Source organism: Shewanella nanhaiensis (assembly GCF_019457885.1).
Lineage (GTDB): Bacteria > Pseudomonadota > Gammaproteobacteria > Enterobacterales > Shewanellaceae > Shewanella > Shewanella nanhaiensis.
On sequence record NZ_JAHZST010000014.1, the window covers coordinates 60,815 to 118,485 of the forward strand.

Consider the following 57,671-nt stretch of genomic DNA (forward strand, 5'->3'; position numbering starts at 1 on the left):
GGGCTCATAACCCGAAGGTCGTTGGTTCAAATCCGGCTCCCGCAACCAATTCTTTTATAGCAGAATCAAAACAGTTATTAGCAATAAAACAGTCGCGGGATGGAGCAGTTTGGTAGCTCGTCGGGCTCAACTCAAATAGAAAACATGGCGAAGGTCGTTGCCAAGATTTTGTAAAGAGTAATCCGGCTCTCACAACCAATACAACCGTAGCTCAGTTGGTTAGAGCACTACCTTGACATGGTAGGGGTCGGTGGTTCGAATCCACTCGGTTGTACCAATTCTTTGTAAGTAGAATAAAAATAACTTATAGCGTTTATCAGACGCGGGATGGAGCAGTTTGGTAGCTACTCAGGCTCAACTCTTATATAAAACATGGCGAAGGTCGTTGCCAAGATTTTGTAAAGAGTAATCCGGCTCCCACAACCAATACAACCGTAGCTCAGTTGGTTAGAGCACTACCTTGACATGGTAGGGGTCGGTGGTTCGAATCCACTCGGTTGTACCAACTATCTTCTGAAGAGTTGTCAGTTAGAATAAACTTTATCATTAAAGTTCTGTAGGCCAGCGAAAGCTGGTTTTTTTGTGCCTGTTATATTCCAACACCTAGTAGATCTGTTCATCACCTGCGTCCACATACAACTCTAGGGTGTGTCGCGCTTCATCCAAGTGAATTCTAAGGTGGATTGGATTACAACAGATCCTGCAGTCATCATAGTAATCTTGATCTCCAGAAGTCCCATCAACATCAATGTGTTGATGGTGGCCACAATGGGGACAACTGATTGTTTGAGTGGCAAACTTCATCGCTATTACCTCACTTCCTACAAACAAGATTTCTACTATGCGCCTATAGCGCAAGTATTACCAGTAGAGCGGTATTACCTCTATTATCAGTATAGGTGACAGGAAGAGCTTCACTTACTTCATAAAGCGGACTAGAAGCGTCTATTTAGCATTTTGTTGGGTGATTTTTGCAGTATCATTGTTAACGATTGCATCACTTGGAAGCTGAAGTAGAGCGCTTGTAAACAGTACTCAATTGATCATTTTTGCCTCCTTAGATATCTTATGGATAGAGTAGAGACCTGATATTAAAGGAACATGACAATAAAATTTTAAAATCATGGTATTAGCAAATGCAGATTGAGGTAGTTTTCTACACCATAAATCTTGGTAACCTCTTGCGTAGGACTGCCGTGATCTCGTAGAATTACGCTCTTGTGCTTAAGGTGTATAAGACTCTTGTAATGGCTTATCCCATAAGTGCTTTTCATTTTATTATTTAATTAGCAAGTGGCCCTACGTAGGGGTCACCACTGGATAAGGAATTTTCATGCCTGTTATTACACTTCCTGATGGAAGCAAACGTGAGTTTGCTAACCCTGTTTCTACTTTAGATGTTGCTGCCGATATCGGACCCGGTCTCGCGAAAGCGTGTATTGCTGGTCGAGTGAATGGTGAGTTGAAAGATGCTTGCGATATCATAGACACAGATTCAGAGTTATCTATCATCACAGCAAAAGATGAAGAGGGCGTTGAGATCCTTCGTCACTCATGTGCTCATCTGTTAGGCCATGCATTCAAGCAGTTATGGCCGGAAGCGAAAATGGCAATTGGTCCTGTTATCGATAATGGATTCTATTACGATATCGATCTTGACCACAAGCTGACCCAGGAAGATATCGATGTGCTGGAGAAGCGCATGGTACAACTTGCTAAGACTAACTATATAGTTGAAAAGCAAGTCGGTAGCTGGCAAGTCGCCCGTGATACGTTTGAAGCACGTGGTGAAACATACAAGATGGAAATCTTGGATGAAAATATCAGTAAAGACGATCAACCAGCGCTATATCACCATGAAGAGTATGTTGATATGTGTCGTGGTCCTCATGTTCCAAACATGAAATTTTGCCAGCACTTTAAGTTAATGAGTGTTGCTGGTGCCTATTGGCGTGGTAATTCTGACAACAAGATGCTACAACGTGTTTATGGTACTGCTTGGGCAGATAAGAAAGCACTTAAAGTACATCTAAATCGTTTAGAAGAAGCGGCAAAACGCGATCACCGTAAGATTGGTAAGCAGCTTGACCTTTATCATATGCAAGAGGAAGCACCTGGTATGGTGTTCTGGCATAATGATGGTTGGAGTCTGTTCCTTGAACTTGAGAAGTTTATTCGTCAGAAACTAGGTCAATACACCTATCAAGAAGTAAAAGGTCCATTAATGATGGATCGTGTACTTTGGGAACGTTCTGGACACTGGGATAAATACTCAGAGGCGATGTTCACAACTAACTCTGAAAATCGCGAATATGCAATTAAGCCGATGAACTGCCCAGGTCACGTGCAGATCTTCAATCAAGGTTTAAAGTCTTATCGCGATCTGCCACTTCGTATGGCTGAGTTTGGTTGTTGTCACCGTAATGAGCCATCGGGTTCACTACACGGCCTAATGCGTGTTCGCGGCTTTACTCAAGATGATGCTCATGTTTTCTGTACTGAAGATCAAGTTCAGCAAGAGGTGAGTGCTTGTATTAAGATGGTTTACGATACTTATGAGACCTTTGGCTTCAAAGATATCGTGGTTAAGCTCTCTACACGCCCAGAAAAACGCATCGGCGACGATGATATGTGGGATCGCGCGGAAGAAGCACTTAAACAAGCGCTTAAAGCGAATGATATCGCCTATGAAATCTTACCTGGTGAAGGTGCTTTCTATGGTCCTAAAATTGAATTCACACTCCATGACTGTCTAGATCGTGCATGGCAGTGTGGTACGGTTCAGCTCGATTACGCACTACCAGGACGTCTTGGTGCAACTTATGTTGCAGAAGACAATAGTCGTCAAACTCCAGTGATGATCCACCGTGCAATATTAGGCTCATTAGAGCGTTTCTTAGGTATTCTAATCGAAGAGTATGCGGGTAAATTCCCTACTTGGTTAGCGCCTATGCAAGCCGTTGTGATGAATATTACCGACAAACAGTCTGATTATGTCGACGAAGTCGTAAATATTTTAAAAGAAAACGGTATTCGTGCCTCTAAAGACTTGAGGAATGAGAAGATAGGCTTTAAGATACGCGAACACACACTAAGGCGTGTACCTTATTTATTGGTCGTAGGTGATCAAGAGATGGAAAATAAGGAAGTTGCGGTGCGAACCAGAGATGGTGTTGACTTAGGTAAGATTCAAATTTCTGAATTTGCATCTAAGATAAAAGAACAAATTTCGCTCCGTAGTCTCAATTTGTTGGAGGAATAGGTCATAAAGATCAAAAAAACAGCAGGGCGCCAGGCGGCCCCGAACAGAATTAACGAACTCATCACCGGAATTTCAGAAGTACGTCTAAATGGTTTAGATGGTGAGCCTCTAGGGTTAATGACAATCAGAGAAGCACAAGAACTAGCTGATGAAGCCGGTGTGGATCTTGTTGAAATTAGTCCTAACGCTGAGCCGCCGGTTTGCCGTATAATGGACTACGGAAAGTTTCTTTTTGATAAAGCAAAGTCTCAAAAAGAACAAAAGAAGAAGCAGAAAATTGTACAGGTGAAGGAAATTAAATTCCGTCCCGGTACAGATGAAAACGATTATCAGGTAAAACTACGCAACCTGAATCGTTTTCTAGATGACGGCGACAAAGCGAAAGTTACGCTGCGTTTCCGTGGTCGTGAGATGGCTCACCAAAGTCTTGGTATGAATCTTTTGAATCGTATTAAAGATGATTTGGCTGAGATAGCAGTAGTTGAGTCCTTCCCGAAAATGGAAGGTCGCCAAGCTGTGATGGTACTCGCGCCGAAAAAGAAATAGTAAGGCCAACCAAAAAGTAGCAGGGGTCTGTTAAGGTCTCTGCTCGCCTTGCGTTTTATTAATGTCCCAATGCGGAGTTTTAGCAATGCCTAAAATGAAAACAGACAAGGGTGTAGCGAAGCGTTTTAAGAAAACCGCCAATGGTTTCAAGCGTAAGCAAGCCCATTTACGTCACATTTTGACCAAGAAGAGCACTAAGCGTAAACGTCACTTACGTGCAAAATGTTTAGTAGCCAAGTCTGATGTGCCAGCAATTGCACGTCAACTACCATACGCTTAATTAAAGGAGCAATGAACAATGCCTAGAGTTAAGCGTGGTGTAACCGCTCGTGCTCGTCACAAGAAAGTACTTAAATTAGCCAAAGGTTATTACGGAGCTCGCTCACGTACTTACCGCGTTGCAGTTCAGGCTGTAACTAAAGCTGGTCAATATGCTTACCGTGACCGTCGTCAGAAGAAACGTCAATTCCGTCAACTTTGGATTGCACGTATCAATGCGGCTTCTCGTCAAAATGGTCTGTCTTACAGCCGTTTCATTAATGGTTTGAAAAAAGCCTCTATTGAAATCGATCGTAAGATCCTGGCTGACATCGCTGTTTTTGATAAAGTTGTATTTACAACTTTAGTTGAGAAAGCAAAAGAAGCTTTAGCTAAGTAATTAGTTGAATCTGCTTTAGAAAGGGACCTTCGGGTCCCTTTTTTAGTTTCTACTTTCCGCATTTTTATCCATAGATATTGATTGTCCACACCACTTTGCGTTGACATTAAACTGATTTAGCCTGCATGTTATCACCATAATATTTTACCTGGAGCGGCTATGTGGATGTTACTGTGGTCACTTGTGCACTTTATTCCCTCTGCCACACCATCTTTAAAGCAGAGTTGGATAGCTAAAACTAGCGATAAAGGTTACATGCTCTCTTAATCATCTCATCACTTTGTTTGATTGTTTTTGGTTGGAGAGCGGCGCCGATTGACTTTGTATACACACTCCCTCAAAGCATAAAGCCAATTGCTATGATTTTGATGTTGATCGCATCATTATTATTTGCTGCTGCAAAACAGAGAGCGAATATCAAAAGAGTTATTAGGCATCCACAACTGACCAGTGTATTAGTTTGGTCAATCGCCCATTTGATATTAAATGGTGATAGTCGCTCACTCATCTTGTTTGGTGGTATGTGTCTATGATCACTCTGGCAGATCTATTTTATCAATAAAAGAGAGGGAGCTTGGTCTAAGCCTGAGTTTGTTCCATGGCGCAGTGAGATAAAAGTGCTATTGGTTGGTGGAGTGATATTTGTGGTTTTAGCTCTAATTCATCCTTATCTTTCTGGTGTGGCTATAGTTTAACTTCCTGTAAATAGAGATAAAAAAGCAGGCCTAAAAGCCTGCTAGTTAGATTTATTAGCCTACGACTTAGCTGTTCTTAGCATCTAAGTAACGCTCAGCGTCTAATGCTGCCATACAACCAGTACCGGCAGAGGTAATGGCTTGACGGTAGTGTTGATCCATCACATCACCAGCGGCAAAAACACCTTCAATGCTTGCTTGGGTTGCGTTGCCATCAAGGCCACTTTGAACCTTGATATAGCCATTGTTCATCTCGAGCTGGCCTTCAAACATCTGAGTGTTTGGTTTATGACCGATAGCGACAAATACGCCCATGACCTCAAGATCTTTAATCACACCATCTTTAGTGCTCTTCATCTTAAGCCCAGTGACACCCATCTGATCACCAACAACTTCATCTAAGGTGTTGTCTAAGTGAAGAGTGATGTTGCCATTGGCAACCTTGTCCATAAGACGCTTAGTTAAGATTTTTTCGCTACGGAAAGAATCACGACGATGTATCAAATGAACTTCAGAAGCGATGTTACTTAAGTAAAGCGCTTCTTCAACAGCTGTGTTACCACCGCCAATGACGGCTACTTTTTGATTGCGGTAGAAGAAACCATCACAAGTTGCACAAGCTGAAACCCCTTTACCCTTAAACTCCTCTTCAGAGTCAAGACCAAGGTACATGGCTGAAGCGCCTGTTGAGATGATTAAAGCGTCACAGGTGAACTCACCGTTATCACCCTTAAGTTTAAAAGGGCGAACCTGAAGATCGACTTCATTGATGTGATCGAAAATAATTTCAGTTTCAAACTTCTCTGCGTGCTTCTGCATACGCTCCATTAATGCTGGACCGGTTAGGTCTTCAGCATCACCTGGCCAGTTCTCTACTTCAGTTGTTGTGGTTAATTGGCCACCTTGCTGAATGCCTGTGATCAAAACAGGTTTTAGATTAGCACGAGCTGCGTATACCGCTGCCGTATAGCCTGCAGGGCCTGAGCCCAATATTAGTAGTTCACAGTGTCTAGCTTGACTCATTATTATCTCCGTACCTTATAGCGAGTTGCAGGGATTGTAGGGAATTTACGCCAGCGGGTAAAGGCCTCTCTACTTATTCTTTTAGATTGTTCTAATCGAAAAAAGGGAGCCGATGGCTCCCTTAATTTTTACTTAGCTAAAATAGTTTAGCTAAGTAAAATTTTTGGGTCTACAAACTCAAAGTTAAGCGCTTCAGCAACTTCAAGACATGTGATCTTACCATGCATAACATTAAGACCGTTTAATAGGTGTTTATCATTCAAAAGAGCATCTCTGTAACCAAGATCTGCAAGCTTGATGATATAAGGAAGTGTTGCATTGTTCAGTGCAAATGTAGATGTGCGTGCAACAGCGCCAGGCATGTTAGCAACACAGTAGTGGACTACATCATCAACAATATAGGTTGGATCTTGGTGTGTGGTTGCATGAGAAGTCTCGATACAGCCACCTTGGTCAATAGCAACGTCGACAATTGCTGAGCCAGGCTTCATGCGCTTAATGTGTTCTTTTGTTACTAGTTTCGGCGCTGCAGCACCTGGTACTAGGACGCCACCAATTACAAGATCAGCTTCTAACACATGCTTCTCAATAGCATCAGCAGTAGAGTAGATAGCCTTAACCTTATTGTCGAACTGAGCATTCAAACGGCGCAGTGCGTCGATGCTACGATCTAAAATGACAACGTCAGCACCTAGACCAACAGCCATCTGCGCCGCATTGGTTCCCACCATACCACCGCCGATGATGACGACTTTAGCTGGTTCAACCCCTGGAACACCACCAAGTAGCATACCGCGACCGCCCATAGACTTTTCAAGCGCCATGGCGCCAGCTTGAATAGACATACGACCAGCCACTTCTGACATAGGAGCAAGAAGTGGCAATGTACCGCGGTCATCGGTGACGGTTTCATAAGCGATACAAACTGATCCACTTTTGACTAAGTCTTCAGTTTGAGGGAGGTCTGGAGCAAGGTGAAGGTAGGTAAATAGCAGCTGATCTTCACGTAACATTGCACGTTCAACAGCTTGTGGCTCTTTAACTTTAACTATCATATCTGCTGTTGCAAAGACCTCAGCAGCAGTAGCTAAAATAGATGCGCCAACGTCGATATAATCTTGATCTGTAAAACCAATTCCAGAACCAGCATTAGTTTCAATAAAGACCTTATGACCTTTAATGGTTAATTCACGTACGCTTGATGGGACCATTCCAACGCGATACTCGTGGTTTTTGATTTCTTTAGGTACACCAATTATCATCTTCGAGCCTCAAATTGCATAAAAACCCATTATATATGGGAATAATTGTGATTTTGTCGTGACCTGAACGTGATTAGTTCAGGGAAATCTAGTATAGTATCAGTTCGGCAGTTTATGCTGCTGAACTTTCGACATACGTAGTGATAAATGTTGTTTTAGTGATAAAGCAAGGTTAATAATATGGTTAATAATAAAAAGAGTCCAATAAAAGACTTAGATCGCATAGATCGAAACATACTTAATGAACTGCAGATGGATGGTCGCATTTCCAATGTGGAACTATCGAAACGTGTAGGGCTTAGTCCCACTCCTTGCTTAGAGAGAGTTAAAAGACTCGAAAAGCAGGGGTATATCAACGGATATACGGCATTAGTAAACCCCCATTTTTTGGGTGCTTCTTTACTCGTATTCGTTGAAATTACGCTCAATCGTGATAGTTCGGAAGTGTTTGATAAGTTCAATCGTGCCGTACAGTTACTTGACGACATTCAAGAGTGTCATCTAGTTTCTGGCGATTTTGACTATCTGTTGAAGACGCGTGTATCAGACATGTCTGCATACCGACGTTTATTAGGTGAAACTTTACTTAAGTTGCCATCTGTTTCTGACACACGTACCTACGTGGTGATGGAAGAGGTTAAGCAAACTAATAAAGTTGCAATAAATATTACCGCTGAATCTTAGGATTTAAAGGTAGTAATGACAAAGGAGCCAACTATGGCTCCTTTTCTTATTCCGCTATATGATCTTTCGAATGGCGATAAAATCATCGTTTACATTAATTTAGATTCATCTTATTGCCTTTAGATAGGTTTAACCGCTGCAAATTCACCATAATTTTGATATCTTACCTTTACCTGTCTTTATCTTTTTTATGGGTTTTCATTTGTCTAAGGGAAATAGTGTCAAAACGCTCACTGGCGTGCAGCGCCTTCTGGAAGGAGGCCTCATTATATGTTGCATGTTAGCAACTTACGTACTCCTAGCCCTAAGTAGCTTTCATTCTTCAGACCCAGGTTGGAGTCAGTCAAATTTCGAAGGTGAGATCTTAAACCTCACCGGAGCCGTCGGCGCTTGGTGTGCGGATGTGTTGTTTTATTTTTTTGGTTATACCGCTTATCTCATCCCTATCATTATGGCGTTAACTGGATGGTTGCTGTTTAAACGCACTCATAAGTTACTGGAAATTGATTACTTTTCAGTTGGATTACGTCTGATAGGCTTCCTACTTATGGTATTTAGCTTAGCGGCACTGGCCAGTATGAATGCCAATGATATCTATGAGTTCTCGGCCGGTGGTGTCTCTGGTGATGTGATCAGAGATGCAATGTTGCCTTATTTCAACAAGTTAGGTACTACTTTACTGCTGCTTTGTTTCGTGGGAGCAGGCTTTACGCTGTTAACGGGCATTAGTTGGCTCACAATAGTGGATTTAACTGGTTATTACACTATTTACCTCTTTAATCTTCTGCGAGGCCTGCCGGCTCGTTTTGATAGTCGAGCTGAAGAGACAGAAGATACTCGCGGCTTTATGTCTGTGTTTGATAAATTTAAAGAAAAGCGTAATCAGCATCGAGAGGATGATGTCGAGAATGAAGAGGAGTTTGAGGAACCTGAAAAGCCGAGCTCCAGATTTAGCTTGCTTGATGCTATGCGTAAAGAGCCTAAAGACGAGGTGCGTACAGAGCCAAGAACGGAACCAAAATTTGATCACCAAGAGAGTGAAAATAGTTCTGAGCCCGCTGATAGATCAGATCCTGAACCATCATTGTCAATTGATCATACTGAGCATGAAGAGATTGATTTCGATACCAGAACATCGACAGGTGCTGTTACTGCTGCTCAGCGTCAGAAAGTCGAAGAGGCAAAGATTGTTGATGGGATTGTAATACTGCCTGGACAAGAGGAAGAGGAGGCTAAGCAGCCCATAACTCCTCTGCCTTGTATCTCGTTACTTGATGTCCCCAACAGACAAGATAACCCAATCAGTCGTGAAGAGTTAGATCAGGTCGCGGCGCTTGTTGAAGTTAAGCTGGCTGATTTTAATATCGTTGCTAAAGTGATGGGCGTCTTCCCCGGTCCCGTAGTAACACGCTTTGAGCTTGAACTTGCGCCTGGGGTGAAAGCATCAAAAATCACTAACCTATCAAAAGATTTAGCCCGCTCTTTACTCGCTGAAAGTGTGCGAGTGGTTGAGGTGATCCCTGGTAAGGCTTATGTGGGTCTTGAGCTGCCAAACAAATTCCGTGAAACGGTATTTATGAGAGATGTGTTAGACAGTGAAGCCTTCTCTGAGAGTAAATCTCATTTAAGCATGGTATTGGGCCAAGATATTGCAGGCCAGCCTGTTGTGGTCGATCTTGGTAAGATGCCGCACCTTCTGGTTGCGGGTACAACAGGCTCGGGTAAGTCTGTTGGGGTCAATGTGATGATCACCAGTCTGCTCTATAAATCAGGCCCCGATGATGTGCGCTTTATTATGATAGATCCAAAGATGCTCGAGCTTTCAGTTTATGAAGGGATCCCGCATCTTCTGTGTGAAGTTGTTACCGACATGAAAGAGGCGGCTAATTCACTGCGCTGGTGTGTTGGTGAGATGGAGCGTCGATATAAGCTGATGTCAGCACTGGGTGTGAGAAACCTTAAAGGCTACAACGCCAAGATAAAAGAGGCGAAGGAGTCTGGGCAGCCTATTTTTGATCCGCTTTGGAAATCATCTGATAGCATGGAGCCAGAAGCGCCTGAGTTAGATAAGTTGCCTTCGATTGTGGTTATCGTCGATGAGTTTGCCGATATGATGATGATTGTAGGCAAGAAGGTTGAAGAGCTCATCGCACGTATCGCACAAAAGGCTCGAGCTGCAGGTATCCATCTTATTCTCGCAACTCAGCGGCCCTCTGTTGATGTGATCACAGGTCTAATTAAAGCCAACATCCCAACGCGAATGGCGTTTCAGGTATCGAGTCGCATCGATTCCCGTACCATTTTAGATCAGCAAGGTGCAGAAACCTTATTGGGCATGGGCGATATGCTCTATCTGCCACCTGGAACATCAGTTCCAAATCGTGTTCACGGCGCCTTTATTGACGATCATGAAGTGCATGCGGTTGTTGCTGATTGGCATCGCCGTGGCAAACCTCAATATATTGATGAAATTTTACAAGGCTCGACCGAAGGAGAGCAGGTACTGTTACCGGGAGAGGCCAGTGAGTCTGAGGATGATACCGATGCGCTTTATGATGAAGCGGTTGCCTTTGTCACTGAGACTCGCCGCGGTTCAATCTCCAGCGTACAGCGTAAATTCAAGATAGGTTATAACCGCGCTGCGCGAATTATTGAGCAGATGGAATCACAAGGTGTAGTGAGTTCACAAGGACATAACGGTAACCGTGAGGTGCTCGCGCCACCGCCACCTAAAATTTACTAATGATAGCCTCAAGATAAAAGCCGCTGGCTTTTGATATTTGTGGGACTAGACAGTGGGGGGGATTATCCCCCTTTGAAAAGAATTCTATGAAGGAATTAAGATGAGAAAAACCTTAACCGCGTTGATGCTAAGCTTGCCGCTATTGACTCCTCATATGGCTTTTGCTGATGAGTCATCAGTGTTAAAAGCAAAATTGACCGAAATAGCCACTCTTAAAGCTAAATTTGAGCAAACGGTTACTGACATCAATAACAAACAGATCCAGAAAGGAAGCGGTATCTTTGCATTGGCTTATCCTAACCAATTTTACTGGCATCTCACTGAGCCTGATGAATCTTTGATTGTTGCAGATGGCACAGATGTCTGGATCTACAATCCCTTCGCGGAGGAGGTCTCTGTAATGGATCTCAATCAAGCTATCAATGCTTCTCCAATTGCACTTTTAGTCCACAGAGATGAGGAGACCTGGTCTCAATACTCGGTAACCAGTGATAAGGGCTGTTTTAATATTAAGCCTAAAAGTATCGATGCAGGGGTTGAGTCAGTTAAGGTCTGTTTTGATGACAAGACGTTAACCGAGATGGTATTACAAGATCAGCAGGGCAATGTCAGCCAGTTTACACTCTCTGAGCAAACAGCCATTGATGATGCTGAACGTGCTATGTTCAAATTTACCGTTCCAGATGATGTTGATATCGATGATCAACGTCTCAATGCGATCAATTAAGAGGCCTTAGTGTCCAGTTTTAGTTTCGATTTTGCCCCCGACTTTAGACCACTCGCTGCGCGTATGCGGCCCGAGGAGCTGTCTCAATATATCGGTCAGTCTCACCTGTTAGGTGAAGGAAAGCCACTTCGTAAAGCACTTGAGGCTGGACGTGCCCATTCAATGATGTTTTGGGGACCACCAGGAACAGGTAAAACAACCTTAGCTGAATTAGTCGCGAATTATGCCAATGCACATGTTGAGCGTATCTCAGCAGTCACATCTGGCGTGAAAGAGATCCGTACCGCCATTGAGCATGCAAAGAATGTGGCTGAATCTCGAGGGCAGCGCACCTTACTGTTTGTGGATGAAGTGCACAGGTTCAATAAAAGCCAGCAGGATGCGTTTCTGCCTTTTATCGAAGACGGCACCGTCATCTTTATCGGCGCGACCACAGAGAACCCCTCATTTGAGATCAATAATGCACTGCTTTCACGGGCTCGCGTTTACCTGATCAAGAAATTAACCAACGATGAGATTGTGCTGATAGTTAATCAAGCACTGTTGGATGTTGAACGAGGTTTGGGTAAAAGAAAGCTGACCATTCCCGATGCTGTTGCGAATAAACTGGCCAATGTGTGTGATGGAGACGCCCGTAAAGCACTTAATTTAATTGAATTAATGAGCGATATGGTGGCCGATGGCGAAAGTTTTACTGAGGAGATGATTGTCGAAGTCGCTGGTCAGCAGTTAGCTGGTTTTGATAAAAATGGCGACCAATATTATGATCTGATCTCTGCCGTACACAAGTCCATTAGAGGCTCTGCACCAGATGCGGCGCTCTATTGGTTTTGTCGTATGTTAGAGGGGGGCTGCGATCCTCTCTATATTGCGCGTCGTTTATTGGCTATTGCTTCAGAGGATATTGGTAATGCCGATCCTGTGGCCATGACTGTTGCTATCAATGCTTGGGAGTGTTTTCACCGTGTAGGGCCTTCTGAAGGAGAGCGCGCAATAGCACAGGCCATTATCTACCTTGCCAGTGCGCCTAAAAGTAATGCCGTGTATACCGCTTTTAAAGCTGCTCGTCAGCTAGCCCGAGAAACTGGCCAAGATGCGGTGCCCGAACATTTGAGAAATGCTCCGACTCAATTGATGAAGGATATCGGCTTTGGTGAAGGGTATCGATATGCTCACGATGAACCAAACTCCTATGCCAGTGGAGAGTGCTACTTTCCTGAAAGACTCGCTGGAAGCCGTTTTTATTATCCGACGGAACATGGTTTTGAGAAACGAATTAAATCTAAATTAGAGCAATTGTCCCAGCTTGATAATGATAGTGAGATAAAACGGTATGAATAATATTCTATTTGTTGCACTCGGGGGATCTATTGGGGCTGTTTTTCGTTATCTGATCTCAATTTTCATGGTACAGCTATTTGGCTCAGCATTTCCTTTTGGTACACTATTAGTCAATATCATAGGCTCGTTTTTGATGGGTGTGATTTACGCTTTAGGTCAGGTGAGTGAAGTTAGTCCTGAAATAAAAGCTTTAGTGGGTGTCGGTCTATTAGGTGCACTTACAACGTTTTCAACTTTTTCCAATGAAACCTTGTTGTTGATACAAGGTGGAGCTTGGTTAAAGGCATTTTTAAATATCGCTCTGAACCTATGTCTGTGTATATTCATGGTCTACTTGGGACAGCAGTTGGTTTTTTCTCGCATTTAACTATTAAGAATATAAAACATGTTAGATCCAAAATTTTTGCGTAATGAATTAGAGGCAACGGCGGAAAGCTTAGCCACCCGTGGTTTTATTCTGGATGTAGAGCGTCTGAGTAAGTTAGAGGAAAAGCGTAAGTCACTTCAGGTGGCTACCGAAGAGCTACAGGCTTCCCGTAATGCCATCTCTAAATCTATTGGACAAGCAAAAGCCAAAGGTGAGGATGTTGCGCCTATTATGGCTCAAGTTGGTGATCTTGGCTCGCAACTTGATTCTAAGAAAGCAGAGCTTGCTGAGCTTCTAGAAGAGTTAAACGCAATTGCACTGAGCGTACCTAATCTACCTGACGCATCTGCACCAATCGGTAAAGATGAGAGCGAGAATGTAGAAGTTCGCCGCTGGGGCACAATTAAAGAGTACAGCTTTGAGGTTAAAGACCATGTAGAACTTGGTGAAACCTTAGGTGGGTTAGACTTTAAGTCAGCAGTTAAGATCACGGGCTCTCGTTTCATTATCATGAAAGGCCAAATTGCACGCATGCACAGAGCATTAGCTCAATTTATGCTAGATCTGCACACGACAGAGCATGGTTATACTGAAACTTATGTGCCTTTATTGGTCAACGAAGATAGCTTAATGGGAACAGGCCAACTACCAAAATTTGGTGAAGATCTTTTCCACACTAAACCTGCAACTGAAGAGGGGCAGGGACTGAGCCTTATTCCGACCGCTGAGGTTCCACTGACCAATATTGCTCGTGATACCATCATAGATGAAGCTGAACTGCCTGTTAAGCTCACCGCTCATACGCCTTGTTTCAGAAGTGAAGCGGGATCCTATGGTCGTGACACTCGCGGTCTTATTCGTCAACATCAATTTGATAAGGTTGAGCTTGTTCAACTAGTTAAACCTGAAGATTCAATGGCGGCGTTAGATACGTTGACTGGCCACGCCGAAAAGGTACTAGAGAAGCTAGGCCTTCCATACAGAACTGTTATTTTATGTACCGGTGATATGGGCTTTGGTTCAAGCAAAACTTTTGACATTGAAGTGTGGTTACCAGCGCAAAATACATACAGAGAGATCTCCTCTTGCAGTAACATGCAGGACTTCCAGGCTCGCCGTATGCAAGCGCGTTATAAAGCCGCTGATGCGAAGAAACCTGCTTTACTGCATACCTTGAATGGCTCAGGTTTAGCAGTAGGACGTACTTTAGTTGCTGTGCTTGAAAACTATCAAAATGAAGATGGATCAATTACAGTGCCAGAGGCACTTCGCCCGTACATGGGTGGATTAGAGAAGATTGGTTAAACCAATCCACAAGTAGTTAGTAGATCGGCGCTTAACAGACAAAACGATTAAATAAGTTAATGTCGTCGATCTATGTGAGTATTATTTTAGGGATACGTATTATGGATGCTGGAAGGCGCTACTTTCAGTGGCTTACCTATGTAGCTGTGATCTGTTTATTTGGCGCGATTATGTTCGCAACATTTGGCGAGGCTGCAATACTAGTTTTTCAAAATATCATGAGATAGCAACTGCTTTGAAGTGCTTTGGCGCTCATTATATCTGCTGGAGCTGATACTTATCAGTTTTAAAGCCTTATGCAGGTTCGCTTGTCTGAACAGCTTTAAAAGCCTCAACCAAACTAATGGTTGAGGCTTTTTTTATATACACTTAGCAGGTTTAGGAAGCCCTGCGATTTTTGTCGCTTGCTTGGCAGGTCCTACAGGGAAGAGGGTGTAGAGATACTTTGAATTCCCTTTGTCTGCGCCAAGCTTTAAACCTATCGCCTTCACGAGTACTCTAATGGCTGGACTGGTCTTAAATTCAAGGTAAAAGTCACGCACAAAATGGATAACTTCCCAATGTGCCTCTGTTAATTGGATCTCCTCTTTTGCAGCAATTATCTCTGCAATATCCTCATTCCAATCATTTACATTTTTCAGGTAACCTTGATGATCTGTCTCTATCTGAGTCTGATTGTATTTGATGCTATTTATTGTATCTGTCACCAGCTGATCACCTTTTCATGACGTAATGTTTCTTGAACAAATTGCTCGTAGCTAATTGAGGCGTATTGGTTAAGTCGTTCATCCAAACCTCTCGCTATTATATCTTCCTCTAACACTAACACGGTTATGTGGGAGAGTTTCTCTTGCCAACACGTCAGTAAAAGCGCATTAACGGCATTGCCAGACAACAAGAGAGTGTCTTGTTTATCTATATAGCGTAGGCAAGTCGATAATGCATTATCTTGAGCCGGCGATGTCTGTATCTTGTGTAAAATCATTAGAATACTAAAACCTCATCCGCACTGGCTAGTTGCTCACGAATAGTTGATGGGGTCACTATGCTAGGTGCTATGGTTAGCTCTGCGTTAGCTAAGCCGTATTCCTGTAATGAGGCTTCGCATGCCAGTATGGTGTCGATATCATAAAGGGGAAGGGCACCAAAGGTTGCAATAAAATCTTTTGCACCGATAAGCTCAGGTTGCTGCGCTTTAACTAGATTCAAGACCCCTTCATCGACAAAGATCAGCGACACCTCTTGCTCAAAGCTTGCACTTAATAGTGCGAGATCTAATGCCTCCCTGCCATGGGGGCTGCCGTGTGGTGCACGGCGAAATATGATAGTTAACTTTTTCATATCCAGTTTCTTAATTCAATTTTTACTCATACTGCACTTAAGCAGCGATCACTTTTTAGACGAGCTATTTAGAAGCTTACCAGTCTGTCTGTTTTCTCAATCCCGACCACTAGCTCACCAAGGCCACCCATCTCAAAGGGGCTCTGCATATTCCAGTGGGGGAGCTTAGACTCATCGGCTTCTGTTTTCGATATCACACCACGCCTTAGAGCGGCCGATACACAGTTGACTAATCTGACACTGTATTTTTGATTAAGTGAAACCCAGGCTTTAGTCAGATCAAACTCATCGGATGCAGGACTGTTTAATGAGCTGGTATTGAGCACGCCATCTTGATAGAAAAACACACAGTTAATCTCATGACCAGCAGCTAATGCTGCTTGGGTAAATTGGTAGGCGCTGTAACTGGCAGAACTGCCATAGACCGAGCCGTTAACTTGAATGATGAATTTGCTCATGTATAAACACTGCTGTTAAAAATGAAAAATGGGACAAAAAAATAGCCCCTTTAAGGAGCTATTCTAACGTAAAATACAGACTGAGAAATGTTTATTTACCCTTAGGTTAATGAAGTTCAATAATCCATATTTAACAGTCTGTGATTAATCATCACCGCCGCCGATACCCATTAGGTGCAGTAGTGCGATGAATAGGTTTAGGAAGTCTAGGTACAAGGAGATAGTCGCACGTATATAGTTGGTCTCACCACCATTCACAATACGGCTAGTATCGAACAAAATAAAGCCTGTCATTAACAGTGCAATACCTGCGTTAAGTGCCATAAATACAACACTGCTGCCGATAAAGATGTTCGCAATACCAGCAACGATAGCGATAACAATACCTGCCATTAGGAAGCCTCTCATAAATGAGAAGTCTTTCTTGGTTGTGATTGCGTATGCCGATAGAGTCACAAAGACGACAGAGGTCAGGCCAAGTGCCTGCATGATAAGCTGTGGGCCGTTAGCCATACCAGCGTAATGGTTGAGGATATAGCCTAATGAAGCGCCCTGCATGCCCGTAAAGGCAAAGACCCAAAAAAGGCCAGCAGCACTTTCAGCTTTTCTTAATGTCACGAACAGGACAACTAAGCTACCTAGAGACATACCGATAGACAGAAGAGGACCAATTTGCAATGCCATCGCTAAGCCGGCACAAACCGCTGAGAAAGCGAGTGTCAGCGAAAGTAGCATATAGGTATTTTTAAGAAGCTTATTCACTTCCATTGTGGAAGCGCTGGTTGAATACAGTGTCTGTTGTGTCATATCGATCTCCAGTGACCCTTTTTAGCAGATGTTCTTATCATATTACTTCGATTCGCTTCACTCAAAAGAGTTCCGCAAGTCGAGACGTCAGCTTAATTACCGCGTATCTATTACAGTAAGTTATTGAATCATACAGTAGCGAGTCTGAGGGGGAAAGCCACAAAGCGCTTTTCAGTACCTAAAACAGGCTCTTTATTTCCAATATTAACTGAACCTTAAATATGAGTCATAATATTACCGTTTCTTTATCATACGCCAGCCCAATAACACTGGCATAGGTGAATTTAGCTTTATGCACAAAGTTTAATGCACTCTATTCTCGGTTGTTTGAGCCTCTATCCGATATTAATTGGTGGTAGTGGCTTAAAGAAACCAGTCATTATGTAGTTTTTCACTGTCTCCCAAATAATCCAAGACCCAAGCCATAGCAGGGGACATGTTGGCGCCATTCCACGCTAGGCAGCAAGGACTAGGTGCCTTCGGTCGTTCAAGTTCTTTAGATAGCAGGGCCCCAGAGCGGATAAAGGGCTCTGCAAAGTGCATCGGCATATAACCGATCCCTAAACCTTCTCGGAAACAGTTTATGGCCCTTATCCAATCGGGCACAACTAAGCGGCGTTGATTTTCAAGCAGCCAGGTCATGCGTTTGGGGATCTCTCGGGAGGTGTCTTCAAGACAGATAGAGGGGTATTGACGCAATTCATCGTCTGTTAATGGCCTATCTATCTCTGCAAGGGGGTGTCGCTTACTGATCAGAAAAGCCCACTCAATCTCTCCCATATCACGGAAATGGTAATCACCACCGACAGGTATGGCTGTGGTCGCCCCAATAGCAATATCGCTGCGACCATTGGCAATGGATTCCCAGACACCATTAAATACCTCAATACGGATGATCAACTCAACATTGGTAAAGTGGCGATAGAAGTCGGCGATGAGCACGCTTATCTTGTCGGCTCTGACGATATTATCCAGCGCTATAGAGAGTGTGGGCTGCCAACCGTTAGCCACACGCTTAGTATCATCTTTCATCGATTCCATGTTGGTTAAAATAACACGAGCTTGTTTGACGAAATATTCCCCCGCAGGGGTCAGGCTAACACTTCTGTGGTGGCGTTCAAATAATGTGGAACCAAGTTCATCTTCAACCTGTTTTACTGCATAGCTGACAGCAGAAGGGACCTTGTGAAGTTTATTGGCTGCAGCGGTGAAACTACCAACACGAGCGACCATATCGATAAGTTGTAGTGATTGTTCAGAAAGCATACCAGCAGTTCCTTGCTATGAGAAATTTTGAAAGCTAAGGTCAAAAATAAACGCTTCACAAGGATTTAGCAAGTCTTTAGACTGCGCAGCCTTAGCTATTATTCACTTTTACAATATCGAAATTTATATGAATTCTCTCGAAAATACCAAGTACTTTCTATTTCTTAGCTACTTAGCCTTGTTGAGTATGTTAGGTTTTATTGCCACTGATATGTATCTTCCTGCTTTTAAAGCGATTGAAGATACAATGCAGGCAAGCCCTGCCCAAGTGGCCAGTTCACTGACTTGCTTCCTGGCAGGTTTAGCTATTGGGCAACTTCTTTATGGGCCTCTGGTTCAGCGAATTGGTAAACGTAACTCTCTGCTATTGGGTTTAGTTATCTTTGCTGTTGCCAGTTTCGCGCTTGCATCAAGTGAAACTGTACTCTCTTTCAATATTGCTCGCTTTTTCCAAGCGTTAGGTGCATGTAGTGCAGGTGTGATCTGGCAAGCTATCGTGATTGAGAAGTATGATTCAATCAAGGCACAGAATGTATTCTCTAACATCATGCCTTTGGTTGCGCTCTCTCCAGCACTGGCTCCTCTGTTAGGTGCATTTATTCTCGATATCAGTAGTTGGCAAAGCATCTTCTTACTGTTAACGGTTTTAGCTGTGGCCTTGATGCTACTTACACTGGCTTTTGTACCTAAAGAGAAAGCGGCTCATAGTGATGATGTTGCAGTTGCGCCAATCTCATATTTGGGCCTGTTAAAGAATCCTAAATATCTTGGTAATGTGATCATATTTGGTGCATGTTCAGGAGCCTTTTTTGCTTACCTGACAGTGTGGCCGATAGTGATGGAGCAGCATGGCTTTGCGGCTAAAGAGATAGGATTAAGCTTTATTCCACAGACGATCATGTTCATTGTTGGTGGTTACGCCAGTAAGATTTTGATCCGTAAAGTTGGTGCTGAGAAAACACTCACCATTATGCTGGCCTGTTTTGGCTTATGTGTGCTTTCAATTGTATTGAGTTCACTGGTTTTTAAAGCTGAGAGTATTTTGCCTCTATTAACGGCGTTCTCGATATTGGCTGCGGCTAATGGTGCTATCTACCCAATTGTGGTGAATTGTGCGCTGCAGGAGTTTACTAAGAATGCCGCTAAAGCTGCTGGTCTACAGAACTTCTTGCAGATGAGTATCGCCTTTGGTGCATCGAGTTTAGTGGCTTTATGGGCTGCATCGGGTGAAGTTGCAATTGGTTGGGGGATCTTATCTTGTGCAATATTAGTGTTAGTTGGGTACAAGTTAAGAGTTAATGGCTCATGGAGTGAGGTTAAAGCCCATTTTACTACGCCAGATCCGGCTCGTATTGCTCTAGAGCAAGATAAGCTTAATCGTGATTAAGCGTTGGATTTATCTTCATTTAGCTAGTTAATAGTCGGTGAAATAGTCAGTTAAACGTTTTTTTATTGAAAGTACAGATTAGGACTTTACATAGAAAGCGGGTCGCTATATTATTCGCCGCGTTCGGAGGGATGGCAGAGTGGTCGAATGCACCGGTCTTGAAAACCGGCATGGGTTTATAGCCCATCTAGGGTTCAAATCCCTATCCCTCCGCCATATTCAAGACGAAAGGCTACTCGAAAGAGTGGCCTTTTTTCGTTTCGAGGCAGTAGCTGACCTCTAGGGTTCCTATTATTAAAATCAGCAATCCCTCCGCCATATTCAGATGAAGCCCCTAGTACTTCTGGTATTAAAGAGTACTTGGGGCTTTTCGTATAAGCGGTTTCTAGCACAAAATGTAGGGTTCAAATCCCTATCCCTCCGCCATATTCAAGACGAAAGGCTACTCGAAAGAGTGGCTTTTTTTCGTTTCGAGGTAGTAGCTGACCCCTAGGGTTCCTATTATTAAAATCAGCTATCCCTCCGCCATATTCAGAGAAGCCTGATATCGAAAATGTCAGGCTTTTTGCTATTTGCCATTTGTACACCATTTAGAAGAGAGATGCCGAAGGTGTTATTCATTTTAATGTGGAGGTGATTTATAACTGTTTGTTAGCTGTGTTGAACTTTTGATTTGCAAGGATAGTATCTTTGTTAAATTTGACATGATTGAGTGAGTTTTTCTTGTCATAAGCGCTGAACTGGTTCAATCTGCCATTTTTGTCAGGATGACAAGTGCTTGTCCTGATCTTGTTACTAAAAGGATTTTCCTATGCAGTTTAAATTGAAAAAACTTGCCTTACTCTCTTCAGTTCTTATTTCTGCTTTTGCATTGCAAGCTTGCGATAGTAAAACCGTTACTCCAAATCAAGATGGCTCAATAGCCGATAAGCAGCTCACAGAAAAGGCCAGCGTGATGAAATCACTGGATGTGAACGTGATCTATTTAGATCGCAGAATGTTACCGCCTAATGCCGTACTTGAGGTGACACTTGAGGATGTCTCAAAAGCCGATGCGGCTTCAGAGCTTATTGCCAGCCAGACAGTAACAGAGCTTGGTGCACCTCCCTATGCGGTGAGTATTGGGTATGATTCAAGCAATATTTTAGATAAACATAGATACAGTTTACGCGCGACAATTAAAGTTGAAGACACCTTAGTGTTTACATCGACAAGCCATATTGATCCCTTTGCTGACAATCAGGTATCACCTATTGAGATAAAACTGGATCGTGTGGTACGAAACAATGGTGCAGGTGTTAACGCTAATGCTGAGTTTAGTCATACCCATTGGGAGTTGATGAGTTTAGCCGAGGCTCCAGTTGCTATGGGTGAGGGAGATAACGCGCTTTTTATTCAATTTAATAGCGACAAAAATGCGGTTAATGGTTTCTCTGGTTGTAATAACTTTATGGGAAGTTTTCAAACTCAAGAGGGAAAGCTGACCATGGGACCTGTGGCGGGTACGCGTAAAATGTGTGCCAAAGGGATGGAGCAAGAGATGGCGTTTCTTGCTTCACTGGAAAGTTTTGCAAGTTATCAAGTTCAAGGTGAGACCTTAATCGTTAAGAATAACATGGGAAAAGTTGTAGCAAGGTTTGAATCCCGCGACATGGAGTAACAGTTTAACTTTAAGTGACTGGGTATCATATATTGCTTTAAATTTAAGCATAAATACTCATATGGTCCTGAAATAGTTGTCAGTCCAATAAAAAATGCCGCTTCTGTTAAACAGAGCGGCATTTTGGTTTATGACTATTAGGTATAGCTATTAGATTATTTTATCGGCTCAGGCACTAGGTTACCCTCAATACTCACTCGTGACTTACTGCCAACCAGCTTCTTAATATCCTCAATGGCAAGATATAGACAAGGTATCAACATTAAGGTCACCACTGTGGCAAACAGAACGCCAAAGGCGAGGGAAGTTGCCATTGGGATCACCATCTTCGCCTGCATACTGGTCTCTGTCATGATAGGCATCAGACCGATAAACGTGGTTAAAGAGGTGAGCATGATGGCCCTGAAACGTCGACAACCCGCCTCGAGTACTGCTCGCTTCATCTCTATGCCCGCTTCTCTGGATTTATTGATGTAATCAACCATTACCAGTGAATCATTCACCACGACACCTGCTGCTGCAATGATACCAAATAGGGAGAGGGCGCTTAAGTCGATCCCCATGATCATATGACCCAATACGGAACCTATGACACCGAAGGGGATCACGGCCATGATCATAAAGGGCTGTGAGTAAGATTTAAGTGGGATAGCCAGTAAGCTGTAGATGATCAGTAGAGAGATAATAAAATCCCTTAGCTGTGTTTTAGCACTGTCCATCTGCTCTTGGATATTACCGGATACTTCACTCTTAACCCTAGGGTACTTTTTAAGTAACTCTGGCATAAAGTTATCGCGGATCTCCTCAGCCAGTTTGAAGGGCTCAGCTTGATCGGCATCGACCGAAGCCCAAACATTAATGGTACGGTTACCATTTTCACGGCGGATCCCGTTCACACCTTGAGTGACTTTGATCTCGGCAACTTCCGACAGAGGTACTTCGGCGCCTTGGGGAGTTAAAATCATCACTTCAGAGACCTGAGCAATCGAGTTACGCTGCTCTTCTGGGTAGCGAAGCATGACTTTAATCTCTTCACCATTTCGCAATATACGCTGGGCTTCAAGGCCGTAAAAGCTGTTGCCTACTTGAGATGCGATGTTAGCTAAGGTTAAACCGAGCCCATAAGCTTGTGGTTTTAACTCAAACTGCACCTCTTTAGCACTAGATTGCCGGCTATCGTTGACATCACCGACGCCTTTAAGGGTATTGAGTTTGGCCTTGAGCTCCTTGGCAGCGGCAACCAGTTGTGTTTCATCCTTTCCTTCAAGACGGAAGCTGATGTCGCCATCATCTCGGCCTCCACCGAATAGATTATCCTGTACATCGAAGGATTTCATCCCTGGGATCAGTGGCATCGCTTGACGCCAAAGTTCGGCAAGTTCAAAAGTATCTAATGGTCTTATTTCAGGATCCACCAGCTTAGTCATCACCTCGGCTGAGGTACGCCCCCTGAGATCAACCTGCATATCAGAGATCATGCCTTGGCCATATTGCTCCTCTAAGCGCTTATCCACGTCATAAATTGCTTTTTCGATAGCTAGCGCTGCTGAGAGTGTGGCTTTCTCTGAGGCGTCAACGTTCATCTCGAAGCTGACACGCGGGAAGTCATGGGGGATTTTAGGTTGACCTACATAACGGATCATCCCACCTGTATAGAGGCCTGCGCAGATCAAAATGAAGCTAATAAACATCATGATAATGGCGTAGCGATACTTTACAGCGATAGTGAGTGCTGGGCGGTAAACCTCTTTAATAAAATGCTGTAAGCCTCTATCAATCTTACCTTGGATATAGTTGACACCGTTTCTCAGCCAGTCCAAGGGGTTGCGAGAGCCTGGCTGTATCACTTTCTTCTGTTTCATTCTCGCCAAGTGAGCAGGCAAAATAAGTTTTGACTCCACTAAAGAGAAGATGAGACAGAGTATGACGACATAGCCAATCGCTTGCCCGAACGCAGAGGAGGGGCCTTCACCAAGTGTGATAGGCAGGAAAGCGGCAATGGTGGTTAATACACCAAAGGTTGCTGGCATAGCAACACGCTTTACGCCTCGTATGACACTTTCTAAGCTTTGACCACTGCGCTCACACTCATCATGGGCGCTCTCTCCCATTACAATGGCATCATCGACGACAATACCTAATACCAAAATAAAGGCGAAGAGACTGATAACATTAACGGTTACGTCGATCATTCCCATTGGCATAAAGAGTAAGGTACCAAGGAAACAAACTGGTAGTCCCATCATTACCCAGAATGCGAGCCTAACGCGTAGGAAGAGGGCAAGCATCAAAAAGACTAAGACAGCGCCCGATTTCATACTGTCGAGCATGAGATCTAAGCGACCCTCTAGGTAGTAGGTCATATCGACCCAGGTCTCTAGTTTTAGGCCTTCAGGTAATACCTCTTGCTTTTCGGTGACATACTTTTTAACTACATCGGCAACATCGGTCATGCTTTGATCGTTAGCTGCGCCGATAAAGAAGGTGACAGAGTTTTTACCGTTGAATTTAGAGTGCTGTATTCCCTCTTCGAAGCCATCAATAACTGTGGCGATATCTCCAAGTAATACCGTTGTACCATCATCTAAGGTAATGAGTGGCAGGTTTTCAAACTCATAGCCAACATAGGCTTGGTTTTGTACCCTGAGATTGATATAACCATTTTCGGCGCGGATCTGGCCAGCTGACATGTTTCTTGAAAATCCACGCACCGCATTTGCCACGTCGTTAAAACTTAAACCAAACTCCCTTAATCTGTCTTTACTGACCTCGATGGCGATCTCATAGCCAAGCCCGCTATAAAACTCAGTGATATTGACTAATGGGAGTTGCATTAACTCATCATGAATCTTTTCACCTAGCTCTTTTAGCTGTCTATGTGTCATATCCCCGTAAAGACTCATATAGAGCACCTCTTGACGGAGTTTTATGCGCTCGACCTTTGGTCTCTCCATGCCATCTGGAAAGCTTGAGATTGAGTCAATTTCAGATTTAATCTCATCGAGGACGATTTGTGGATCGTATGAGTCCTCAATTCGAAAATAGCCTGTGGCCGAGTTACGATTTGAATAGGTGATCACACGCTTTAGGCCTTGAACACTCTCCAGAGCCTCTTCAACTTTAATGGTGATCCCCTCTTCGACCTCCTGTGGTGCCGCACCAGGATAGAAAGCATTAAACTCAACCCAGTTTATTTCAACTTGGGGGAAAAACTGTTTACGTATGGTGTCTGCTGTCAGTAATCCACCAAGAATGATGATGATCATGAGTAGATTGGCGGCAACACTGTTTCTGGCAAACCAGGCTATGATCCCTCTTTCTGTATCTTCGTGAGAGGGGGGAGTCGTGCCTTTTTCGTTGGTTACTGTCATGGATTACTCCTTCTCTTCCATGGCAAGTTGAGTATCAGGCTCTTCACCTTCACTATCTTGCTGCAGTAACTTATCTTCTGGTAAGGCTAGTTTCATCCCCTCGACTGGGTAATCTAATGCAGAGGTGATCACCTCCATGTCTTGAGTCAAACCATCAGATATCACCACCTCTGCGCCAGATTGACGGATCACATTGACATCTTTATAGCGAAGCTTCTTATCGCTATCGAGTATGGCTATCTGTCCATTGATGACTAAGTGTCTTGGCATAACCACGACATCGCCAGCATCAGTACCTGCAATATTCGCTGTTACATAGGTACCGTATCTGAGCTCGCTCTTATCGGACTCTAAACCGTAAGGGTCAATGACTTCGGCAACTAAATAGGTCATGCGACTACGACTGTCAATCACGCCTTCGCTTCGAACTATCTTTCCTACCCACTCCTGTTTGCTGCCACCGAGATCGGCCACTAAAGTCACATCGGCATCTTTGCCCTTATTAACTAGGTATTGGATCTCTTTATCCGCCAGAGGCAAACGGATCTCTGCTTTATGGGTGCTCAATACTTTTCCAAGTTTTGTTCCCATGCTTACATAAGAGCCTAAGCCAATATTGCGGCTCTCAATGAGTGCATCGTAAGGGGCTTTGATGATGGTGCGCTCTACATTACGTTTTGCGCGTTTAAGGCCTGCTTCTGAGGAGTTTAGCTTAGCAAGCTCTTGGGCAAGTTGTGGTTTACGTAAACTCAGTTCAGTAGGCACGCCATCTTTAATGCGTTTCCACTCCTCTTCTGCGACTTTACCAAACGCTTTCTCTTGGACTAATGTGGCCCGAGCCGAAGCAAGTTTTGCTTCAGCATCAATGAGATCGGCATCATAATCACTAGAGTCGATTCTGGCGAGGATATCGCCTTTTTTAACAAACCCACCGCGAACAAAGGTATCAGATAGAAAGACAATCTCCCCATTTACCTGAGAGACTAATTCTGTTTCATACTTAGCATTGACAACGCCGTATGAGTTTACCTTAAAAGTCATTGGCTCAAGCTTTACCTGCTTTACGGCAACGAGTGGGGTGTTGTCTACTGCTTCTTTCTCTTCCGGTGGCTTTTTCAATGCTGAAATTGCTAAGAAACTTCCAATCCCTATTGAGATAACAGCAATAGGCAAAATAATCTGTTTTTTTGTAGCCACAAACACTTCCTCTTGTTGAAGCCTGTATTTTTTGTTTTACGACAATCTAAATTATTTGAATGACTTAGGTTGTCTATTCTATTAGGTGGATAAAAAACTCCCAACGCTCACATGTTAATGGATGTGGGGGAATGTTACATCCGTATTGTGTAAATTTATGTGTCGTTTATATTTTTAACTAGGAGAGTGCTTAAAAGAGCGGCTATTTAATCTGTTATACCAATGATTGCATGGGATGTAGATTATTAGGCGAAAATGCTTATGTTGTTGATCTGTATCAATCTGAGACTGGATTGAGCTTGTTTGGTGTTTTTTGTGTTATCAGAAACTGGCATGATGATTATACCTAGTCAAGGTTAATTAGAGTAAGGGTTAAATGCTCCCTAAAGCCCGTTATTAGCAGTTCTAGCTTAAGGACGATATATGAATGATTTAGACCATAGGCCCGGCGTTAAAGAGATAAATTTAGTGAGGAGAAACCTCAAGTTAGAGGGGGTGACAGAGGATAATAGAGAGGCGATTATCTTGGAGATCGATACTCTAGTGGGGATTGAGAGTGTCTCCTTCGATGCATCAACGGCGACGATTAATATGGCCTACGATGCGACGCATTGCGATCTCGATGGCATAGAGGCCTTGTTACAAGCCCATGGCGCGGATACTTCACAGGGGTTATGGACCAAAATTAAAGAGGGTTATTATAAGTTTGTCGATCAAAACATCAAAGATAATGATGAACACGACCCTCATTGCTGTAATGCTATGCCAAAGGCGCTGCCAGGTAGCCGGAAAAAGTAACCTATTTCGACCATGGGCGCATGAAAGAGTCGGTTTAGCACTGTACTTTTAACATATTGCTTTGAACACAGTGCTTTTAACATTGAGCCTTTAACTAACATTGAACTTTCGGTAGATCGTTCCAGCACGTGGTGTATTGTGGAGTCAGGTATTGCCGTTTCATGCTCCATTTAGGTGAGCTTCCTTGCGCGGCCATAAAGAGAGAGTCTGGGCCATATTTTAGGTTTAGGCTGTCATAGACCTTCATTAAAGCGGGATCGACAGTTGGTGCAAAGAGGTCTTGCTGCAGGCGCTTCTCATTGATGAGGTCAATTAAACCCACGCCAATTTTATAGTAGCGTACGCCTGAGCGAAACTTTTCTGCTGCCACTTGGTTGGCTACTCGCGTAAGCTCCCCTGTATCATTGGTTGGATAGGCGAAACGCTGGGTGTGTTTAAAGCTTGATGGTCGAGAGTCAAAAGGGGAGCTGGAGGCAAAAACGAGTAATACTGAGCACAAAGAACCTTGGGCTCTTGCCTTGCTGGTGGCGATGCCAATATGTGTGCTTAGGGCTTGCTGCAAAGAGTTGAGATCGGTGATCCTATTTCCTACACTTCGAGTGGAGAAGATCTGCTGTTTATCGGCTCTGACTTGATCCCAACCTTTACAGATCTCCCCGTTAAGCTCGCGAACGGTACGCTCAACCTCTGTGTTAAACTGTTTCTTCACTAGACTAGGTGCCATCTGCGATAGCTCATAGGCGTTTTTTACTCCCATCATATCAAGCTGTTTAGCCAGACGGCGTCCTATTCCCCATACATCTGAAGGGAGCATCTTAAGTAGAATCTCTTTTCGTTGGAATGGGTTATCTATTACGCAGACACCTTGGTATCCCTCCTGTTTTTTAGCTGCATGATTAGCGGCTTTTGCCAAGGTTAAGGTGGAGCCAATCCCAACGCTAACAGGCAAGCGCGTCTCCTTCCAAACAGCGCGTCTGATCTTATGTCCATGTTCTATTAAACAGGGGATAGCGGGGTAGCTACGCTCAAAAGAGAGAAAGGACTCATCTATGCTGTAGATATGTTGCTCTGGAGCAAATCGCCCAATCACCTCCATTAATCTGACCGAGAGGGAGCCATAGAGCTCATAGTTCGAGCTTAGTGCAATAATCCCTAAGCGTTCACATTGAGCTTTTATCTTAAAGTAAGGTTCAAACTTGGGGATCCCAGACTCTACGGCTTGACGATTAGCCGCAACGATGCAGCCGTCATTATTGGAAAGCACAATAATGGGATGTCCTCTCCACTCTGGTCTGAAAACTTGCTCAGCACTGCAATAAAAAGAGTTGGCATCGACGAGTGCAAACATGGTTATCTCGGCTTTAGTATATAGATGAGGTTAAAAAAATTCATCATAATTGACATAGATTAGAGCCTCCGCCAGTAAACAGTGGGCTTGCTCTGTGGCAGCGTATTGAGCGGATCACAACCCCCTCTATAGAAAACTGATCATATTCATGTATGGTGACAACTTGATGCTCTTCGTTAGCTGAGAGTAATAACTTTCTTTTGGTATCAATTATTTTGCAGACAAAAGAGCCATTATAGTTTGCAACAATGATGTCTTGATTGGTGACGGTAACATGCCTGTCAACAATCAGAATATCTCCATCAAATATTCCTACACCTTGCATTGAGTTTCCGCTAGCCCGAGCGAGAAAGGTGGCACTAGGGTGCTCGACCAGCAGTTCATCTAAACTTAATTCGAGTTGTTTATAGTCTGCTGCCGGGCTTTCGAAACCTGTAATACCTGCGCTGGCAGAGATGGTGATAAGTTTCATAGTTGATAATGTTACCGTGCACTGTGTTTTTATACAGTATTAGTTTAGCAGTAATCTTTACACTGGCAATCTTTTTCAGGAATTAGGGGTTAATCAAGCGCTAAGATGCGACATTGCGCAGTTCTTTACAGTTAATCGTTTTCAAACCAGATGAATTTGGTAGAATAAAGCTGAATAATAGGAGAGTTATCAATGTCAGTTTATGTTGTGGGCCATAAGATCCCAGATTCAGATTCAATTTGTGGTGCAATTGCACTTGCTTACCTGAAAAATCAGATCGGTGAAGCTGCGATTGCGGCTCGTTTAGGTGAGTTGTCGCCTGAAACAGCGTTTATTTTAGAGAAGTTTGGTTTCGAATCGCCAGAGTTTAAGACAAGCTATGCAGGTGAAGAGGTTTATATCGTCGACCACTCTGAGCTAACTCAGGCTCCGGACGATATTGCTGAGGCTACGATTGTTGGTATTGTCGACCATCATAAATTAGGCGACCTGACCACATCTACACCACTTGAGTGCTGGATCCGTCCTGTTGGTTGCAGTAATACCATTATTAAGATGATGTACGATTTCCACAATGTGGAGATCCCACAAGATATCGCCGGTATCATGATGTGTGCCATCTTAAGCGATACGGTTATCTTCAAATCTCCAACCTGCACAACTGCTGATATTAAATGTGTTGAAGCACTGGCTGAGATAGCTGGAATTGAAGATTTCAAAGCTGTTGGCATGGATATGTTCAAGGTGAAGTCTGCCGTTGAAGGTACACCAGCACGTGATCTTGTTATGCGTGATTTTAAAGACTTCAATATGAACGGTAATAAGATAGGTATTGGCCAACTTGAAGTTATTGACCTATCTGTGTTTGATGACATTAAAGCTGAGCTTGAAGCCGATATTGCGGCCTTGAAAGCAGAAGGTGAGCGTCACAGCGTGATTTTATTGCTGACCGATATCATGAAAGAGGGCTCTGAGCTACTTGTGGTGAGTGATGATTCAAACTTAATCGAACGCGCTTACGGTAAAGCATGTGAGAATGACAGAGTTTGGCTCGATGGTGTATTAAGCCGTAAGAAGCAGATCGTTCCTCAATTGCAGGAAGCATTAGCTTAAAGCAGAAACCTGCTTAGTTAATGAATGAAAAGCCGAAACATCACTGTTTCGGCTTTTTTGATCTTATACTTTTTGCAGTTAACTCTCTAATGTTTACACTCTTCAGGCTGTGAAGGCTTATCAAGCCTAAGTAGGTTTAAGCGAGATTGGGCCAGTCCAAAAATGGAATCGCTGGGGTGCTCAAGCTGACCCATAGTCGTAGTGCCATTGACGCCGCTATGTAAATTAGCGAGACCTGCGCTATATCCTGTCAAGATCTCAATAGCTTGGGTAACATGTTCAATGGCCCAGATATTAAATTGTCCCTTCTTGACCGCATCGACAATATCACTGCGTAACATCAGGTTCTGTACATTTGATTGCGGAATGATCACTCCTTGTGTTGAAGTGCGTCCCTTAATCATACAAACATCAAAGAAACCCTCTATCTTCTCGTTTACACCACCAATAGGCTGAGCTTCACCAAATTGATTCATTGAACCTGTAATGGCGATATCTTGCCTAATAGGCAGTTCAGAGAAAGCGGAGATAATGGCACAAAGCTCTGCCATACTGGCGCTATCGCCATCAACGCCACCATAGGACTGCTCAAAAGTGATATGGGTGGTAAGTGGGATCTTTGCTGTTTTCCCCAGAATCGATGCCAGATACGCTGAGAGGATCATCACTCCTTTTGAGTGTATGCTGCCCCCTAAATCGACCTTGCGCTCAATATCAAAGACCTTGCCTTCACCAAATGCTGTGGTTGCTGTAATGCGGTTAGGTGCACCAAATTGATGATTGGATGTACTGATCACCGAAAGGGCATTGACCTGTCCTACCACATTATCTTGGGTACTTATCAGTGTTGTTCCGTTAACAAAGCTCTGCATGACGTTATCTTTGAGGCGACAAACCCTGAGCTCATGATTATGCAGTGCCTGTTCAACATGACCGACTCGGATCATATTGGCATTTGCTGCACGGGCGCAGTAGTTAGACTCACGCAGTAAGTTTGCAATGTCAGCCGAGTGGAGAGACAACTTGTTTTGATGGTCGGCTTGTCGTGAACTAAATTCGATAATCCGCTTTATGGCATTTCTGTCGCAGTGCAGCATCTTATTATCGTGAACGATACTGGAGATAAACTGCGCATATTGAGCTTCAGATTTATCGGTTCTTGGCATCTCGTCTTCAAAGTCAGCAGTGACCCTAAAGAGCTCTCCGAACTCAGGATCATAGTGTTGCAGTAGCTGATAGGTCTGATAATCCCCAAATAGGATTATCTTCACGTCTAAGGGGATAGCTTCAGGATCGAGAGAGATAGTGCCTGAGAGTGTCACTTCACGCTCTAGAGAACTAAGGCTTAGCTTACGAGAGCGCAGCGCACGTTTTAGTCCATCCCAGACATAGGGCTGCTCCAGTACCTTAGCCGCATCTATCATTAAGACACCGCCATTGGCCTTATGCAGGCTGCCAGGACGGATCAGTGAGAAGTCAGAAAATATGGTGCCCTTAAAGGTCGCATTCTCTATATAACCAAAGATGCTGTGGTAGTTAGGCGTCTCTTCGATGACGATCGGCATCTTGCCTTCATCTTGGTTGATTAATACATTGATCTGATAGCGGCGCGGCATCTTCTTAGCTAAGGAGGCGTAGGAGAGGGCTAGTTGCTCCTCGTTATCCTCCAGAAAGAGATCTAAGTTATCTAAGATATCTGTGTGCATATCGGCAAGGTAGCTTTTGATTGGCGCTTGGTCGCTATACTTCTCTTTTAGCGCATCGGTTAAGTGGGATAACACATCTTGAGCAACAACTTCATCCTGCTTTTGCTGCTTATCTGTGTACTCCTCCTCCCAAACGGTAAACTGCCTGACGATCACTCTTAGCTTTGACTCAAGCTCAGTAATATTAGTTTCAAGCTGATCTTGCTCCTTGGGGCTGAGCGCTGCAAAACTCTCTTCGGTATAGGGCTCTTCGCCATTCATCGCCACAAGTTCATAACTGCCCTGAGGAGTGATGGTTAAACTCACATTAGATTCTTTAGCTTCAGTGGTGAGTCCCTGCAGTGCCGCTTCCTGTTTTCCAGCTAATAGACTTTTAAGTTTTTCGGCTCGTGAGTAGTACATCTCATTGTCAAAGGCTAGCGGCAATGCTTTAACCAGACGCACCATGAGCTTTTCTACATCTTTCTTTAAGCTCGTGCCCATGCCTGCGGGCACTTTTAGTACTTTGGGGGTGCGCGCTTCATCGAAGTTATTGACATAGCACCAATCGTAAAGCGTATGCCCATGACCATTAGGCTCATGACGATTGAGATAGCGCATTACCATAGTGCGCTTTCCTAGGCCATTACGGCCAATTGCATAGATGTTGTAGCCCTTGTCTTTCATTGACATGGCAAACTCAACAGCCTGCTGGGCACGCTCTTGACCCACAATTTCATCGAGTGGCGTTAGGTGTTTTGTTGATTTACATTCAGGCGCAAGGTTATTGAGAGTGGATTGACGGTAAAGCTGGTCACTGCTAAGAGGAGAACTAATCGGGAGTTTAGACATAGGGAGAACCTCGTATATGACTCTTGATGTTTTCAGTGTAGGCATGAAGATTTTAAATTTCAGTAGTTTATTTCAATTGTTAACCAATTTATTCACATTTGGAGTGTGATTGCCTACTTTATAAACAGTAGATGAGATAAAAGTAAAAATATAGAGGATATTGAGGTAAGTTTTAATTGTCTAGAAAGCTGGATTTTTACAGAAACGGTGAGACATTATCTTTTCAGTGACCTTTTATGTCGTGATATTGGCAAAAAATCATCATCAAAAGGTAAAGAAAGCAATCTTTTACTAGAAAACTGCATCATAATAATAGTGTCATCGCATTTTTGAGAATATAGCTAAATGAATATGGATAATTCGCTACTAAATTCTGAACTGATCACTTTTATCTCATCTAACAGCCCCTTGCTACAAGTTTTGGTCGATACTATGCCAGTTCCCATCTTCTATAAAGATAGAAAAGGCTGTTATCTTGGTTGTAATCGAGCTTTTGAAGAGTTTATCGAACTTCCCCGTGATGAACTTATTGGCCGTAATGTATATCAACTGTATGACAAGGAGCTTGCTGATGTGTATGCCGCGGCTGATAGGGAGTTGATGGAGAAACCTGGTAAGCAAGTTTATGAGAAACAGATCCGCACCTTAAAAGGGCTTACACGTTTTGTTAAGTTTCATAAAACCAGTTTTGTTGACAGTCAGCAAAATGTTGCGGGGATTATCGGGATTATTTTTGATATTACAGAGCAGAAAAGACTTGAGATGCAACTAGTAAGGCATGCTACCTATGATGACCTAACTGGTTTATTGAATCGTCGGGAGGGACTTAATCGGGTTAGCGAGCGTTATGAGCTAGCAAAACGAACTGCAGAGCCGTTCTCACTGCTCATGATGGATGTGGACCATTTTAAGCGTGTTAACGATCAACATGGCCACCTAGTTGGCGATAAAGCACTTAAGTTTATTGCTGAGTTGCTTAGAGGCGTCATTCGACAAGAGGATATATTGATCCGCTATGGTGGTGAGGAGTTTATGCTTTTGCTGATTAACGTGGATGAAGCGCTCGCACTTGAGTTGGCGGAGAGTTGCAGATTTGAACTTGCGAGACGAACGATGAAAGTGGGTAAACACCAAGAGATAAGCTTTACCTTAAGTATCGGGCTCTCTTCATATAGGGAGCAAGTACTGACCGAGCTTATCCATGAAGCCGATACTGCACTTTATGAGGCTAAAAACCGCAATAGGAATAATGTCTGTATCTATTAACGTGTATTGAGTCATGGGAGTCGGAGTGAGTCTAACAATGACTCAACATTCGTCTTAAAGAGAGAGGCTTTTACTGCTTAACCTGCAGTTACATTCTAGAGAGTAAGCGACTGTCCATGGAGAACTCCAGTTCAACCATCTTATCTAATAGCTGCTGGAAGTGCGGGTGATTGATATTTAGCAGGTAGTTACTCTCCCTCGCTACGATACTAGAGGGGACACAGAGCGCGAGGCTGCTTTGGCTACAGAGCCACTCATCTCCTAGTTCTGCGGTTTCAGATGGAGCTGGGTCTTCCTGCCAATTCTTAGGTAGAGCCTGAGTTTCGAGTAAGAGGATATCCTCCTCTTTTAGGGTGACAGAAAACAGAGCATATTGATTTATCTGTTGGGCATTTTCCAGATGAACTAACACTTCCAGAATTGCCAGAGATTCAGAGCCTGCAAGATAGACACAGGATTGACCACGACTGTTCCAGCGTCCGCCGTAAAGCCTAGCCCCTTCACCGTCAAAGGCATTGCTTGCCCACTTCTTTTTAACGATCCGATAGCCTGTGATCACGCAAATACACCGTGTTCTAATCGGCCTATTAGGTTTAATACCGCTTCAGTTTCCGCTGAGGTCGACAACATCTCAATAGGGCGTTTGTCACCGAGACCACGTACCGGGCTTTTAAGCCAGTTGGAGGCATCATGATTATTGCCTTCAAATAGATCTAAAGCGGATTTATAAACTTCAGCAAATCGGTATAGACGATCGCTTTCATCTTTATTGAATCTCCCTGCTTTAGCTCGGCGCTGCAGTGTTGCGCTGGCAATAACAGTGGCATTGGCTAGTTCAGACTTTTCCAATCCAGATACCTTAGCCAACTTAGCGTAAACTTCAAAAGGGAGCCCATTGTGCAAAGCTGTATATAAACTAGCCCCGCGAGCTGGAACCCCGACTAATTGCCAGAAACTCACCACCTTGTTTGCTGAACTTGTAGGGGTAAACACATTCATCGTTGTCATTGCTATAGCCCTCACAGATAGTGCCTTTATTTGCATAAAAGCAGATTTATCCAGATCATTAACGTTTAACGAAAATATCATTTGATAGGTTTAGTGTATATCATTTGATAAAAAAGTGATACTTAATAAGCAGAACATTGTCAATTAAGTGGGAAGGGCATTGGCTGATAGCAAAGGGGCTCACCCAATTGAGAGTGAGCCCTTAGATAAACGAAACTATTAAACTATTAAACATTATCTAGGTTGAATCGTTAGTGGTGCTAAATGGGCGTTGGCATTTCCGCCTGCACCTGAGTGATTAGTATAGGTTTCTCCCTCTTGTAGCGTGTAGTACACATCCACATAGTCATCATCATTGGTAAACCAAGCATCGGGCATAGCGGCCAGAATGCCATTGGTGATGGTGGCAATAATTGCAAAACCTTGCACTTCAGGATCGGGAATGGCTTTTAAGATCTGCTCTGCAGCAAGTAGAAGCGCCGAGGCTAGCTCCTTGTAGTTTGTACCGTCATCATGCTCCATTAACACGAGATCGGCCGCAGCCCAGCGGTAGCGCTCCCAATGTATCATGATCTGATTAGGGTAGTACTGCGTGTCCGAGTAATCCAGGTAGGGCATCTCAATGATATCAAGCACAGGTTCATCACGGCTAGGATTAACGCCGGTAACAATCGCGTATATTTCAGCCTTACCTGAGATCCAAGGCTCCTGATCGTCCTGAAGGCTTATTCGCTTGAGGACTGTGGTTGAGATCGCTTGATCCTCTGAGCTGGTGGACAATGATTTGGATTGGCGATGCTTAGACTTTAATGGTTCAGCTGTGCTTGATTCTGTGCCTGCGGCAAACGTCTTGCGCATAACAGCTAAGCCTTCACGGATCACCGATTGCTTATCGAGGGCAATCACCACAACGGGCCTTTGGGGTAGTTGGTAAACATCGAGAAGATGAAGGTTGCCATCGAGATCATAGGCTTCAATATTTACCCACTGTTTATCATCTCCATCGGGTTCGAATGCAAACAGTGGGGATTCTCCCTGTTGCCAAGCCTCTAACATACTGAGATCAGCAAGACGAAACTGCACAAGACTGTTTTCGGTGTCGCTGGTGCGATAATCAGAGCTAGACTTATTCTTTTTGGTATTGATTGAAAGACCTTTAGCGGCGCGGATCTTAACCTCTGCCTGCTGTAACGTGTGAGCGTCAACCTTACTCTGCGCAAATACTTGCTCTGCATCCATGGTTAACGAATATTGGTTAATGTTTGACTGAAGTACAGGCGCTATTTGTGTGTATTGACGGCTGAGTTCAATGGCTATTTCGCGTTTTGCCTCTGCTACGCTATGGCCTTGGCTTATCTGTTGGAGCTCAGATGAGTTACTTAGGTTGAGCGGCTGAGCACTGACAGAGGGAGATGTGGCAGTGAATAAGGGCACCGTTAACATTAGCAAGCTTAAAGAAAGGTTTTTCATATCATTTCCTTATAAAAGTCTCTTATGGACAATATTGAACTGTTTTATGTTTGCTTTTGTCTGGTCCGACTTCATAAGAGCACACTTACAAAAGCATGTAAATGATATTTATTATCAATAAGTGGATGGATATGCTGTTGATAGTGTTTTAAAGGAGGGGAAAAGGAGTAAATCACTAAAGTAGGCAAAGCGAAGCAGGTAAAAGCGGGCTTGCTCTAATAGGGATACTTAGTTAACCTACTTATATTCATACTGCTTAAATTAAGGTTTTCCATGACTCAATGCATCACTTGTATTAGAGCCAATCGCTGCCCCCCGCGCAGTTAACTCTGATAGGTGAACTAACGCTACTTTTAATGAAGCTAGGTTAGTTACACAGCACAAGTTTATTCCTATGACGAAACGTCAGTTATCCTCTAACTGATGAGTGATAGGTGTTGCATAAGTTATTTTGAAGATGTTGATACCGAGAGGTATTAACTAGCTTCTCATGGAACTGTTATGAATATAGATACCATTATATTGTTCGCGGGGATCGTTTTCCTCATTGCCATCATTCCTGGGCCTAACGCCTTACTCGTGCTCTTTACCGCATTGACTAAAAGCCGTATGCAGGCATTTAGTAATATCGCGGGTGTCAGCATTGGTTTTATTGTCCATGCTTTTATCTCTGCACAGGGATTGAGCTTGTTATTGAGTCAGTCTACTTTCGCTTTTACCTTGTTTAAATGGCTTGGAGTCGGTTATCTGCTTTGGCTGGGGATAACAAATATACGTGCGGGCCTTAAAACAAAAATGCTCACCCTTCCAGCTATGCAAACTGAGGTTGCGGATAAGCCTCAAGCAAGGGAAGGGCTTATGGGGAATTTTATTAAGGGTTTTTTAACCAATATGCTTAACCCTAAAATCGTACTTTTCTATCTGTCGATATTCCCGCAATTTGTTTCACCTCAAACCGTCTTGGCTGACAGTATGTTATTAGGATTAACCCAAGCGATTGTGGTTTCTGCTTGGTTTCTAGTGGTTATTTTGCTGGCTGAGCAGTTTAAGGTGTTCCTCACCAATGCAAAAACAGCCAAGTGGATGAACTATGCCGCTGGCAGTCTTTTCCTAGGTTTTGGGGCTAAACTCGCTACTGCTAAACTCTAGATTGAAGTGAAAGTTAAGGGAGCCACCTCTAAGGCTCCCTTTTATTATGAATTTGTTTACTGCTGGTGGTTTCTCACTGCTCCCGTTTAACATGCTTTCGATATTTGTCTTAGTAGGTAAGGGCTCAATTGAGTTTGTATGTTAGTCGTAAAATAACTAAAATATTCGCTATTAATTTTTGACAAGATGTAACCGAATGACCACCGAGCTATCTACCCAGGAGTTTGTGACTCCTGAGACTTCATCCCTAGATCTTTATTTTATTTATGATTCCCACTGCCCTTGGAGTTACGCAACTACGCCTTTGGTCAATGCGCTCAGTGAAGCGTTTCCAGATATGAAGATTCACTTGCTGCATTGCGCCCACTTTAATGGCAGTGATGCTGCGGGTCAGGAACAGGTTGATTCAGTATTAAAGCTAAGTGGTGTTAAGTTTGGCAGGGAGCATATTCGTTATGTTAATAGTCCTAAAAATGCGGTTAAAACGGCAAACTTGATGGCTTGGATGCAAAATAAGCAACCTAAAAAACTTCTACCTGTACTGAATGCGCTACAAAAGGCTCATTTTGTAGAGGGCAACCCGTTAGATTCTAAGCATGACTTTAACGATATTGTTGAGCTGTTTAAGTTGTCGCCATCGAATAAGGTATTTAAGGATGAACTGAGTAGCGATGCTGAATTTGTGCTTGCCGATATTGCAGAGATTCAGGCAATGATCGAAACCAACGCGTTCCCGGTATTGCTGATGATAGCCGATGAGCAGGGGATCTTTATCGATCACTCGCAACATCTAGGCGCGCCCTTAGGTGTGGTTGAAGCGGTTAAAAAAGAGCTGTCTGCACTTTAAACTAACTTGTCAGTATTTAGTGTAAAGTCACTTCAAAGCCAGAGTTCAAAACTCTGGCTTTTTGTTATTCATAACGTCTTGATGTTGCTCATGAGAGTCCATTCTAGATGAATATTACTGCCCTAAGTCTGGCGCGCAACCTAAGCCCGATTTTACCTGTCTTGATCGTGACACTTGATTAGTATAATAATTAACCAGCTCAGAGGCTGTCTTACAAAGTAATATCAGTAGTTGGAATCTTTGCCGATTAAATTTGTTTACATGCCTATGAGTAGCTCGATGAATAATCAGGATCTTTTGTCACATAAAAGGAAGTTTATGATGAATTTAAGAATCAAGAGCAGTGGAGAGGAGGTGAAAAGCCTTCAGGAGTTACTCACAGTACTCCATTTAAACCCTGGACCAATTGATGGTGAATTTGGAGATAAAACGGAGGATGCCGTTTTACAATTTCAGGAGCAACAGGGCCTATATGCCGATGGTGTTGTTGGCTCTATCACTTGGAATGCGTTAAAAAAAGCGGCTGTGGTGCAGCTAGATGAGCAAAACCAACCCGCAGTAGAATCAGATAATAGGCTAATGAACTGGCAACGGGTTGCTGCAGATCCTTATAAAGATGGTTACAACCGCTTTTATCTGCGTGAAGATGCAGCAAAGGCTTACCTTCGTGTCTATGAGAAAGTAAAACAAGCGGGGGGCTTGTTGACCAGTTCTGGTGCTCGCCGCGCGCTTAATGCCGAAGTTAATCCATCACGCAGTGCGACTTCTTTTCATTACACTGGCAGAGCGTTAGATCTGTTTGTCGGCAGCGGAATGGAAAAAACAAAGACCGATCCCTTTATTATCTCCTCTGATGGCGACAGGCTATGGCGTGTGTATGCTCGAGCCGAGGGGGGAGAGCAGATGGATATAGAAGCGATCACTTATGGCTCTAGACAGAGAGGAAAGTTAGTCACAGGCCGGTTTGTCGATCTGACATCCCTGTTTAAAGAGGAGGGGTTTGAGCGGATCCGTGCTCGGCGCTCCTTTTTTAAAGGGGGAATCTGGTTAGGCGCTGAGTGGTGGCATTTTCAATATGAGAAGGGGTTGGAAAAAGGGAAGTCGACGTTTGGCAATGAGCTTTTGAAAGTCTACCGTGAACAGACCCTAAGTTTGACACCTGTATGGCAATATCGACACTATATTTTTGGAGATAAGTGGAATTAATCCAACGTTTTACTTTATCTTATGGCAATAGCTAAGGAGTTGGATATGAGACTGTATAAATACCGTGGTTTTGAGAACCTAGAATTCGCACTGGATATATTTATTAACCAGCGTCTGTTTGCGGCAGATTTTAAGTCTCTTAACGATCCTATGGAGGGGCGTTATATCTACTCCAAAGGGATGTTGTCTAAAGAGGAGATATCAAGGATCCGTGGACGAAAGTCTGAGTTTAAAATTCTCTCCTTGAGCGAAACCGCTGTCAATATGTTGATGTGGTCCTATTACAGTGAGGGTCATAAAGGATTTGCTGTGGGTGTTGAAGTCTTAGAGGAAGGTGTCTCTATTGAGCCTGTTACTTATGTGGACGATCTTAAACTGAATAAAGAGGAGGGCGATATCGCAAAAGCCATACTCACGAAAAAGCTGAAATTGTGGTCCCATGAGAGAGAACATCGAGTCTTTGCTCAAGGTTCGCCCTTTGTTGCTGTAAAAGTAAAGGAGCTGGTATTTGGTATTAACACCGAACCAAGACAGAGTGAGTTACTCACAGCTATTGCGAAAAAGTTTTGCCCTGGAATTACTGTTCGTCACTTAGCGCGTACAGACATTGAAACAGGTGAGTTGGATGAATATGAGATATAACAACAGTAATGGATGAGTGTAATGAGTATTGAAAAAAAGGAAGCAAAGAGAGAAACAAAGTACAGCCGTCTATGGGGAGTCCTTGTGGTGCTAGTCATCTCATTTGTGGCTTGGAAGGTTCAGCCTATCAGTTTGGAGATAAACGATCCCGTTGAAAAAGCGGCATCACTCTTAGGCACATTGATCTTCTTATCACTGTTTGTTGAAAGAGCCATAGAGGTGTTTCTCTCTGCTTGGAGAAGTGCTGGTGCCGATGAGCTGGACAGAGAGATCGGGATAAGGACAAATGCACTTGAGAAATATCTTCAATCACAACCCGATGAGGTTGCAGCTGAAGAGTCTGCCCAATACAAGAGTTTATCGACAAGTCTTGAGGAGATAGAGAAAGAGAGAGCCGAATACAGAGCCGGTTCACGGTTTATCTCACAGTGGTTAGGTCTTGGAATGGGGATGATGATCGCCTTTATTGGGGTCAGGATCATAGGCACGATTGTTAATGTAGAGCAGGCAAATCTTGAAGGATATCAAGCTGCGCTCTTCTTGATTATCGATATTATCTTTACTGGCGCCGTTTTAGCTGGTGGCTCAGATTCTATCAATAAGATAATGAAGGTCTATAACAGTGTGATGGCGAAGACGATTAAGCAGGCGAGCTAATATCAATCAGTATTGAGTGTTAAAAAATAGCTCCACTAAGGAGCTATTTTTATGTTGCCGTATACTACTGTATAAAGCTTGGTATTAGATCACTGTGAGCACATCTTGCATCGCTAAGCGGGATTTTGGCAGTGCGGCATTGTAATCCTCTTCTGAGTGATGGTAGCCAGCAGCGAGGGCGACTTCACACACAAATCCATCTAACTCAGTTTTAAATATCTCACCAATCAGCTCACTGTCAACGCCCTCCATTGGGGTTGAATCAATGCCCAAACGAGCCAATACATGCATGGTGTTGCCCAGTGCTAAATAGGTCTGGGACTTTGTCCATGCAGCGTTGTTACCGTTAGCGTCAGTATTTAGCTCGGCAAAAGCATAACCGCCAAATGCTTGCTCTCGATCTTGTGGTTTCGTACGTCCATCCTCAATCCCTTTATCGACCACATTTGCATAATCATCACGAGTATAACTTGGGTTATGGGCAAACAGTATGATGTGAGAGGCAGCTTTAATATGAGGTTGATTAAACTGATATTTATTAGCAAACGTTTCATGCATTCGCTGTTTGGCCTCATCACTCTCAATCACGATGAACTTCCATGGCTGAGAGTTGATGGATGAGGCAGATAGGCGCATCGCCTCATAAATAATCTCTAGATCGCTCTGAGATATACGCTTTGAAGCATCATACTTTTTTGCTGTGTGGCGCTGGTTAAGGTCTTTAATAATAGGGTGAGTCATAACTATTTCCATTCATTTATCGTTTCTATGATGAGTCATCGATTCGACAGCTCTTCCATACTTCATTGTTTGCACTGTTGTCTGTTGATTTAAGCTATCTGAGTCATCTCACTGAGGGTAAACTGCTCAACACTATCTTGTGTTTCAGTGATATAGGCCTCTATATGCGCACTGCTCATATGCTGTTGCCACAACTCTCTTGACGTCCAGTTTTCATAGAACGAAAAATGAGCAGGGTTTTCATTATCTTGATGAAGGTCGTAATTGACGCAACCAGGTTCAGCACGTGTTGGTTCAATGAGCTTAAGGAGTGCAGCCTTCACCTGTTTAACCTTGTCAGTTTTTGCGATGATGTTTGCCTGAATGGTTAAGTTTGTCATTGTTTCATCCTCAATAATGGGTGAGAGCGCACACTCTTTGTCGTCGATGCAGAGAGTTTAGAGTTAATGTGATTAATTAAAAACAGGCTAATAAAAGAATCTTTATCAAAATAATATTGATAATAATCGAGACTACTTCTCCCAATAAGGGGTTTCGCCGAAATGCTCACTTAAAAAATCGATTAACATGCGGACCTTCTTGGGGAGGTAACGGTTTTGTGGGTATACCGCATAAGCGTTCATTTGAGCTAGTTGGTGATCAGGCATCACAGATTGAAGTGTCCCACTAGCAAGTTCTTGCCAAACGATAAAGCGAGGTAGAAAGGCGATCCCATGACCTGAAACCGCCATGGCTTTTAAAAAGTCTCCGTTGTTGGCGATACAGTGACTCTCCATAGGCACGGTAAACTTTTTATTCTCTTTATTGATGAGCTCGATACCTGCGAGCGGCATTCGGGAGTAACGCAGCAGTGGGTGACTTTTTAACTGCTCAGGCGTTGAGGGACTGCCGTTAAGTGCTAAATAATCAGGACTAGCACACAAAATGTGACTGATAGGTGCGATGGCGCGAGCATGCATACTTGAGTCGGCTAAAGTACCGATTCGAATGGCAAGATCAAACCCCTCTTCGACGAGATCGATATAGCGGTCTGAAAAATCAAGATCCATCTGCAAACTAGGGTGCTGCTTTGCAAATAGCTCTAAAGCTTTGACTAAATGTACGACTCCAAATGAGAGAGGCACCGCAAGCTTTAATGCGCCATTTAAACTCTGTTGGACAGAGGAGATCTGGCAGTTAAGGTCATCGACCTCCTCTAAGATCAATTTACATTTCTGATAGTAGGCATTACCCGCCTCGGTGAGGCTAGATTTACGAGTTGTACGGTTAATGAGCTTGACGCTTAGCTGCTTCTCTATCTCAGATAGTCGCTTACTGACTGCCGACTTAGCGAGGTTGAGCTGCTCTGCTGCTTTAGTGATCCCACCAGTCTCAACGACCTTGATAAAGATCTGCATATTTTCTAACTGACCCATGTGTTATCCGCTCCTACCTATAATTTCTCAGTAGACTAACAAGTTTGTTCTCATACTGCGAACAATCTGTGCGCATAATTACTGTTTATTCATTATGGGGGAGTGGTTAATCTGCATAACAACACATTAATTAGGAGATGAGCATGGGATTATTAGTAGAGGGTAAATGGCAGGACACTTGGTATGACACTCAATCTACCGGTGGCAAGTTTGAGCGTAAAGCATCGAGCTTTAGAAACTGGATAACCAAAGATGGCTCAGCGGGACCTTCTGGGATCGGCGGTTTTAAGGCGGAGGCGGATCGATATCATCTTTATGTGTCCTTGGCCTGTCCTTGGGCTCATCGCACCATCATCTACCGCAAGTTGAAGGGGCTGGATAAGATGATCTCCATGTCAGTCGTGAATGCGTTTATGGGCGAGGAGGGATGGAGCTTTGAATCTGGTGAAGGTGTGGTACCGGATCCGATATTAGGAGCCAAGTATGCCCACCAACTCTACACAGAGGCGGATGCTAACTATACAGGCAGAGTGACGGTACCCATTTTATGGGACAAGCACACCCACACTATTGTCAGTAATGAGTCGGCAGAGATCATACGTATGTTTAATTCCGCCTTTGATGAGGTTGGTGCAACGGCGCTGGACTTTGCTCCCGAGAGCCTGATCAGGGAGATAGATCAGATGAACGATTATATCTATCCCAATATCAACAATGGTGTTTATCGAGCGGGATTTGCCACAACACAACAGGCTTATGATGATGCGGTAGATGAAGTCTTCACTGCGCTAGATACCTTAGAGAGCAGACTTGAGAGCCAAAGATACCTGATAGGTGATGAGATCACTGAAGCTGACTGGCGTCTTTTTACCACCTTAGTGCGTTTCGATCCTGTGTATGTGGGCCATTTTAAGTGCAATAAAAAGCGCATTGTCGATTACCCCAATTTGTGGGGATATTTAAGAGACCTCTATCAGCAGCCAGGCATTGCCGACACGGTCGATATCCCCTACATCAAGGCGCACTACTACGGCAGTCATGAATCGATTAATCCAACGCGAATTGTGCCAAAAGGGCCGTTAGTGGATTTCACCACTGAACATCACAGAGAGAAACTCTCAGAAAAATAGGGTTGAAAAGGTATGGGAAAGTTAATAGAGGGGAGGTGGTTTACCGATCCTCAAGTAGAGGCATTTGAGAAGCAGCAGTACCAAGAAAACCAAGGCCATTTTCAGCGTGGCAGTGCGAAATTTCGAAACTGGATCACAAAAGATGGCAGTGCGGGGTCGAGCGGCATTGGTGGGTTTAAAGCCGAAGCTGGACGTTACCATCTGTTTGCCGCTTTGAACTGCCCTTGGGCGCACAGGACACTTATCTATCGCAGTATAAAAGGGTTAGAGGAGGTGATCAGCTGTTCCCTAGTTAAGCCACTTAGAAGCGATCAAGGCTGGGTGTTTGATAGTTCTGGACGCTTTAGCGATGAGCTGTATCACTTAGAGAATATGCATTCACTCTACAGTTTAGCTGCGCCAGATTATACCGGTAGGGTCACAGTGCCTGTTTTATGGGATAAGCAGCAAAAGAGCATAGTCAGCACTGAGTCTTCTGAGATTATTCGAATGTTTAATCAATCGTTTAATCAAATCACTAACAATAAGGAGGATTACTATCCAGCGTCATTAGCTGAGCAGATTGATGAGCTTAACGAGTTTATATATAGCAATCTCAACAATGGCGTCTATCAAGCGGGTTTTGCCCGTGAACAGCAAGCCTATGATGAAGCTGTTACTAAAGTCTTTATGGCGTTAGAGACATTGGAGCAGCGGTTAGCGCAGGGTCCATATCTCTTAGGAGAGCAAGTGACCGAAGCTGATTGGCGACTGTTGCCGACGCTAGCGCGCTTCGATGTGGGTTATTACAGTGCATTTAAATGCAATATTAAGGCGATACGAGATTATCCAAATATCTCCCGTTATTTAACAAGGCTAGTTGAGTATCCTGGCGTGTCGCACACCATAGATTTGGATGTGTACCGCAAAGGTTATCACTCAAAAAGTCCATTAAGAAACCCTCACGGTATTGTACCTGTGGGGATGTCATCGACACTTATCCAATCGGTATAAGAATCAGCTAGAGACTAGCTAACAGATAAAGAGGCAGTTATGAGAAATATCAATAATAGCGTTCAATCATCAGCAGAATTAACTGCTTTTGTTAACAATGAGATGCGACAAGATGGTCGCTATCACCCAAATCTAGGAGGAATAACACGAAGTGGAATGGCGAATCATTTTCCTATGACCATTATGAGCTTAGCAGCACTTGGGGGAAGTGATACTGATATCAAGCGATTTAAACGTCACTGGCCAGCATCAAGGTATAGAAGCTTGATTGAAGATCTGGGGCTAAGAGAGACCAATTCAGTCACCCTGAATAACTGGCCTGATTATTTGGGGAAAGCTGAGTTTCTTGTTGAATTTAAACGGGTCTTCTTAGAAGGGATTGAAAATCTGGGCGCAGATCGGTTTATACATCATGCACTTAATATCATGGCGGATTCACTGCCCATGGGCTTGTTTCATCCTTTAATTAAGTTAAGTTTTGCCAAAATGCAGGGCGATGATGCCTTGATAGCCGATGCATTGGCCTATTTTGCTATTCGTTATCAAGACCTTTACGGCAAGCTGAGCTCGATGAAAGCTGATGAAGCTTCGGGTATTGATGTGAGTGATGGTCAGGATGCGCTACTTACATCCTGGAGCAGAGCGGCCCGTAAAGTTCAAAGTGGAGAGGTAAAGCTATCTACTTCAGGGGCGAGTTTACCCGTTAGCGAAGCACTATGTGGATCTCACACTGTGCATCAGCTGGCACTCAATCAAGGTTTTTTGATCACTGAAGCTAACTTTTCTTGCCAGATGGCTGAGATCTGTAAAGCAGCCGCTGCACTGTATCTTTATGAACCAGCCCTGACCACCTTGCATGCCGTCACCTCGGCTCAAGCGTTAGCGGATTTGACATTATCGCTACAAAATAGCGATCGTAAACTGGCTGTAAAGTTGTGGCAAAGGTATTGGATCTGGTTAACTGGTCTCTATCTAGAGAAAGGCGCACCTAAGCTTACCTTCTCTGGAGTTTATTCTGCAGCAGATCTGCTGCCAGACTGGAATAGTCTCGCTAGTACAGCGGTTAAGATTGATGAGGTCCATGAGATCAAGATGGTATTTTCGTGTAAGTGGCTGGCTGAAAACCTAGAAGATCATGAGATCTATCGTATTGTCGCCAGTCAGGTTTTAGCTGAATATTAGAAATACAGAGCACAATGATGAAGCTAGTGAGTATCAATTTTTAAATCGAAACTTTTTTTGGCTTAAGAAAAATAAAGGAGTTAACAATGACCACAAAACTTATAGCAGGAGCTTCTTTTCCCTCTATCGAGTTGCTATCAATAAACGATGAAAAAGTAACCTTAGGTAAGCCTCAAAATGGCGCGGATTGGCAGATGGTAGTCGTGTATCGCGGTAAACATTGCCCTTTGTGCACTCGTTACCTTAATGAAGTTGAAAAACTCAAACCTGAGTTTCTTAAACTTGGCGTCGATATCATTGCTGTTTCTGCGGATAGTTTAGAGCAGGCAAGAACTCACACTGAGCAACTCGATGTGAGTTACCCGATTGCTTATGGGCTAACGCTTGCTCAGATGCAGCAGCTTGGCTTGTATATTTCTAACCCTCGCTCGGCTCAGGAAACAGATCATCCATTTGCAGAGCCAGGTTTATTTGTAGTCAATGAACAGGGGCAGGCGCAGGTGATAGATATTTCCAATGGGCCATTTGTTCGTCCAGAATTAGGCGTGTTGCTTTCAGGACTTGGTTTTATTCGAAATCCTGAAAATAATTACCCAATCCGCGGTACTTATTCCTAGGCTAAAATTTTGCTTATCAAGATTGAACACCACTTTCGATCTTGATAAACATGCTAAAGGCACCAGTGACAGCGTTGCTGGTGCTCCCACAAAAATTGTTCTCTTCAATCAGTTACCCACCAAACAAAGTAAACCGTTTGCACATTAATTAGTTATTTCTTATTGATTAACCTTTGAGCTAGTAGTAGTTTTAATAGGCTATTAATCAGATGCATACGAGTGATCTAGACGAAGCCTGTCTAAAACCGAGGAAGATTATGCTTTCAACTGAAACAAAGGTGTTTTCTGAAGTCACTACCCTGTTAGATTGTTACCTCTGTGTACGCAACGATACCACAGATATTTGTCAGCCATTGACCATAGAAGATCACGCCGTACAACCCAGTGCAGAGGTGAGCCCACCTAAATGGCATCTAGGTCATACGACTTGGTTTTTTGAAGAACTCATTCTGGTTCGTTTTATGCCAGAGTATGAACGTTGGAATGAGCAATATCGTGTGTTGTTCAACTCCTACTATAAATCGGCGGGTGAACACTGGATACAGGGCGAGCGCGGTAATCTATCAAGGCCTACAGTTGATGAAGTGCAAGCGTACCGTAGTTACGTCGATCATCATATGCGCCTGTTTCTATCGAGTGAAAGCCTGCAAGATAAAGAGAGTGATGCTGAAGTGATAGCAGAAGTCGCGGAGATACTTGAGATAGGTTTACACCATGAGCAGCAACATCAAGAACTGCTCTATATGGATATTAAGTACATTCTTGGCGTGAATCCCATTACAGTGACCTATGATGATACTCAACTACTTAAAGCGGTACCTGCAACGGGTGAGCTCTGGACAAATTTTGAAGAGGGAGTATATCAGCTAGGTCACAGTGGTAGCGACTTTGCTTATGATAATGAGTCCCCACGGCACAAAACCTATATCTATCCTTTCGCTATGGCCAACCACACTGTCTCTAATGGTGAATATCTCGAATTTATTGAAGCTCAAGGTTATCGTATCGCCAAATATTGGTTAAGTCAGGGCTGGGATTGGGTCACTGAAAACCAGATAAAACAACCTCTGTATTGGTTACAGGAAGATGGCGTTTGGTATGAGTTCACGTTAAATGGTAAACATGCGCTTGACCTTAATGCCCCTGTCACACATATCAGTTACTTTGAAGCTGATGCTTTTGCCAGTTGGAAGGGGTGCCGTTTGCCTACAGAACAGGAATTTGAGATCTACCTGCAACAAAGTACGGCCGAGTACGGTCTTACAAAGACAGCTTGTCAGCCAAACGATACAAGTGCTGATGCGGGGCAGGTGTGGTGTTGGACCCGCAGTCAATATTCGGCTTATCCCGGCTTTAAGCCCTATCAAGGTGTGCTAGCGGAGTATAACGGTAAATTCATGTGTAATCAGTTTGTGTTAAAGGGCGGTTGTGTCGCAACGCCACTAGGGCACTACCGTCACACTTACCGCAACTTTTACCAACCTCAACAGAGGTGGATGTTTTCTGGGATCCGATTGAGTAAGGATATTGAATGGAGATAACTAAGCTAATTGATGAAGGCTTGTTCGATGAAGAGGCGCAAAAAGAGCAGTTTGCCATTGATGTACTGACGGGCTTATGTGCCAAACCTAAAAAGCTCTCAGCTAAATATTTTTATGATGATGCCGGCAGTGAGATTTTTCAGCAGATCACCCAACATGTCGATTATTACCCAACGCGCACAGAGTTTGAAATTCTTGATGCGATTAAAAACGATATCCCCAAGGTGATTGGTGAAGAGGAGATCGACATCATAGAGTTGGGAGCGGGCGATTGTCATAAGAGCAAACTCATACTCGATGGCTTTCTCAATGCTGGGTGTAAGGTCAATTTCTACCCGATAGATATCTCTGAACAAGCGATGACCTTGCTGCAGGATCATATCGCATCACATCCGAATTTGACCGTTCATGGCGTCGTTGCAGAATACTTTGATGGTTTACGTCTGGTACGGAAAAAGTCGAGTAACAAACAGTTAGTGCTCTTTTTAGGCTCAAACATAGGCAATTTCGACCGAGTGCAAAACCAAGGCTTTTTAAGGCGACTTTGGATGAGTCTCAACGCAGGTGATTTTGCATTACTCGGTTTCGATCTTAAAAAAGATGTCGGCGTGTTGACCGCCGCTTATAACGACTCAAGTGAGCTAACCAAGGCGTTTAACCTGAACTTACTCACGCGGATAAATAGAGAGCTAGGTGGTAATTTTGATATTGAAAAGTTTCAGCACTTTGGGGTCTACAGTCCGATTTTAGGTGCCATGGAGAGCTATGTGTTGGCTACCGAAACTCAAGAGGTCTACATCTCAGAGCTTAAACGCTCTTTTCATTTTGAAGCCTTTGAGCCAATACATCTTGAGTTTTCCTTTAAGTTTTTAAAGAGCGATATTGAGTACATCTGTCAAAAAAGTGGTTTTACAACCGTAGAACACTTTACCGATCCTAAGGCGTATTTTATGGATTCACTCTGGCAGGTGAAGAAATAAGCCTAAGGCGCCACTCAGTGTTAGCGTCTAACTCATAAAATTAACCATTTATCTGCAAGGAGTTGATATGTCAAAGCACTTTGATCTTATCTGGATTGGCACAGGGCAAGCCACCATGAGTATTGTTCCTCGTCTATTGGCCGCAGGTAAGAGAGTGGCCGTAATTGAGTCCGGTAACTTTGGTGGCACCTGTGTTAATACTGGCTGTACGCCAACTAAAACCTTAGTTGCCGCAGCAAGGGCTATTTTTCAGGCGGGCCGTGGAGATAATTTTGGTTTCAGCGTCGATAACTTGCAGGTCGATTTTGAGAAGATCATGGCGCCGCAAAAGCGCAATCGAGGCAATGCGACCTCAGGAATCGAGCAATTTCTGACAAATCATCAACACTGTACTGTGTTTAAAGGACGCGCTGAATTTGTAGACAAAAAAAGCATTAAGGTTAACGAAGAGACCTTAAGTGCTGAACATATTGTGATCCACGTGGGAGCCCGCCCGGTTAATCCCGAACTTCCTGGCATAGACAGCATCGAGTGGCTCGATAATGAGAAGTTACTTAACTTAAGCGAGCCGCCTCATCATCTGGCTATCGTTGGCGGCGGTTATATCGGGCTGGAGTTTTCACAGATCTTTCGTCGATTTGGCAGTAAGGTCACTATTTTTGAACGTGGCGCCGCTCTGCTTGCAAGAGAAGATGATGATATTGGTGAAATAGCCGAAGATATCTTAGTCTCCGAGGGGGTTGAGATCATCTATAACACTCAAATAGAGTCGGTCTCAAAAGGTGAAGGAGTTGATAAAGTCAATATTCACTACACACAGTCTGGTGAGCCGAAAACCTTAGCCGCTTCACATACCCTGTTTGCTATTGGCCGTGTACCAAACAGTGACAGTCTAAATTTAGCTGCAGCTGGGGTAGACACGGATACTCGCGGGTTTGTAAAGGTCAATCAGAGGGTTCAAACCAATCAGCCTCATATCTATGGGGTGGGCGATGTGAATGGAAAAGGTGCATTTACCCATACCTCAGTCAATGATGGTGAGATATTTTGGGATCACTATAGCCGTTTAATGGGCCTGAATGATGAGGCGCCTGAACTGGACCGTACACTCTCAATGCGTGATACCACTTACTCTATGTTTATCGATCCACCGCTGGCGCGGATCGGGATCAGTGAAAAAGAGGCGCGTCAATCTTCACGGTCTGTGCTGATGGCAACACTGCCAATGAGTCGTATCTCTCGGGCCAAGGAGAAGCAGGAAACCAAAGGAGTGGTGAAAATCTTTGTCGATGCAGAGAGTGAAGAGATTATAGGGGCAACTGTGTTTGGTACCGGTGGTGATGAGATCATTGGTGTCTTTGCTCCGTTTATGCAGAGTAAGGCCTCCTATAAAACCTTTCGCCGAGCTGTGTTCCCACACCCAACGGTTGGGGAGTTACTCCCCTGGGCATTAGATGACTTAACTTTGCTAACGGACTAATGAAATTTGATAGACAGTGAGGATAGGCCCATGAAGGCAAGCTGGAACGGCGCTGTGATCGCGCGATCTGATAAGACGATAGTCGTTGAGGGAAACCATTATTTCCCTCCAGATTCAATTAACAGTGAATATTTTACGCCAAGTGATTTTACAAGCCACTGCCCATGGAAAGGCCACGCACAATACTATTCAGTGGTTGTCGATGATAAAATTAATCAAGCTGCAGCCTGGTGTTACCCCAGAACATTAGATGCGGCAAAAGAGATAGAGAACTACATCGCCTTTTGGCGTGGTGTTGATGTAGAAGAGTCGTAAGGTTCCCCTATTTTAAGATAGGTCTAGCAGTTAATCTCAAGTCAAAAGAGGTAGATGATGAAGAGTTATGAGAAATCCGCAGCAGCAGTCGCAGCCCTAACTGAAGAGCAGTATAGAGTGACACAAGAAAATGGCACAGAGCGTCCAGGTACTGGCGAGTTGCTCAATAATAAAGAGCCGGGGATCTATGTGGATCTGGTATCAGGAGAGCCTTTATTTGCCTCATCAGATAAATATGAGTCAGGTTGCGGCTGGCCGAGCTTTACCAAGCCGATTGAGAATAACCATGTTAGTGAGCTACGTGATAATACCCATGGTATGACTCGAACTGAGGTTCGTTCAACCCACGGTGATAGCCATTTAGGTCATGTGTTTCCCGACGGCCCAGCCGATCGCGGTGGCTTACGTTACTGCATCAATTCAGCTTCTCTGCGCTTTGTCCATCGTGATGATATGACCGCCGAAGGTTATGGGGATTACCTTGACCAAGTTGAAGAGCGTTAAGCAGATAGTTAAGCGACTATAATTAAAACAGCCATCATAGTAGTAAGGGCTTGAAATGAGTACTAGTCAAACTAGCACTAACATGTTTGATGCTGATAGCACCGTAAAAATTCGCACCTTTTGCAGTTCTAACGATCATAGTCGTAAAACCTTGCCCGGCAGTTTGCAATATATTCATCTCTACTCCTCGAAAGCACGCGCAGAGTTTGCAGCTGCAAACAGTAATGTGAGTGATGGTTTCGATCATGGTTTTGTCTATATCGAGTCGCCGGGTAAAGCCTATGTAAGATGGCGTAATATCGCAGGGGAGATCCAGTTCTGTGGTAGCGGCGCCTATGCGCTTGCTTGGCATATGTTAAAGGATGAGACAGTAACTCAAGTATCGCTGCATACCATTCATCGCACACTAATCGCAGAGTCTAGTGGAAAGTCTAATGCAGACTCAGGCGCTATTTCTACCAACCCCTCTATTAAAGGGCTCAATACCGCGAGTTGTTACTTATCGATCCCAAGTTTTCATCCTGTTGAGGTGACCCATTTCAGCACTAAAACCATTATAGAAGGGCTTGAAGAGGCAGGGCACTTGTATGTCGATTGCACCTCTGGCATCTATCTATTGCAGCTAAATGATAGTGAAACACTGACAGATACCACTTGGTTAGCGAGTAAAATTGAGCAGCTTTCCAGTCTCGATATACACGGTTTTTGTGCATTTAATTGGGATAGTGAAACCAGTAGCGGCAAGCTCAGATACTTTGTGCCTTGGCACGGCCGTGACGAAGATTATGTCACAGGCTCAATTCAACAGTACCTAACCTCACTCGTGCATGATAAGTACGGCGCACAGACTCAGTATTGGCAGCAGATATCATCCTCAAGCGGTAGGCTGTTAAGTGAGTATAGAGACAGTCATATTCGATTAAGTGGGCAGTGTGAACAGTACTGACTTGTGGCGCACTTCTATTTTGAACAAGGGCTTTATAAGAGCTTAGCTAAGTCACTGTATGTCGAGCCCAAGGCAGGACTTTCAAGCACTCGAACCCGATAGGCTCGCCAGTTTGTTCACACAAGCCATAAGTGCCAGCCTTTAATCGAGCCATTGCACGCTCAATCTCACTCAGCTGTTGCCGTTGTGACTCTAACACCGAGTATGCCGCCCTTTGAGCCGCTATCTGGCTTGCCAAGTCGACTGCATCTAAGTGCGAGCATTTAGATGTTGCCTCTGTCTGTATCTCGAGCTGAGCAATATTACTACTGACCTTCTTGAGTTCATCATTGAGTAGGACTTGCAGAAAAGCTAGCTGTTCATCCGAAAGCTCAGCGTTAGTGTTTGTCATGGATTAACTCCATATTTCTTCCTTAGATTGATTAATTACCCCGTGAAGAGTAGGTTATACCGACGATAGCATAGATATAAAATATCTTAGATATGGATTGTAATTGATAAGCGAAAAGGATTTTTATCATGGCAAATAAGCTGCTTTTGGGACCCATTTTAGGGTTGGAATCTAACATCCTCTACACCATCATTTTTGTGACTGACAGTAAGATCACAAGTCCCCAAGTTAACTCACCAACCGGCACCACACTAGCCGTTAAAATCGGTGAAATGGGCGCCGGTACTGTGTGGCGAGCGGAACTGAATATCCCCCTTGGCAATGCAAGAGATATCACATACTCCATTGAATCGAACGGGCAGAGCGTCAGCGATGCACGAGGTGAATCAAAGTGGAGCTTCTATGTACCAGCAGAGCATGAGCCGCCTAAAATTGGCTACGCCTCATGCAATGGCTTCTCCGATTATAAACTCATGGCATCAACTGATAACCCCTATCGTTTGTGGGAAGAGATGGCTGAGCAGCATCAAGAAGCGCCATTTTCACTGCTCTTGATGGGAGGCGATCAGGTCTATGCGGACTCCATTTGGACCACAGTGCCAACCTTAAAGGCTTGGAATGAAGGTTCCCGTAAACAGAAGATTAAGTATACGCCGAGCAAGAGAATGAGAGACCAACTGGATCGATTTTATGTGGACCTCTATCTCGACCGCTGGAATAAACCAGCCATGGCCAAAATGCTTTCATCTATTCCATCGATAATGATGTGGGATGATCATGACATCATAGATGGTTGGGGCAGTTTTCCTGCCGATATACAAACATGCGATGTCTACAAAGCTATCTTTACCAGCGCTAAAAAACTGTTCTCCTTGTTGCAGATAAGAGGCGATTCCAATAAAACACTGCTTTGTGAACAAGCACAAAGGGCGCACTTTAGTAGTTTCGTGAAGTTTAGGCGCTTTAATATCCTCACCTTAGATAACCGCTCCGAGCGCTCAATTACTGAGGTGATGTGTAATGATCACTGGGAAGATGTACTCACAACGTTAGATACACAGTGCACCGATGGCGATCTATTAATCTTAAGCGCCGTACCTGTGGTGTATCGTGATTTCTCCTTCGCCGAGAGCGCACTAGATGCGACCCCTTGGGAGGAGGAGCTCACTGACGATCTGAAAGATCACTGGCGGGCAAAGGAGCATGAAGGCGAGCGACTAAAGCTCATCATGGGATTGCTCAAAAATGCCAAGAAACGCACGGGCAAGACGGTAATCTTATCCGGTGATGTGCACTTAGGCGGCTTGGGGATCATTCGTGACGAGCGCGGCGGCTCGACAAACAACATCCATCAGGTGATCTCATCAGGTATCGTGCATCCTGCGCCAACCTACATTCAGTGGTTAGGCATTTTAGCCGTGACCAACGATGATATGGAATACCTTGATGAAACCCGTTTAGTCACAGCCAATATGATAAAACCCCACGGCTCAAACAAATATATCCGCAACCGAAACTTCGTGACCCTGCTCGAAGGCAGTGACAGCAAGTTATGGATCAACTGGATCTGTGAAGGTAAAGATAAACCTTCCTATCCGCTGCAATAGCGCGCTGCAAACTTGCAGTCTCAGGAGGCATAGGGTGGTGATGAATAAACTAATGCTTATTTTCAAACCATCCCATGGAAATAAGCTCTTAGGCTTTTTTCTACTCGTTTTGATAGCGATAGTCACCCTTGCCATATTTCAAGACTACCTGCACTCCAAAAGAGGGGATTATCCCTTCTTCTTTTCTGAGTCTCTACTGTTTAAGAGCCTGTGGTTTCTCTTTCCACCTATCCTTTTACTTATTAAAACGGTGTTTCAACAGCGAACGATTACCACGCCACTTCAAATGGGGTTAGTGGTGTGCGTAGCCACACTTGCTCATCTATTCTTAGTGCCGCTAACCATATGGTGTCTATCTGCTATTTTTCGTGAGCAAAGCTATGGCTTTGTTAAAGTATTGACTTTTACACTATCTAACGACTTAGTTAAGATAGTATTGGTTTATGGTGTGTATCTATTTTTACTCAACTATTTAGGGGCTAAGAGTAAAAAATCTCAGTTAGAAAAGCACAAGGTTCCGTCTCAATACCTCAGCGTTAGCAATGGGAAAAATAACACTCGGATTAAACTGAGTGACATCTCTTATATTAAAGCGGCAACGCCCTATATCGCGATTCATGTAGAGAACAAACAACATCTACATTCTGAAACTTTAAAGTCCATAGGAGATAAGCTAGATCCTCGCTTCGTTAGAGTTCACAAATCAAGTATCGTCAATATAGAACACGTGCTCTCCTATAGATCACGCTTAAACGGTGATTATGATCTACTGCTTGAAGGTGGCACTGAAATCCGCTTAAGCAGAAACTACGTCAACGATTTCAAAAAATGCTTCGAACCAACTCCTCAGCTTACACAATAAACTCATCGTTTCAGGTTATTTGGCTTTGACTTCCCTCTAAACAGAGCAGAGTTTGAATCAAATATTGATGAAATCTTATGCCATTGCTATCTCTTGAGCAGAGTCTAGTTCTAGGTTGCTAGCAGCCACCACACTAAGAGCGCTATGGGTTTCATTCAGTTTCAAGGCTACTGAGGAGTGCAATATGAAATATTCAATAAAATCTAGGCAGCTAATGATACTGGCAAGCTGCCTGATATTATTTGCTTTAATGGTGAAACAAGGCTGCGCAGTTGCTGCAGAAGGTCTGCAACAAGGAAAAACAAAAACTCAAACGATTCAAATGTCGGTAGAAAGAGCCGCACACCAAGCTACAAGGCTTAAAAATGGTAAGATACTCGTGTCTGGAGGTTGTGCTCAATCTGGCTGTGAAGTCATTCATCGCTCAACTGAGTTATTCGACTCCTCTAAAAGGAAGTTCTCACCTGCAGGCGATATGCTTGAGCCTAGAGTTAGCCACGCAAGTATCTTACTCAATGACGGTAGAGTGCTTATCGTGGGAGGTTGGACGGGCAAGGGGATAAGTCGAAGTGCAGAGATATATGATGTAAAAACAAATGTATTCAAAGCAATAGCCGATATGACAACTGCGCGTATCGGCCCAGTTGTTACCCCACTTAAAGATGGCCGAATACTTATCACAGGTGGCGAGCCTAAACCTGGTTTTGGATTAAATAGCAGCGAACTGTTTGACCCAGACAGATTAACCTTCTCCCTATCAGGCAAAATGAGCGCTAATCGTGGTGCACATGTCGCCGTCGCCCTTGCCGATGGAAGAGTCTTAGTCACAGGCGGCCACAGTGCAAGAAGTGAGATTCTAAGCTCCGCTGAGATATATGCTCCTGAGACAGGCAAGTTTAGCCCCACTGGAGAGATGACAATACCACGCCACAAGCATGGGGGAATACTGCTGCCAGATGGGCGGGTGTTGCTTGTTGGTGGCTCAGATAAGCAAGATTTTCGTGGCCGCTATGCAAGTACCGAATTATTTGATCCTGATACAGGCAAATTTACTGCAGGACCGACAATGCACTGGCCAAGATTTAAAATTCGCCATTCACTGGTTTTACTGCCATCAGGAGCCGTACTGGTGGCTGGCGGCGCTGTAAAAAATGAAAGGCTTGAACCTGACTCCTTCAAGTTTGTTGAAACAGGCGATGAGTTAGCTAAACCACTGATGTTCAATTCAACATCTCTATTGCCATCGGGAGAAGTACTGGCTGTTGGCGGCTATGATGAACGAATTCAGCCATCGAAGGAAACCTGGTTAATTGGGGAGCGTTAATGCTGAGCGATAAGAGAAGGGCGCTTGTTACTTTCTCTACCTGCGTCTCTAGATAGATTGCACTCTCTACTAGAGCTCAAAGCTAGAGCGCACTAATAATGTGATTCACTAACCTTTTGGTGAGGGTATGGCGGCGAGAGGCATCTGGCCAGATGGCGATAAGTGGAAATGAAGATAGCTTCCAATTTGGCAAGATATGAACAAGCTTGCCCTCTGTAACGGATTGCTCACAAAGTGCTATCGGTAGATTGCCTATACCAAGACCATTCTCGGCAGCCGCTTTAGCACCATAGATGTTATTGGTATTAATCTGACAGATTGTATTATGAACCTCGACCTTTTGCTTGCCACGTGTGAGTGTCAATGTATCCCCAAGGCCATCCATCGATACATAGGGAAGTTTGGCAAGTTGTACTGGTTCTTGGGGCATCCCGTGTCGACTAATAAAGTTGGGGGAGGCAACCAGTATATGTTGGGTTTGAGCTAGCTTTCTGGCGATGAAGCTGGAGTCGGGCGGATTGCCAAGTCGAATGCATAAATCAAAATTGTCCTCTACCAAATCAACCAAGGTATCTGAATAGTTCAATGTGATGGAGACATGGGGGTGAAGTTCGATGAAATTTAAGATCGCATTTTCCACTTCTGGCTCAGGGACAAATGCTGGCAGAGATACATTTAACGCACCTATGGCTTCATCTTGCGCATCCATGATCTGATCAACTGCTTGGGCAGTGCCATCCAACCATTTTTTTGAGGCATCAAACAGAATTCGGCCATGTTCTGACAGCGACACTTTGCGCGTGGTTCGGTAGATAAGTGTCGTCCCTAGATGTTCTTCCAGTTTAGAGACATGGTGACTGACAACAGATGCTTGTACGCCGAGAGCGTCGGCGGCTTTGTTAAATGCGCCCGCCTCTGCGACAGCGATAAATGTTGCGATACTTTGTAGGTGCTTATACATTGTTCCAATTTATCAAACTATTAATTATAAATACACCATATTATCACATCATCACTTGTGACTTATGAT

Annotated in this window: 55 protein-coding genes, 3 tRNA genes and 1 pseudogene; 37 read left to right on the forward strand and 22 right to left on the reverse strand. The window is 43.8% G+C overall.

Annotation, left to right across the window (positions count from 1 at the left end):
* The first annotated feature begins 200 nt into the window (after window positions 1–200).
* Both K0625_RS17455 and K0625_RS17460 read left to right on the forward strand, forming a co-directional pair.
* A tRNA-Val gene (locus K0625_RS17455) sits at window positions 201–277 on the forward strand.
* A 151-nt stretch (window positions 278–428) separates the two neighbouring features.
* Window positions 429–505 (forward strand) — tRNA-Val (locus K0625_RS17460).
* A 98-nt stretch (window positions 506–603) separates the two neighbouring features.
* On the opposite strand, the gene K0625_RS17465 is transcribed toward K0625_RS17460, so the two are convergent.
* Window positions 604–804: a CPXCG motif-containing cysteine-rich protein gene (locus K0625_RS17465; RefSeq protein ID WP_220110868.1), complete on the reverse strand. Its 201-nt coding sequence runs from the start codon at window positions 802–804 to the stop codon at window positions 604–606.
* A 529-nt stretch (window positions 805–1,333) separates the two neighbouring features.
* Here K0625_RS17465 and thrS point away from each other — a divergent pair.
* The 5 genes and pseudogenes from thrS to K0625_RS24850 all read left to right on the forward strand — a co-directional run.
* The gene (thrS, locus tag K0625_RS17470; RefSeq protein WP_220110869.1) at window positions 1,334–3,262 is read left to right on the forward strand and encodes a threonine--tRNA ligase; all 1,929 of its coding nucleotides are present in this window, start codon (window positions 1,334–1,336) and stop codon (window positions 3,260–3,262) included.
* 3 nt (window positions 3,263–3,265) lie between these two features.
* Complete coding sequence (gene infC, locus K0625_RS17475) at window positions 3,266–3,808, forward strand: translation initiation factor IF-3 (RefSeq protein WP_012325108.1); 543 nt, start codon at window positions 3,266–3,268, stop codon at window positions 3,806–3,808.
* An 85-nt stretch (window positions 3,809–3,893) separates the two neighbouring features.
* A complete protein-coding gene (gene rpmI, locus K0625_RS17480; RefSeq protein ID WP_011496149.1) occupies window positions 3,894–4,088 on the forward strand; it encodes a 50S ribosomal protein L35 in 195 nt (64 codons plus the stop codon).
* Window positions 4,089–4,106: 18 nt separating this feature from the next.
* Window positions 4,107–4,466 (forward strand): 50S ribosomal protein L20, encoded by a 360-nt coding sequence (gene rplT / locus K0625_RS17485; protein WP_012325107.1) that lies wholly within the window; start codon window positions 4,107–4,109, stop codon window positions 4,464–4,466.
* A gap of 263 nt (window positions 4,467–4,729) precedes the next feature.
* Window positions 4,730–4,999, forward strand: a pseudogene (locus tag K0625_RS24850) (NnrU family protein); the annotation flags it as partial.
* Window positions 5,000–5,227: 228 nt separating this feature from the next.
* Here the strand turns inward: K0625_RS24850 and trxB are convergent.
* Window positions 5,228–6,184, reverse strand: a complete 957-nt coding sequence (trxB, locus tag K0625_RS17495) for a thioredoxin-disulfide reductase (RefSeq protein ID WP_220110871.1) — start codon at window positions 6,182–6,184, stop codon at window positions 5,228–5,230.
* Window positions 6,185–6,330: 146 nt separating this feature from the next.
* Window positions 6,331–7,446, reverse strand: coding sequence for an alanine dehydrogenase (ald, locus tag K0625_RS17500; RefSeq protein ID WP_220110872.1), 1,116 nt, complete (start codon window positions 7,444–7,446; stop codon window positions 6,331–6,333).
* 180 nt (window positions 7,447–7,626) lie between these two features.
* Between ald and lrp the strand changes: the two genes are divergently transcribed.
* From lrp to serS, 6 genes are all read left to right on the forward strand, one after another.
* Window positions 7,627–8,130, forward strand: a complete 504-nt coding sequence (lrp, locus tag K0625_RS17505) for a leucine-responsive transcriptional regulator Lrp (protein WP_012325103.1) — start codon at window positions 7,627–7,629, stop codon at window positions 8,128–8,130.
* Window positions 8,131–8,332: 202 nt separating this feature from the next.
* Window positions 8,333–10,873, forward strand: a complete 2,541-nt coding sequence (locus K0625_RS17510; RefSeq protein WP_220110873.1) for a DNA translocase FtsK — start codon at window positions 8,333–8,335, stop codon at window positions 10,871–10,873.
* 100 nt (window positions 10,874–10,973) lie between these two features.
* On the forward strand, window positions 10,974–11,600 hold the full coding sequence (gene lolA, locus K0625_RS17515) for an outer membrane lipoprotein periplasmic chaperone LolA (protein ID WP_220110874.1): 627 nt from the start codon (window positions 10,974–10,976) through the stop codon (window positions 11,598–11,600).
* A gap of 9 nt (window positions 11,601–11,609) precedes the next feature.
* On the forward strand, window positions 11,610–12,941 hold the full coding sequence (locus K0625_RS17520) for a replication-associated recombination protein A (protein ID WP_220110875.1): 1,332 nt from the start codon (window positions 11,610–11,612) through the stop codon (window positions 12,939–12,941).
* The gene (gene crcB, locus K0625_RS17525; protein ID WP_220110876.1) at window positions 12,934–13,308 is read left to right on the forward strand and encodes a fluoride efflux transporter CrcB; all 375 of its coding nucleotides are present in this window, start codon (window positions 12,934–12,936) and stop codon (window positions 13,306–13,308) included. The genes K0625_RS17520 and crcB overlap by 8 nt, the downstream gene beginning before the upstream one ends.
* 18 nt (window positions 13,309–13,326) lie before the next feature.
* Window positions 13,327–14,613 carry a serine--tRNA ligase gene (serS, locus tag K0625_RS17530; RefSeq protein ID WP_220110877.1) on the forward strand — a complete coding sequence of 429 codons (1,287 nt, stop codon included), beginning with the start codon at window positions 13,327–13,329 and terminating at the stop codon, window positions 14,611–14,613.
* A 359-nt stretch (window positions 14,614–14,972) separates the two neighbouring features.
* Here serS and K0625_RS17535 read toward each other — a convergent pair whose 3' ends face one another.
* From K0625_RS17535 to punR, 6 genes are all read right to left on the reverse strand, one after another.
* A complete protein-coding gene (locus tag K0625_RS17535; RefSeq protein WP_438944510.1) occupies window positions 14,973–15,320 on the reverse strand; it encodes a TusE/DsrC/DsvC family sulfur relay protein in 348 nt (115 codons plus the stop codon).
* Window positions 15,317–15,598: a sulfurtransferase complex subunit TusB gene (gene tusB / locus K0625_RS17540; RefSeq protein ID WP_220110878.1), complete on the reverse strand. Its 282-nt coding sequence runs from the start codon at window positions 15,596–15,598 to the stop codon at window positions 15,317–15,319. Before tusB ends, K0625_RS17535 begins: the two co-directional genes overlap by 4 nt.
* Window positions 15,598–15,954 (reverse strand): sulfurtransferase complex subunit TusC, encoded by a 357-nt coding sequence (tusC, locus tag K0625_RS17545; protein ID WP_220110879.1) that lies wholly within the window; start codon window positions 15,952–15,954, stop codon window positions 15,598–15,600. The genes tusB and tusC overlap by 1 nt, the downstream gene beginning before the upstream one ends.
* Before the next feature lie 68 nt (window positions 15,955–16,022).
* A complete protein-coding gene (gene tusD / locus K0625_RS17550) occupies window positions 16,023–16,412 on the reverse strand; it encodes a sulfurtransferase complex subunit TusD (RefSeq protein WP_220110880.1) in 390 nt (129 codons plus the stop codon).
* Between the two features lie 144 nt (window positions 16,413–16,556).
* Window positions 16,557–17,219 (reverse strand): Bax inhibitor-1/YccA family protein, encoded by a 663-nt coding sequence (locus tag K0625_RS17555; protein ID WP_220110881.1) that lies wholly within the window; start codon window positions 17,217–17,219, stop codon window positions 16,557–16,559.
* A 363-nt stretch (window positions 17,220–17,582) separates the two neighbouring features.
* Window positions 17,583–18,485, reverse strand: a complete 903-nt coding sequence (gene punR, locus K0625_RS17560) for a DNA-binding transcriptional activator PunR (protein WP_012325091.1) — start codon at window positions 18,483–18,485, stop codon at window positions 17,583–17,585.
* Between the two features lie 115 nt (window positions 18,486–18,600).
* On the opposite strand from punR, the gene punC reads away from it, so the two are divergent.
* The 3 genes from punC to K0625_RS17575 all read left to right on the forward strand — a co-directional run bounded on the left by punC (window position 18,601) and on the right by K0625_RS17575 (window position 21,532).
* Window positions 18,601–19,872: a purine nucleoside transporter PunC gene (gene punC, locus K0625_RS17565; protein WP_438944511.1), complete on the forward strand. Its 1,272-nt coding sequence runs from the start codon at window positions 18,601–18,603 to the stop codon at window positions 19,870–19,872.
* A 125-nt stretch (window positions 19,873–19,997) separates the two neighbouring features.
* Window positions 19,998–20,088: transfer RNA gene (locus K0625_RS17570), tRNA-Ser, on the forward strand.
* 595 nt (window positions 20,089–20,683) lie between these two features.
* On the forward strand, window positions 20,684–21,532 hold the full coding sequence (locus tag K0625_RS17575) for an META domain-containing protein (protein WP_220110883.1): 849 nt from the start codon (window positions 20,684–20,686) through the stop codon (window positions 21,530–21,532).
* A 155-nt stretch (window positions 21,533–21,687) separates the two neighbouring features.
* On the opposite strand, the gene K0625_RS17580 is transcribed toward K0625_RS17575, so the two are convergent.
* Both K0625_RS17580 and K0625_RS17585 read right to left on the reverse strand, forming a co-directional pair.
* Complete coding sequence (locus K0625_RS17580; RefSeq protein WP_220110884.1) at window positions 21,688–24,903, reverse strand: efflux RND transporter permease subunit; 3,216 nt, start codon at window positions 24,901–24,903, stop codon at window positions 21,688–21,690.
* 3 nt (window positions 24,904–24,906) lie between these two features.
* Window positions 24,907–26,100 (reverse strand): efflux RND transporter periplasmic adaptor subunit, encoded by a 1,194-nt coding sequence (locus K0625_RS17585; protein WP_220110885.1) that lies wholly within the window; start codon window positions 26,098–26,100, stop codon window positions 24,907–24,909.
* Between the two features lie 423 nt (window positions 26,101–26,523).
* Here K0625_RS17585 and K0625_RS17590 point away from each other — a divergent pair, with 423 nt between their 5' ends.
* Window positions 26,524–26,898: a cation transporter gene (locus tag K0625_RS17590; RefSeq protein ID WP_220110886.1), complete on the forward strand. Its 375-nt coding sequence runs from the start codon at window positions 26,524–26,526 to the stop codon at window positions 26,896–26,898.
* Between the two features lie 94 nt (window positions 26,899–26,992).
* On the opposite strand, the gene K0625_RS17595 is transcribed toward K0625_RS17590, so the two are convergent.
* On the reverse strand, window positions 26,993–28,246 hold the full coding sequence (locus K0625_RS17595) for a Y-family DNA polymerase (protein WP_220110887.1): 1,254 nt from the start codon (window positions 28,244–28,246) through the stop codon (window positions 26,993–26,995).
* A gap of 43 nt (window positions 28,247–28,289) precedes the next feature.
* Entirely contained in the window at window positions 28,290–28,718 is a 429-nt protein-coding gene (locus tag K0625_RS17600) for a LexA family protein (protein WP_220110888.1), read from the reverse strand.
* A 192-nt stretch (window positions 28,719–28,910) separates the two neighbouring features.
* On the opposite strand from K0625_RS17600, the gene K0625_RS17605 reads away from it, so the two are divergent.
* A complete protein-coding gene (locus K0625_RS17605) occupies window positions 28,911–29,831 on the forward strand; it encodes a manganese-dependent inorganic pyrophosphatase (RefSeq protein ID WP_220110889.1) in 921 nt (306 codons plus the stop codon).
* A gap of 86 nt (window positions 29,832–29,917) precedes the next feature.
* On the opposite strand, the gene K0625_RS17610 is transcribed toward K0625_RS17605, so the two are convergent.
* Window positions 29,918–32,368 carry a Lon protease family protein gene (locus K0625_RS17610; protein ID WP_220110890.1) on the reverse strand — a complete coding sequence of 817 codons (2,451 nt, stop codon included), beginning with the start codon at window positions 32,366–32,368 and terminating at the stop codon, window positions 29,918–29,920.
* Between the two features lie 345 nt (window positions 32,369–32,713).
* On the opposite strand from K0625_RS17610, the gene K0625_RS17615 reads away from it, so the two are divergent.
* Window positions 32,714–33,634 carry a GGDEF domain-containing protein gene (locus K0625_RS17615; protein WP_220110891.1) on the forward strand — a complete coding sequence of 307 codons (921 nt, stop codon included), beginning with the start codon at window positions 32,714–32,716 and terminating at the stop codon, window positions 33,632–33,634.
* Between the two features lie 88 nt (window positions 33,635–33,722).
* On the opposite strand, the gene K0625_RS17620 is transcribed toward K0625_RS17615, so the two are convergent.
* The 3 genes from K0625_RS17620 to K0625_RS17630 all read right to left on the reverse strand — a co-directional run bounded on the left by K0625_RS17620 (window position 33,723) and on the right by K0625_RS17630 (window position 36,112).
* A complete protein-coding gene (locus tag K0625_RS17620) occupies window positions 33,723–34,193 on the reverse strand; it encodes an RES family NAD+ phosphorylase (protein ID WP_220110892.1) in 471 nt (156 codons plus the stop codon).
* Window positions 34,190–34,642 carry a type II RES/Xre toxin-antitoxin system antitoxin gene (gene parS, locus K0625_RS17625; RefSeq protein ID WP_220110893.1) on the reverse strand — a complete coding sequence of 151 codons (453 nt, stop codon included), beginning with the start codon at window positions 34,640–34,642 and terminating at the stop codon, window positions 34,190–34,192. The genes K0625_RS17620 and parS overlap by 4 nt, the downstream gene beginning before the upstream one ends.
* A 234-nt stretch (window positions 34,643–34,876) precedes the next feature.
* Window positions 34,877–36,112: a DUF3103 family protein gene (locus K0625_RS17630; RefSeq protein ID WP_220110894.1), complete on the reverse strand. Its 1,236-nt coding sequence runs from the start codon at window positions 36,110–36,112 to the stop codon at window positions 34,877–34,879.
* A gap of 501 nt (window positions 36,113–36,613) precedes the next feature.
* On the opposite strand from K0625_RS17630, the gene K0625_RS17635 reads away from it, so the two are divergent.
* The 5 genes from K0625_RS17635 (at window position 36,614) to K0625_RS17655 (ending at window position 40,613) form a co-directional block, all read left to right on the forward strand.
* Window positions 36,614–37,261: a LysE family translocator gene (locus K0625_RS17635; RefSeq protein WP_220110895.1), complete on the forward strand. Its 648-nt coding sequence runs from the start codon at window positions 36,614–36,616 to the stop codon at window positions 37,259–37,261.
* A gap of 196 nt (window positions 37,262–37,457) precedes the next feature.
* On the forward strand, window positions 37,458–38,108 hold the full coding sequence (locus K0625_RS17640) for a protein-disulfide isomerase (RefSeq protein WP_220110896.1): 651 nt from the start codon (window positions 37,458–37,460) through the stop codon (window positions 38,106–38,108).
* Between the two features lie 318 nt (window positions 38,109–38,426).
* Window positions 38,427–39,314: a peptidoglycan-binding domain-containing protein gene (locus K0625_RS17645; protein ID WP_220110897.1), complete on the forward strand. Its 888-nt coding sequence runs from the start codon at window positions 38,427–38,429 to the stop codon at window positions 39,312–39,314.
* A gap of 45 nt (window positions 39,315–39,359) precedes the next feature.
* On the forward strand, window positions 39,360–39,956 hold the full coding sequence (locus tag K0625_RS17650; RefSeq protein WP_220110898.1) for a hypothetical protein: 597 nt from the start codon (window positions 39,360–39,362) through the stop codon (window positions 39,954–39,956).
* 21 nt (window positions 39,957–39,977) lie between these two features.
* Entirely contained in the window at window positions 39,978–40,613 is a 636-nt protein-coding gene (locus K0625_RS17655) for a hypothetical protein (protein WP_220110899.1), read from the forward strand.
* 84 nt (window positions 40,614–40,697) lie between these two features.
* Here K0625_RS17655 and K0625_RS17660 read toward each other — a convergent pair whose 3' ends face one another.
* The 3 genes from K0625_RS17660 to K0625_RS17670 all read right to left on the reverse strand — a co-directional run bounded on the left by K0625_RS17660 (window position 40,698) and on the right by K0625_RS17670 (window position 42,769).
* Window positions 40,698–41,354, reverse strand: coding sequence for an NAD(P)H-dependent oxidoreductase (locus tag K0625_RS17660; protein ID WP_220110900.1), 657 nt, complete (start codon window positions 41,352–41,354; stop codon window positions 40,698–40,700).
* Between the two features lie 89 nt (window positions 41,355–41,443).
* Window positions 41,444–41,734 carry a putative quinol monooxygenase gene (locus K0625_RS17665; protein ID WP_220110901.1) on the reverse strand — a complete coding sequence of 97 codons (291 nt, stop codon included), beginning with the start codon at window positions 41,732–41,734 and terminating at the stop codon, window positions 41,444–41,446.
* Window positions 41,735–41,866: 132 nt separating this feature from the next.
* A complete protein-coding gene (locus K0625_RS17670; RefSeq protein ID WP_220110902.1) occupies window positions 41,867–42,769 on the reverse strand; it encodes a LysR family transcriptional regulator in 903 nt (300 codons plus the stop codon).
* A 143-nt stretch (window positions 42,770–42,912) separates the two neighbouring features.
* Between K0625_RS17670 and K0625_RS17675 the strand changes: the two genes are divergently transcribed.
* The 10 genes from K0625_RS17675 (at window position 42,913) to K0625_RS17720 (ending at window position 52,457) form a co-directional block, all read left to right on the forward strand.
* The gene (locus K0625_RS17675; protein ID WP_220110903.1) at window positions 42,913–43,899 is read left to right on the forward strand and encodes a glutathione S-transferase family protein; all 987 of its coding nucleotides are present in this window, start codon (window positions 42,913–42,915) and stop codon (window positions 43,897–43,899) included.
* 12 nt (window positions 43,900–43,911) lie between these two features.
* Complete coding sequence (locus K0625_RS17680; RefSeq protein ID WP_220110904.1) at window positions 43,912–44,892, forward strand: glutathione S-transferase family protein; 981 nt, start codon at window positions 43,912–43,914, stop codon at window positions 44,890–44,892.
* Between the two features lie 39 nt (window positions 44,893–44,931).
* Window positions 44,932–46,074, forward strand: coding sequence for a questin oxidase family protein (locus tag K0625_RS17685; protein ID WP_220110905.1), 1,143 nt, complete (start codon window positions 44,932–44,934; stop codon window positions 46,072–46,074).
* Between the two features lie 86 nt (window positions 46,075–46,160).
* A complete protein-coding gene (locus tag K0625_RS17690) occupies window positions 46,161–46,691 on the forward strand; it encodes a peroxiredoxin-like family protein (protein WP_220110906.1) in 531 nt (176 codons plus the stop codon).
* 257 nt (window positions 46,692–46,948) lie between these two features.
* A complete protein-coding gene (gene egtB / locus K0625_RS17695; protein WP_220110907.1) occupies window positions 46,949–48,232 on the forward strand; it encodes an ergothioneine biosynthesis protein EgtB in 1,284 nt (427 codons plus the stop codon).
* On the forward strand, window positions 48,223–49,212 hold the full coding sequence (locus K0625_RS17700) for an L-histidine N(alpha)-methyltransferase (protein WP_220110908.1): 990 nt from the start codon (window positions 48,223–48,225) through the stop codon (window positions 49,210–49,212). Before egtB ends, K0625_RS17700 begins: the two co-directional genes overlap by 10 nt.
* Before the next feature lie 67 nt (window positions 49,213–49,279).
* Entirely contained in the window at window positions 49,280–50,692 is a 1,413-nt protein-coding gene (locus tag K0625_RS17705) for a mercuric reductase (protein ID WP_220110909.1), read from the forward strand.
* 6 nt (window positions 50,693–50,698) lie between these two features.
* On the forward strand, window positions 50,699–51,007 hold the full coding sequence (locus K0625_RS17710) for a DUF427 domain-containing protein (protein ID WP_500142632.1): 309 nt from the start codon (window positions 50,699–50,701) through the stop codon (window positions 51,005–51,007).
* A 57-nt stretch (window positions 51,008–51,064) separates the two neighbouring features.
* A complete protein-coding gene (gene msrB, locus K0625_RS17715) occupies window positions 51,065–51,511 on the forward strand; it encodes a peptide-methionine (R)-S-oxide reductase MsrB (RefSeq protein ID WP_012325061.1) in 447 nt (148 codons plus the stop codon).
* A 55-nt stretch (window positions 51,512–51,566) separates the two neighbouring features.
* Complete coding sequence (locus tag K0625_RS17720) at window positions 51,567–52,457, forward strand: PhzF family phenazine biosynthesis protein (protein ID WP_220110911.1); 891 nt, start codon at window positions 51,567–51,569, stop codon at window positions 52,455–52,457.
* 46 nt (window positions 52,458–52,503) lie between these two features.
* Here the strand turns inward: K0625_RS17720 and K0625_RS17725 are convergent, their stop codons facing one another.
* A complete protein-coding gene (locus tag K0625_RS17725) occupies window positions 52,504–52,848 on the reverse strand; it encodes a TraR/DksA family transcriptional regulator (RefSeq protein WP_220110912.1) in 345 nt (114 codons plus the stop codon).
* A 128-nt stretch (window positions 52,849–52,976) separates the two neighbouring features.
* Between K0625_RS17725 and K0625_RS17730 the strand changes: the two genes are divergently transcribed.
* From K0625_RS17730 to K0625_RS17740, 3 genes are all read left to right on the forward strand, one after another.
* A complete protein-coding gene (locus tag K0625_RS17730) occupies window positions 52,977–54,455 on the forward strand; it encodes an alkaline phosphatase D family protein (protein WP_220110913.1) in 1,479 nt (492 codons plus the stop codon).
* 40 nt (window positions 54,456–54,495) lie between these two features.
* Entirely contained in the window at window positions 54,496–55,317 is an 822-nt protein-coding gene (locus K0625_RS17735; protein WP_220110914.1) for a LytR/AlgR family response regulator transcription factor, read from the forward strand.
* Window positions 55,318–55,501: 184 nt separating this feature from the next.
* Entirely contained in the window at window positions 55,502–56,641 is a 1,140-nt protein-coding gene (locus K0625_RS17740; RefSeq protein ID WP_220110915.1) for a Kelch repeat-containing protein, read from the forward strand.
* 82 nt (window positions 56,642–56,723) lie between these two features.
* Here the strand turns inward: K0625_RS17740 and K0625_RS17745 are convergent, their stop codons facing one another.
* Window positions 56,724–57,602: a LysR family transcriptional regulator gene (locus K0625_RS17745; RefSeq protein ID WP_220110916.1), complete on the reverse strand. Its 879-nt coding sequence runs from the start codon at window positions 57,600–57,602 to the stop codon at window positions 56,724–56,726.
* Between the last annotated feature and the right edge of the window lie 69 nt (window positions 57,603–57,671).

What these genes read in the sequence shown, in the direction of transcription:
- tusD (WP_220110880.1), bottom strand. Translation starts at nt 16,412, where the DNA reads ATGAGCAAATTCATCATTCAAGTTAACGGCTCGGTCTATGGCAGTTCT.
- serS (WP_220110877.1), top strand. Translation starts at nt 13,327, where the DNA reads ATGTTAGATCCAAAATTTTTGCGTAATGAATTAGAGGCAACGGCGGAA.
- crcB (WP_220110876.1), top strand. Translation starts at nt 12,934, where the DNA reads ATGAATAATATTCTATTTGTTGCACTCGGGGGATCTATTGGGGCTGTT.
- K0625_RS17660 (WP_220110900.1), bottom strand. Translation starts at nt 41,354, where the DNA reads ATGACTCACCCTATTATTAAAGACCTTAACCAGCGCCACACAGCAAAA.
- tusB (WP_220110878.1), bottom strand. Translation starts at nt 15,598, where the DNA reads ATGATTTTACACAAGATACAGACATCGCCGGCTCAAGATAATGCATTA.
- lolA (WP_220110874.1), top strand. Translation starts at nt 10,974, where the DNA reads ATGAGAAAAACCTTAACCGCGTTGATGCTAAGCTTGCCGCTATTGACT.
- K0625_RS17670 (WP_220110902.1), bottom strand. Translation starts at nt 42,769, where the DNA reads ATGGGTCAGTTAGAAAATATGCAGATCTTTATCAAGGTCGTTGAGACT.
- K0625_RS17735 (WP_220110914.1), top strand. Translation starts at nt 54,496, where the DNA reads ATGAATAAACTAATGCTTATTTTCAAACCATCCCATGGAAATAAGCTC.
- K0625_RS17610 (WP_220110890.1), bottom strand. Translation starts at nt 32,368, where the DNA reads ATGTCTAAACTCCCGATTAGTTCTCCTCTTAGCAGTGACCAGCTTTAC.
- K0625_RS17690 (WP_220110906.1), top strand. Translation starts at nt 46,161, where the DNA reads ATGACCACAAAACTTATAGCAGGAGCTTCTTTTCCCTCTATCGAGTTG.
- K0625_RS17590 (WP_220110886.1), top strand. Translation starts at nt 26,524, where the DNA reads ATGAATGATTTAGACCATAGGCCCGGCGTTAAAGAGATAAATTTAGTG.
- parS (WP_220110893.1), bottom strand. Translation starts at nt 34,642, where the DNA reads ATGACAACGATGAATGTGTTTACCCCTACAAGTTCAGCAAACAAGGTG.
- K0625_RS17700 (WP_220110908.1), top strand. Translation starts at nt 48,223, where the DNA reads ATGGAGATAACTAAGCTAATTGATGAAGGCTTGTTCGATGAAGAGGCG.
- K0625_RS17580 (WP_220110884.1), bottom strand. Translation starts at nt 24,903, where the DNA reads ATGACAGTAACCAACGAAAAAGGCACGACTCCCCCCTCTCACGAAGAT.
- K0625_RS17665 (WP_220110901.1), bottom strand. Translation starts at nt 41,734, where the DNA reads ATGACAAACTTAACCATTCAGGCAAACATCATCGCAAAAACTGACAAG.
- trxB (WP_220110871.1), bottom strand. Translation starts at nt 6,184, where the DNA reads ATGAGTCAAGCTAGACACTGTGAACTACTAATATTGGGCTCAGGCCCT.
- K0625_RS17615 (WP_220110891.1), top strand. Translation starts at nt 32,714, where the DNA reads ATGAATATGGATAATTCGCTACTAAATTCTGAACTGATCACTTTTATC.
- K0625_RS17685 (WP_220110905.1), top strand. Translation starts at nt 44,932, where the DNA reads ATGAGAAATATCAATAATAGCGTTCAATCATCAGCAGAATTAACTGCT.
- K0625_RS17655 (WP_220110899.1), top strand. Translation starts at nt 39,978, where the DNA reads ATGAGTATTGAAAAAAAGGAAGCAAAGAGAGAAACAAAGTACAGCCGT.
- K0625_RS17605 (WP_220110889.1), top strand. Translation starts at nt 28,911, where the DNA reads ATGTCAGTTTATGTTGTGGGCCATAAGATCCCAGATTCAGATTCAATT.
- K0625_RS17635 (WP_220110895.1), top strand. Translation starts at nt 36,614, where the DNA reads ATGAATATAGATACCATTATATTGTTCGCGGGGATCGTTTTCCTCATT.
- K0625_RS17745 (WP_220110916.1), bottom strand. Translation starts at nt 57,602, where the DNA reads ATGTATAAGCACCTACAAAGTATCGCAACATTTATCGCTGTCGCAGAG.
- K0625_RS17555 (WP_220110881.1), bottom strand. Translation starts at nt 17,219, where the DNA reads ATGACACAACAGACACTGTATTCAACCAGCGCTTCCACAATGGAAGTG.
- K0625_RS17705 (WP_220110909.1), top strand. Translation starts at nt 49,280, where the DNA reads ATGTCAAAGCACTTTGATCTTATCTGGATTGGCACAGGGCAAGCCACC.
- K0625_RS17650 (WP_220110898.1), top strand. Translation starts at nt 39,360, where the DNA reads ATGAGACTGTATAAATACCGTGGTTTTGAGAACCTAGAATTCGCACTG.
- K0625_RS17740 (WP_220110915.1), top strand. Translation starts at nt 55,502, where the DNA reads ATGAAATATTCAATAAAATCTAGGCAGCTAATGATACTGGCAAGCTGC.
- K0625_RS17595 (WP_220110887.1), bottom strand. Translation starts at nt 28,246, where the DNA reads ATGTTTGCACTCGTCGATGCCAACTCTTTTTATTGCAGTGCTGAGCAA.
- egtB (WP_220110907.1), top strand. Translation starts at nt 46,949, where the DNA reads ATGCTTTCAACTGAAACAAAGGTGTTTTCTGAAGTCACTACCCTGTTA.
- K0625_RS17465 (WP_220110868.1), bottom strand. Translation starts at nt 804, where the DNA reads ATGAAGTTTGCCACTCAAACAATCAGTTGTCCCCATTGTGGCCACCAT.
- tusC (WP_220110879.1), bottom strand. Translation starts at nt 15,954, where the DNA reads ATGAAAAAGTTAACTATCATATTTCGCCGTGCACCACACGGCAGCCCC.
- K0625_RS17645 (WP_220110897.1), top strand. Translation starts at nt 38,427, where the DNA reads ATGATGAATTTAAGAATCAAGAGCAGTGGAGAGGAGGTGAAAAGCCTT.
- K0625_RS17720 (WP_220110911.1), top strand. Translation starts at nt 51,567, where the DNA reads ATGAGTACTAGTCAAACTAGCACTAACATGTTTGATGCTGATAGCACC.
- K0625_RS17630 (WP_220110894.1), bottom strand. Translation starts at nt 36,112, where the DNA reads ATGAAAAACCTTTCTTTAAGCTTGCTAATGTTAACGGTGCCCTTATTC.
- thrS (WP_220110869.1), top strand. Translation starts at nt 1,334, where the DNA reads ATGCCTGTTATTACACTTCCTGATGGAAGCAAACGTGAGTTTGCTAAC.
- lrp (WP_012325103.1), top strand. Translation starts at nt 7,627, where the DNA reads ATGGTTAATAATAAAAAGAGTCCAATAAAAGACTTAGATCGCATAGAT.
- K0625_RS17730 (WP_220110913.1), top strand. Translation starts at nt 52,977, where the DNA reads ATGGCAAATAAGCTGCTTTTGGGACCCATTTTAGGGTTGGAATCTAAC.
- K0625_RS17680 (WP_220110904.1), top strand. Translation starts at nt 43,912, where the DNA reads ATGGGAAAGTTAATAGAGGGGAGGTGGTTTACCGATCCTCAAGTAGAG.
- K0625_RS17675 (WP_220110903.1), top strand. Translation starts at nt 42,913, where the DNA reads ATGGGATTATTAGTAGAGGGTAAATGGCAGGACACTTGGTATGACACT.
- K0625_RS17640 (WP_220110896.1), top strand. Translation starts at nt 37,458, where the DNA reads ATGACCACCGAGCTATCTACCCAGGAGTTTGTGACTCCTGAGACTTCA.
- punR (WP_012325091.1), bottom strand. Translation starts at nt 18,485, where the DNA reads ATGCTTTCTGAACAATCACTACAACTTATCGATATGGTCGCTCGTGTT.
- rpmI (WP_011496149.1), top strand. Translation starts at nt 3,894, where the DNA reads ATGCCTAAAATGAAAACAGACAAGGGTGTAGCGAAGCGTTTTAAGAAA.
- K0625_RS17575 (WP_220110883.1), top strand. Translation starts at nt 20,684, where the DNA reads ATGCAGTTTAAATTGAAAAAACTTGCCTTACTCTCTTCAGTTCTTATT.
- msrB (WP_012325061.1), top strand. Translation starts at nt 51,065, where the DNA reads ATGAAGAGTTATGAGAAATCCGCAGCAGCAGTCGCAGCCCTAACTGAA.
- K0625_RS17600 (WP_220110888.1), bottom strand. Translation starts at nt 28,718, where the DNA reads ATGAAACTTATCACCATCTCTGCCAGCGCAGGTATTACAGGTTTCGAA.
- K0625_RS17725 (WP_220110912.1), bottom strand. Translation starts at nt 52,848, where the DNA reads ATGACAAACACTAACGCTGAGCTTTCGGATGAACAGCTAGCTTTTCTG.
- ald (WP_220110872.1), bottom strand. Translation starts at nt 7,446, where the DNA reads ATGATAATTGGTGTACCTAAAGAAATCAAAAACCACGAGTATCGCGTT.
- rplT (WP_012325107.1), top strand. Translation starts at nt 4,107, where the DNA reads ATGCCTAGAGTTAAGCGTGGTGTAACCGCTCGTGCTCGTCACAAGAAA.